Here is a 46,459-nt window from a genome sequence, read left to right as displayed (position 1 = left end):
CCGGGCAGGACGACTCGGCGTGGCTCGCGGTGAACGCCGCCGCCTTCGCCCACCACCCCGAGCAGGGCTCGCTGACCCAGCGCGACCTCGACGACAGTGCGGGCCGTCGCCGTCGAGCTGCTCGACGTCACTTGTCGGTGTCGTCCTTCTTCGCGTCGTCGTCGGAGCCCTCTTCGCCCTCGATCACGGGGACGAGGGAGAGCTTGCCGCGGGAGTCGATCTCGGCGATCTCGACCTGGACCTTCTGGCCCACGCCGAGGACGTCCTCGACGTTCTCCACGCGCTTGCCGCCGGCCAGCTTGCGGATCTGCGAGATGTGCAGCAGACCGTCCTTGCCGGGCAGGAGGGAGACGAAGGCGCCGAACGTCGTCGTCTTCACGACCGTGCCCAGGTAGCGCTCGCCGACCTCGGGCATCGTCGGGTTGGCGATGCCGTTGATGGTCGTACGGGCGGCCTCGGCGGACGGGCCGTCGGCGGCACCGATGTAGATGGTGCCGTCGTCCTCGATGGTGATCTCGGCGCCGGTGTCCTCCTGGATCTGGTTGATCATCTTGCCCTTGGGGCCGATGACCTCACCGATCTTGTCCACGGGGATCTTGACGGTGATGATCCGCGGGGCGTTGGGGGACATCTCGTCCGGCGTGTCGATCGCTTCCATCATCACGTCGAGGATGTGGAGGCGGGCGTCACGGGCCTGCTTCAGGGCGGCGGCCAGGACGGAGGCGGGGATGCCGTCCAGCTTGGTGTCGAGCTGGAGCGCGGTCACGAACTCCTTGGTGCCGGCGACCTTGAAGTCCATGTCGCCGAAGGCGTCCTCCGCACCGAGGATGTCGGTGAGGGTGACGTAGTGCGTCTCGCCCTCGATCTCCTGGGAGATCAGGCCCATGGCGATACCGGCGACGGGGGCCTTCAGCGGCACACCGGCGTTCAGCAGCGACATGGTGGAGGCGCAGACCGAGCCCATGGACGTCGAGCCGTTGGAGCCGAGGGCCTCGGACACCTGACGGATCGCGTAGGGGAACTCCTCGCGGGTCGGCAGCACCGGCACGAGCGCGCGCTCGGCGAGGGCGCCGTGGCCGATCTCGCGGCGCTTCGGGGAGCCGACGCGGCCGGTCTCGCCGGTGGAGTACGGCGGGAAGTTGTAGTTGTGCATGTAGCGCTTGCGGGTCACCGGGGAGAGGGTGTCCAGCTGCTGCTCCATGCGGAGCATGTTCAGCGTGGTGACGCCCAGGATCTGGGTCTCGCCACGCTCGAACAGCGCCGAGCCGTGCACGCGCGGGATGGCCTCGACCTCGGCGGCCAGGGTGCGGATGTCGGTGACACCGCGGCCGTCGATGCGCTTCTTCTCCTTGATCACGCGCTCACGGACCAGGGTCTTGGTCAGCGAGCGGTACGCGGCGGAGATCTCCTTCTCGCGGCCCTCGAACTCCGGGAGCAGCTTCTCCGCGGCCAGACCCTTGACACGGTCCAGCTCGGCCTCGCGCTCCTGCTTGCCCGGGATGGTCAGCGCGGAGGCGAGCTCCGGCTTGACGGCGGCGGTCAGCGCCTCCAGGACGTCGTCCTGGTAGTCGAGGAAGATCGGGAACTCGGCGGTCGGCTTGGCGGCCTTCGCGGCGAGGTCGGCCTGGGCCTTGCAGAGCACCTTGATGAAGGGCTTCGCGGCGTCCAGACCGGCGGCGACGACCTCCTCGGTCGGCGCCTCGGCGCCGCCCTTGACCAGCTGGATGGTCTTGTCGGTGGCCTCGGCCTCGACCATCATGATCGCGACGTCGCCGTCCTCCAGGGCGCGACCGGCGACGACCATGTCGAAGACGGCGTCCTCGAGTTCGGTGTGCGTCGGGAAGGCGACCCACTGGCCGTTGATCAGCGCGACGCGGACGCCGCCGATCGGGCCGGAGAAGGGCAGACCGGCCAGCTGCGTGGACGCGGAGGCGGCGTTGATCGCCACGACGTCGTACAGGTGGTCGGGGTTGAGGGCCATGATCGTGGCGACGACCTGGATCTCGTTGCGCAGGCCCTTCTTGAAGGACGGGCGCAGCGGGCGGTCGATGAGGCGGCAGGTGAGGATCGCGTCCTCGCTGGGCCGGCCCTCACGACGGAAGAAGCTGCCGGGGATCTTGCCGGCGGCGTACATCCGCTCCTCGACGTCCACCGTCAGGGGGAAGAAGTCGAGCTGGTCCTTGGGGTTCTTGGAGGCGGTGGTGGCCGACAGCACCATGGTGTCGTCGTCCAGGTACGCCACGGCGGAGCCGGCGGCCTGCTTGGCCAGGCGGCCCGTCTCGAAGCGGATGGTGCGGGTGCCGAAGGAGCCGTTGTCGATGACGGCCTCGGCGTAGTGGGTCTCGTTCTCCACTAGCGTTTTCTCCGTTACTTGTCGTCTTTTGTCCCACCTCGCCCGTGTGGCGGGGGGACAGTCGCGGAGAAGCGCTCCGTGCGGTGCGGGCCGGTCTTCGATCGAAGCACCCGGGATTCACTTCCCGGGGGCCACTACCGAGGACCGGCGGCGGCTTGGGCGCGCTTCTCCTCGTTCTGTGTCGTACGGCGTTACGTGTCGTGCGTATGTCGTTGTGCTACCACACTACAAAGCGTGAGGGACACTCCGCACGTTTCCGCACGCACGTCAGTACTTTCCATACGTACGCAAAGGGAGCGGCCCCCGATGCTTCGGGAACCGCTCCCCTCACGGCGTCTTACTTGGCGCCCGCCGCACCGCGGCGGATGCCGAGGCGGTCGACCAGCGCACGGAAGCGCTGGATGTCCTTCTTCGCCAGGTACTGCAGGAGGCGACGGCGCTGACCGACCAGGATCAGCAGACCACGGCGGGAGTGGTGGTCGTGCTTGTGGGTCTTGAGGTGCTCCGTCAGGTCGGAGATCCGGCGCGACAGCATGGCGACCTGGACCTCGGGGGAGCCGGTGTCGCCCTCCTTGGTACCGAACTCGGTGATGATCTGCTTCTTCGTAGCGGCGTCGAGCGACACGCGTACTCCTCAATGGTCTGAGAGTGCCTCGGAGCGCCCCCGGTCTTCGTCTCGGGGAAGCTTCTGTTACTCGCAAGGCGGAAGGCCGTACACACACGGCCATCCATCAGGGTACCAGCAGCTCGGGGGCCGCCTCGCCACCTGTGGAAGAGGCTGTGGAAACCCGCAGGGCGGACCGACGCGGCCACTAGGGTGACCGTACAGATCGTTCTCGTACGTCGGGAAGGGACCCATGACGGAGACGGAAGAGCAGATCAAGGCGCGCAAGGAGCGGGAGCGCGACGAGCTGTACGCGCTCGACATCTCCGACGCGGAGTGGCACGGCGCGCCCGGCACCGAGGAGCACGAGGAACGGGTCGAGATCGCCTACCTTCCCGGCGGCGCCGTGGCCATGCGCTCCTCGCTCGACCCTGACACCGTGCTGCGCTACACGGAGGCGGAGTGGCGGGCCTTCGTGCTCGGTGCCCGGGACGGCGAGTTCGACCTGGAGCCGTCGCCGGAGGCGTAGTCACCGGACCACGCAACCGACGGACGGCGTGGCTGGCGGACGGCATGGCTGGCGGACGGCCATGCTCTCGATGCCGAGGGCGAGGTAGACCCACTTCGGCTGTCCCTTGGCGGGGCCGTCGACCTTCTTGACGCCGAAGAAGATGCGGCCGTCCTGGACGACGATGTCGTTGTACTCGGTCATCGTCATCAGGTCGGCCTCCTCGGGCAGGTCGAAGTAGAGATACGGAAGGGACCGTGCGACCGGTTCGACGCGTCAGCCCCCTTTCCCCCACCGCCCCACACGAGCCACCCGCCCGTCCCCACCGCCGCCACGAGGACGACCGCGAACAGCCCCAACAGCCCTGTCCGGCGGCGCTTCTTCTGTTGCGTCTCCGTCGCGGTCAGGGCGGACTGGGTGTACATCGAAAGGGGTGGGCCGAAGCTCACGCGGGATCCATTTCCTCTGAGGCGGGTACGGAAGTCCATGGCATGGCCACGGAAACGTCCCCACTATGCCGGGTTGCTTGATCACGCGCGCGAACGGGCGGCGCCGGCAGCGGTATCGACCGATTTCTTCCTCAATGCGCAGGCTGTGTACGGCAATTCATGGCTGGTTGTGACGCAGTGGGCAGGCGCTCAGGGGTGGACGGGCCTGCCGGGGTGGGGCTACTGGTGATTAGGGTGGTACAGGGCGCGCCGCCAGAACCCGTGGACCAGGTGGCGGTGCCTCGGGGGGAGAGCCGGTGGATCGGTCTGCCTCGCAACGCATCAGGACGACAAGCACATGGTCGCCCCGGCACGGCATTGAGGGTGCTCGACCACACCAGGAGGAACTGTGAGCAGCGATCGGGACGGGAACCGCGGGGGCTGGGCCACACCCGGCGACGACCAGCCCGACGCCGAGTCCGCCATCGAGACGACGGGCGAGTTCACCATCGACTACGCACCGCCGGCGTGGTACACGCAGAACGCGTCGGGTGGTTCCTCCGGCGGAGGCGGTGCGGGGGGTGGCGGCGCGGGGGGTTCTGGCACGGCGGGCGCCGGTACGGCGGGGTCCGGTGCGGGGGGTGCCGGGGCTGCTGGGTCCGGTACCGGTGCTGCCGGGGGTGCGGAGCCTGAGACCGGTGCGGGTGGTGCCGGAGGTACGGCGCCTGGGACCGGTGCGGGTGCGAGTGGGGCGCCTGGGGCGCCCTCCGCTTCGGGGGCTCCGTCCGACTTCTCGCTCTCCTCTCTGCCGGGGCTGACTCCGCCGGCTCACTCGCGGCCCCAGTCGGGCACGGGTGCCGGTACGGCTCCGGCGGCGCCGTTCACTCCACCTGCTCCGACGCCCGGAGCTCCCTTCACGCCTCCCGCTCCGGCTCCAGCTCCAGGTGCGCCGTTCACCCCGCCGCCGGCTGCCGCCGCGCCTGGGGCGCCGTTCGCGCCGCCGGTCGGTGGGCCCGGGGCGGTGCCGAAGCTTCCGGTGGGGAGCGGGTTCGAGCCGCAGGGGCAGGGGCAGGCGGAGACGCCGGGAGCGGGTGCCGCTTCGGCGGTTCCAACGGCTCCGGTGGCGCCCGAGGCGTCCGGTTCCCCGGCTTCCGACGAGGACTCCGGGAATGGTGATCTGGACAGTGGCCGCACCATGCGGTTCTCTCCGGTGGCCCTGAAACAGGAGATCTCCGAGCGCGCCGGCGCGGCCGAGGCAGAGCCGGGCTCGCAGGACGACGCCGAGGCGGTGAGCGAGGAGGGCGCTGCGGACTCCGTGGACGGGGACGACGTCGAGGGCCCCGGCGAGGTCGACGGTTCCGCCGAGACGGCGGAGGCGGAGACCGACGGCGATGATGTGGCTGACGACGGCGAAGACTCCGGTTCGGCCGAGGTGATCGAGCTCGGGAGCCACTCCGACGACGACTCCTCCGAGGAGACGGAAGCTTCGGCGGCCGCTGCGGAGGGGGCGGACGCTGACGGAACGGCGGATGCGCAGGCGGGTGACACCGACACTGAGGTTGCCGCCGATGTAGAGGCTGATGGAGAGACGGAAGGCTCGGCGTCTCAGGACTCGGAGCGCGAGCACGCCACTTCCGAGGAGCAGGTGCTTCCGGAAGCGGCGGCCGTTGACGCCGAGTCGGCGGACGCGGTGGAGGAGGAAGCGGTACGAGAGGACGCCGAGCCCTCCGACGCCGTATCCGCGGATGCCGAGCCGTCCGACGCCGAAGCCCAAGCCGGCGGGGCGCAGGGAAGCGAGCCGCAGGATGCCGTTCCGAGCGAGTCCGCGGCCCCGCAGGACACCCCGCCCGCCTGGGCTCCGCCGCCGGCGCCGCAGGGCGAACTGCCGCCGTTGCCCCCGTCGTACCAGCCCGCGGCGCCCGCGGCGGCGGCCGAGTGGCCCGTACAACCGCAGCAGCAGGATCCCGCGGCACCCGCGCAGCCGCCGGCCCCGGAGGGTCAGCCGCCGGTACCGCCGCAGCCGTTCCAGCCGCAGGCCCCTCAGTCGGCCCCGGCAGCCTGGAACGCCGCGGCAGCACCCCAGCAGACCCCGGGCACCCAGCAGCCGAGCGCCCCGATCCCCAACACCCCAGCGGCCTACGGCTTCCCGCACCCCGGCGCGCCAGGCCAGCCCCCGGCCGCACAGCAACCACCCACCGGCTCCCCGGCCCCCAACACCCCGGGCGCATACGGCTTCCCGCACCCAGGCCAGCCTCCGGCGACCCCGCAGCAAGCCGGCGCTCCTGACCCGAACACGCAGGGCGCGTACGGCCTCCCTCACCCGGGCTCCCCGGCAGTGCAGCCGCCGACCGGCGTACCCGCCCCTCACACCCCGGGCGCCCCTGGGTTCCCGCACCCGGGCACCCCGGGCCAGCCCCCGGCGTCCGCCCCCGCGGCACCGCCGACCCCGGCTGGCGCGCCCCCGCAGAGCGGCCACGGCTTCCCGCAGCCCCCTGCACCGCAGGGCGGCTACGGCTATCCCAACCCCGCCGCACCCCAGGCCGCCCCGCCTGCCCCATCCGCGGCCAACCCGCCGGCCCAGCCCGGCGGTTACGGTTTCCCCCAGCCGCCCACGGCCCAGCCCCAGCCCAACGACGCCCAGGCCTCCGCGCCTGCGGCTCCCGGCGGCTACGGCTTCCCCAACCCCGCGGCGCCTCAAGCGGCTCCCCACGCCCCGGCCGACCCGAACTCCCCCGCCCACCCGAGCGGTTACGGCTTCCCTCAGCCCCCCGCCCCGCAAGGGCGGCCCCAGCCCGGCGTGCCTCAGCAGGGCCAAGCCGAGCCCGGCGGACCCGCACCCGCACCGGCTCAGTACGGTCCCAACCCCCCGGCTCAGCCCGACGGTTACGGCTTCCCACCGCCGCCCGCCCCTCACGCCCAGGCACAGCCCGGCATCCCCCCGCAGGGACAGCCTCAGCCCGGTGTCCCCCCGCAGTACCAGCCGCACCCCGGCTTGCCGCCGTACGGTCAGGCTCCGGCGGATGCGCAGGCGGGGTCGGGGTTCCCGCAGCAGGGGAGTGCCGATCAGGCGCCGTCGGCAGCGCCGCAGCCCGTCGATCCGCGGGCCGGGGCCGGGTGGCCGCAGCCTGTTCAGCATGATCAGCGACAACCCACCAACCCCGGCGCCGCGCCGCTCGGTTACACCGCCGCCGTGGAGCTGTCCTCCGACCGGCTGCTCAACAACAAGCGGCAGAAGGCGAAGAGCGGCCGGCCCGCCGCCGCGCCGAGCCGGTTCAAGATCGGCGGAAAGAAGGAAGAGGCCGAGCGGCAGCGGAAGTTGGAGCTGATCCGCACCCCCGTGCTGTCCTGCTACCGCATCGCCGTCATCAGCCTCAAGGGCGGCGTGGGCAAGACGACCACGACCACCGCTCTCGGCTCGACCCTGGCCACCGAACGGCAGGACAAGATCCTCGCCATCGACGCCAACCCGGACGCCGGCACCCTCGGCCGCCGCGTGCGCCGCGAGACCGGGGCCACCATCCGCGACCTCGTGCAGGCGATCCCGTACCTCAACTCGTACATGGACATCCGCCGGTTCACCTCACAGGCGCCGTCCGGCCTCGAGATCATCGCCAACGACGTCGACCCGGCCGTTTCGACGACCTTCAACGACGAGGACTACCGCCGCGCCATCGACGTCCTCGGCAAGCAGTACCCGATCATCCTCACCGACTCCGGCACCGGTCTGCTCTACAGCGCGATGCGCGGTGTGCTCGACCTCGCCGACCAGCTGATCATCATCTCGACGCCGTCCGTCGACGGCGCGAGCAGCGCCAGTACGACGCTGGACTGGCTGTCGGCGCACGGGTACGCGGACCTCGTGTCGCGGTCCATCACTGTGATCTCCGGTGTCCGGGAGACCGGAAAGATGATCAAGGTCGAGGACATCGTGGCGCACTTCGAGACACGCTGCCGCGGGGTCGTGGTCGTGCCCTTCGACGAGCACCTCTCGGCCGGCGCCGAGGTCGACCTCGACATGATGCGGCCCAAGGTGCGCGAGGCGTACTTCAACCTCGCGGCGATGGTCGCCGAGGACTTCGTACGCCATCAGCAGGCGCACGGGCTGTGGACCAACGACGGCAATCCGCCCCCGGTCGCGGCCCCGCCGATGCCGGGCCAGGCGGTCCCAGGCCAGCCCATGCCGGGCCAGCCCTACGCCCAGCCCGGACAGCCGATGCCTGGGGCGCCGTACTACGGGCAGCCGGGGCAGCCGGTTCCAGGACAGCCGGGGCCCTACCCCCAGGCACCACAGTCCCAGCCGCCCCAGCAGCCTCCCGCGCATCAGCCGGGTCAGCCGTACGTCCCGGGGCAGCCGTACCCCGGTCAGCCGTACGCACCGCAGCCGTACCCGCCCGCCGGTCAGCCCGGCGAACCCGGCTACGGCTACCCCCAGCCGCCCGCGGACGGGCAGACTCCGCCTCCTCCCCCGCCGCCGCAGCAGTAAGCAGTAAGCAGTGCATGGCGAAGGGGCCGGTGCCCGATGGCACCGGCCCCTTCGTCATGACGACACGTCGTGACGCTGCGCTCTACTCCGCCGACGCCGACGCCACCAGCTCACGGCACCGCTTCACGTCCTGGGCCATCTGCTCCAGCAGGGCCTCCAGGGACGCGAACTTCGCCTGGCCCCGGACGAAGGCGAGGAAGTCCACGGCCACGTGCAGGCCATACAGGTCGAGGCCCACGCGGTCGATGGCGTACGCCTCCACCGTGCGCTCCGTGCCGTCGAACTGCGGATTCGTGCCGACGGAGATCGCGGCCGGCATCGCCTCGCCGTTCACGTGCAGCCAGCCGGCGTAGACGCCGTCGGCGGGGATCGCGGTGTGGGGCAGCGTCTCGACGTTGGCGGTGGGGAAGCCGAGCTCGCGGCCGCGCTGGGCACCGCGGACGACCACGCCCTCCACTCGGTGCGGCCGGCCCAGGATCTCGGCGGCGCCCTCGAGGTCGCCCTCGGCGACCAGGCGGCGGGTGAGGGTGGAGGAGAACGGCTCTCCGCCGCCCGCCTCACCGGTGACGTACAGGTCGACGACCTCGACCTCGAAGTCGTACGTCTTGCCCTGTTCGGCGAGGAACTCCACGTTGCCCGCGGCCTTGTGGCCGAAGCGGAAGTTCGGGCCCTCGACGACCGCCCTGGCGTGCAGCTTGTCGACCAGCACCTTGACGACGAAGTCGGCCGGCGACAGCTTCGAGAACTCCGTGGTGAAGGGGAGGATGAGGACCGCGTCCACGCCCAGGTCCGCCATCAGCTCGGCGCGGCGGTGGTGCGGGGCGAGCAGCGGGGGGTGGCTGCCGGGGCGCACGACCTCGCTCGGGTGCGGGTCGAAGGTGACGACGACGGAGGGAACGCCCAGCTCACGGGCGCGGTCCACGGCGTGCCGGATGATCAGCTGGTGACCGCGGTGGACTCCGTCGTACGAGCCGATGGTGACGACGCTGCGCCCCCAGTCCTCGGGGATGTCCTCCAAGCCACGCCAGCGCTGCACTGTGACCGCTCCTCGAACCCGTGTCCGTGTCTACCGACCTCTTACGCAGGTCTAAGGGTGCCATGCCGGGCCCGTACCGCCCGCATCGGCATGGGGGCTGTGACCCGTCGCACGTGACGGCGGGGGGGCTCAGGCGGGCACACGTACGCCCGACAGGTTCTCGATCATCCGGCGGGCGCTGGGGCCGACCACCGCCGCCCAGGCCTGCGGGGTGTCCGTCAGCCAGTCGGCCATCCGGGCCGCGAAGCCGGGCACGCGCCGGCCCAGGTCGACCAGGCCGCGGTCGAAGCGGGCCGCGCCGTCCGGGGTGCGGACCATGAGGAGGCCGGTGCGGTGGACGAGGTCGCGGATCTCGTCGCCCGGGTGCGGCGCGACGGCGTGCAGCAGGGCGTCGAGGACGGCCGGGTCGTGCTCGACGGAGAGGAGGAACTCGAGGAGTTCCTGGCGGAGGGGGTGGGAAACCGGGGTGCCGGGGACGGCCAGTACCGCGGCCAGCGCGGCCCGTACCGCCTCCGGGCCGCCGTCGAGGAGGCCGGTGACGAGCGGGAGCAGCACCGCTCGGGCCGCGGGCCCCTGGTCCAGACGGCGTTCGACATATGCGGCGACGTCGGCGGCGGTCTCGGGGCGGTGCCGTACGGCGTCCCGCACCAGGGTGGCGACCCGGCGGGCCAGCGCGGGTGTGGTGACGTCGGCGAGGGTGCGCAGCGCCCGGCCCGGCTCCGGCCTGCGCAGCCGGTCCCGGAACGCGTCCAGGACCGGTTCCTGGTGGGTGGCCAGGGCGGGGACCAGCGCACTCGGCGGGACGTACGGGTCACCGGTCGCGAACCGGAGCAGTGCCTGCGGGAGATGGCGGGCACGGGTGCGTGGATCGCGGACGAGCAGGGCGAGCGCGCCGCCGTGCAGGGTGTCGTCGGCGGGCCGGGCGAGCAGGGCCCCGGCGGCATAGCGCAGGAGGTCGCGGTCGGCCTCGGTGCGGACATGGGGGGCGGTGCGCAGTCCGTGGACCACGGCCGCCGCTCGCCGGGAAGCGCGTTCGTCGTGCGCCCAGCGGTCCACGGCCCGGCACACCGCCGACGGCTCGTCCTCGGCCAGCGCCGCCAGCAACTCGTCCGCCCTGGGATGCGCGGACTCCACCAGCACCTCGGTCAACTCGTCCAGGGCGAGGTGCCGGTGGGTGTGGAGCAGGGCCTGGGCGGCTTCGGCCACGGTCGCGTGCGGAGTCGCGGGCAGGGGGCGGTCGTCGTCGAACCAGGAGGTGAGGAGGGGCTGTACGGCGGTCGGTGCGGCGGCGAGGAGACGGGAGACGGCGTCGAGGTAGCGGGGCGTGGTGGGCGCGTCCTGGGGTGGGTGGTCGGCGAGGAGGAGGTGGCGGAGGAGGTCGAGGCGGTCGCTGTCCGGGAGGGGGAGGGCGGTCCAGAAGGCGGGGGTGAAGACGGATGCGGTGGTGGGGTGCTGAGCGGTGACGACGTGGTCGGCGAGGTGACGGAGTACGTCGAGGTACGGGCCGGCGTCCGGGACTCGGAGGAGGGTTTCGCAGAGGAGACGGGCGGGCCACCAGGAGTCCGGGTCCGTCGTCAGCGCCTGGACCAACTCGTGCAGGCGGGTGGCGAGTTGGGTGGTGCCCTGTTCTCGGGCGAGGAACAGCAAGGCCTGTACGACCGGGCCGATGCGATGGTGCGGCACGGGGAGCGGCCGGGCGTGCGGGGAGGGGGTACGGCGGTGGACCAGGGCCTGCAGCGCCTCGTCGAGGTCGAGGTGGGTGCCCTGGATCCAGTCGGCGAACTCCTCGTGGGCGAAGCGGTAGCCGGTGCCGGCCGGGACGAGGAGCCCTTCGGTGAGGACGGCGGAGGCCCAGCAGCCACCGCCGAGGTGGGGCAGTGCCTGGCCCCAGGGGAACACCGCCTCGAACGACGCCCGGTCCAGTGCGCCCTGGCCCGGGCCGAGGCTGCGGCGGGCGGCCTCGTGGACCTGGCCGGAGACCTTTGCCGCGAGGCGGCGTACGGCGGTGCCACGGAGGCCGTTCACGTCGGCCAGGCGGACGGCGATGCGGAGGCACATCAGGTCCAGGTAGGCCGAGAAGACGGTGTCGCGGTCGAGGGGGGCGTGAGGAGTGCCGAGCGTGTCGGGTAGGGCTGTGCGGATCTCGGCGAGGAGGCGGAGGGTGAGGGGGTGCCGGGCGTCGGCGGCGGTGAGGGCGCCTTCGGGGATGCCGTGGCGTTCGCGGGCCGTGCGGGCCTCGGGTTCCGTGAGGTCGGTGAGGTGCAGGGAGGGTGGCGCTGAAGGAGTCTCGTCCGCGACGACCGGAGGTGACGGGAAGCGCGGCGCCGCTGTTTCCCAGTACTCCTGCCTGCAGGCCACCACCAGGCGGGCGCCTGTTTCGGCCAGCCAGGTCGCCGTGCCCTCGGTCCAGACGGGGAGGCGTTGGGAGAGGAGCGGGGGCATCTCCTCGGGGCGGTCGAGGAGGAGCAGCAGGGGGCGTTGGGCGGTGCGGGCGATTGCGGCGAGGCGGGTCGGGCCGGTGTCGCCCAGGTCGTTCGCGCGGGTGGCTTCCGACGCGGCGACGATACGGGCGGCGCGGGCCAGTGCGCGGCTCGCGGCGTCGGCGACGGACGTGTCGTCGTCGCACAGGTCGGCGCCGCGCAGCCACAGCGTGGGGGCGGGTTCGGCGCAGTGGTGTCGGCGTGCGGCGAGGGCCGCGAGTTCCGTCGTACGGCCGCTGCCCGGGGCGCCGACGAGGCCGAGGACCGGGGCGGCCCCCTGTCCGTCCGCGAAGGCCGTCAACTGCCTTGTCGTCTCGGCCCGTTCCACCGGCTCCACCCGAGCGAGGCGGCCCGCCGGTGCCTCCGACGGGCCGTCCTGGCCCACCGATGTGGCCGTCAGTTCCAGTACGCCCGCCAGGTTGAGGTCGGCTCCGTAGGCGGGCACCGTGGCCGCGTTGCGGGCGAGGAGGTCGGCCAGGGGACCGTCGGTCCCGGGGCGCAGGGGGACGGCGTACCCGCTGTCGCGGTGGCCGGACCGGAGTGCCGTGCCGAGGACGGCGACGACGGCGCCCGTGTCGGCGTCCAGGACCGGGCCTCCGGCGGCGGCCCCGCCGAGCCGCAGCGCGTCCTGGCCGGCGGTGCCGATGGCCAGTTCCAGGGCGTCGTCGATGAGGCGGTAGCGGTCCGTCGCCGCGTAGGTGACGCAGGTCGCGGCCAGGACCCGGGCCTCGCGCCAGCGGCCGGCGGCGAGACGGACGTAGGTACCGGTCCCGACCCGGTCCCGGACGGTGATGGGGAGCGGGTCGACGGCCAGGCCCTCGGTGCGGACAAGAGCGAGGTCCAGTTCGGGGAGGGCGGTCACCGCCTCCGCCGGCACCAGACAGGTGCGGTCGCCGCCCGCGTGCACCACCAGTCGGGGCAGCCCGTCGACCGCTTCGTGGCTGGTGACGACGGTGCCCTGGTGGTCGGCGACGAAGCCGGTGCCGCGGGGGCGCCCGGCGAGGTCGTGGATGCGGACTACGGCGGCCTCGAGGCTCTGCCGCTCCCCCGTGTCCCGTGGCTCCGGCGCACCGTCCCTCGTATGCCGGGACCGCTCTCGTCCCGTCATGGCCGTCCTCCCCGCCGTACACCCGTTCCCTGGGTTCGACGGTAGGCGCCGGATGATCAGCGGAACAGATCGCGTCGTGAACGCGCCCCCTTCCACTCCCTTGGTTCACTCCGAGCGCCTGCCCGGACGGGTGAACAGGCGGGGGTCGCTGGATACACCCTAGGGGTGGGGGAACCGAGGGGGGACCGTGGAGCGGCGTCGCAACCCCGTGAGCGCCGCTCCACGGACGGGCAGCCTCGGTTCTGCCGGCGAAGTCGTCAGCCGAAGACGGCCAGGCTCTTCGCCTTGCCCTTCTGCGACTCGACGAGCGCGAGGAAGTGTCCCTCGCGGTCGAAGACGGCGACCGGGCCGGCGGTCTCGTACTCGTCGGGCATCTCCAGGCGGACGCCGTTCGTCAGCAGGCGGGCGCGCGCGGCGTCCACCTCCCAGCGGGGGAAGGCGGCGGTGGCGGCGTCCGCGATGGGCATGACCGTCAGCTGCTGCTGGAGTTCGTCGAGCGTCTTCGCGGACTCCAGCTTGTAGGGGCCGACGCGGGTGCGGCGCAGGGCGGTCAGGTGGCCGCCGACTCCGAGGCCGGCGCCGAGGTCTCGGGCCAGGGCCCGGATGTAGGTGCCGGAGGAGCAGACCACCGAGACGACCAGGTCGAGGACGGGGGTGCCGTCCTCGGCGACGGCGTCCCGGATGTCGTACACCGAGAAGGACGAGACGGTGACCGGGCGGGCCGGGATCTCGAACTCCTCGCCCTCACGGGCCCGTTTGTAGGACCGCACGCCGTTGATCTTGATGGCGCTGACCTTGGACGGCACCTGCATGATGTCGCCGGTGAGCTCCGCGATCCCGGCGTCGACGGCCTCCCGGGTGACCTTCGAGGCGTCGGCCGACCCCGTGATCTCGCCCTCGGCGTCGTCGGTCAGGGTCGTCTGGCCCAGCCGGATCGTGCCCAGGTACTCCTTCTCGGTCAGCGCGAGGTGGCCGAGGAGCTTGGTCGCCTTCTCGACGCCGAGGACGAGCACACCCGTCGCCATGGGGTCGAGGGTGCCCGCATGTCCGACGCGGCGCGTCTTCGCGATGCCGCGCATCTTGGCGACCACGTCGTGCGAAGTGAAGCCCGACGGCTTGTCGACGATGACAAGTCCGTCGGGCGTCTGGTTCCTCTGGGTCATTCGGCGGCGTCGTCCTCGTCCTCGCCCGGCTTCTTGTACGGGTCCGCCTCGCCCGCGTAGGTGGCGCCGGCCGAGACCTCGCGCACCTTCGCGTCGGACTGCCGGGCCTTGTCGAGGAGGTCCTCGATGGTCCGGGCGGTGTCGGGCAGGGCGTCGGCCACGAAGGTCAGCGTCGGCGTGAACTTCACGCCGGCCGCGGCGCCGACCGCGGAGCGGAGCACGCCCTTGGCGCTCTCCAGTCCGGCCGCCGCCGCGGCTCGCTCCTCGTCGTCCCCGTACACGGTGTAGAAGACGGTCGCCTCCCTCAGGTCCCCGGTGACCCGGGTGTCCGTGATGGTGACGTGCGAGCCGAGCCGCGGGTCCTTGATCCCGCGCTGCAGCTTCTGGGCCACCACCTCTCGGATGAGGTCCGCCAGCCTCTTGGCACGCGCGTTGTCGGCCACTGGTCCGTCTCCTTAGTAACTTCTCTTGCCGCTTGCTTCAGTCTTCGTCGCTGTGGAGTCTGCGTCGAACCGAGAGCAGTTCCACCTCGGGCCGCGCGGCGACCAGTCGCTCACAGCGGTCCAGTACGTCGGTGAGGTGCCCTGTGTCCCCCGAGACCACCGCCAGCCCGATCTCGGCCCTGCGGTGGAGGTTCTGATTGCCCGTCTCCGCCGCGCTCACCGCGTACTTGCGCTGGAGTTCGGCCACGATCGGACGGACGAGAGAGCGTTTCTCCTTCAGCGAGTGGACGTCGCCGAGGAGCAGGTCGAAGGACAGAGTCCCCACATACATGTGTGTCCGGATGTCCCGCCGGTTCGGGGTACGGGCGCCACGCTTCGACGCCGATACGGGAACCGTACACGCAACGGCCGGGGCCGATCGACGGAAATTCCATGGAGGAACTTCCCCGCCGACCGGCCCCGATCGCGTGCTGGATCAGACGCGCGGCTTCTCGCGCATCTCGTACGTCGCGATGACGTCGTCCACCTTGATGTCGTTGAAGTTGCCGAGGTTGATACCGCCCTCGAACCCTTCGCGGATCTCGGTGACGTCGTCCTTGAAGCGACGCAGGCCCTCGATGTTGAGGTTCTCCGCGACCACCTTGCCGTCGCGGATGAGGCGGGCCTTGGTGTTGCGGCGCACCTCGCCGGAGCGGATGAGGACACCGGCGATGTTGCCCAGCTTGGACGACTTGAAGACCTCGCGGATCTCCGCCGTACCGAGCTCGACCTCCTCGAACTCCGGCTTCAGCATGCCCTTCAGGGCCGCCTCGATCTCCTCGATCGCCTGGTAGATGACCGAGTAGTACCGGACGTCCACGCCCTCGCGCTCGGCCATCTGCGCCGCGCGGCCTGCCGCACGGACGTTGAAGCCGATCACGATGGCGTCGGAGCCCATCGCCAGGTCGATGTCCGACTCCGTGACCGCACCGACGCCGCGGTGCAGGACGCGGATGTCGACCTCTTCGCCGACGTCCAGCTGGAGCAGGGAGGATTCCAGCGCCTCGACCGATCCGGACGCGTCGCCCTTGATGATCAGGTTCAGCTGCTGGACCTCGCCGGCCTTCAGCACCTTGTCCAGGTCCTCCAGCGACACGCGGCGCGTGCGCTTGGCGAACGCGGCGTTGCGCTCACGGGCGGCGCGCTTCTCCGCGATCTGACGGGCCGTACGGTCCTCGTCCACCACGATGAAGTTGTCGCCCGCACCCGGGACGTTGGTCAGGCCCAGGACCTGGACCGGCGTCGACGGGCCGGCCTCGGCGACGTTGTTGCCGTTGTCGTCGAGCATGGCGCGCACCCGGCCGTAGGCGTCGCCCACGACCATCGTGTCGCCGACCCGCAGCGTGCCTCGCTGGACGAGGACCGTCGCCACGGCACCGCGGCCGCGGTCGAGACGGGACTCGATCGAGATGCCCTGCGCGTCCTGGTTCGGGTTGGCCCGCAGGTCGAGCGAGGCGTCGGCCGTCAGGATCACGGCCTCCAGCAGGGAGTCGATGTGCAGACCCTGCTTGGCGGAGATGTCGACGAACATGGTGTCGCCGCCGTACTCCTCGGCCACCAGGCCGTACTCGGTCAGCTGACCGCGCACCTTGGTCGGGTCGGCGCCCTCGACGTCGATCTTGTTGACCGCGACGACGATCGGGACGTCGGCTGCCTTGGCGTGGTTGAGCGCCTCGACCGTCTGCGGCATGACGCCGTCGTTGGCCGCGACGACCAGGATCGCGATGTCGGTCGACTTCGCACCACGGGCACGCATGGCGGTGAACGCCTCGTGACCCGGGGTGTCGATGAAGGTGATCTTGCGCTCTTCGTCGTTGACCTCGGTCGCGACCTGGTAGGCACCGATGTGCTGGGTGATGCCGCCGGCCTCGCCCGCGATGACGTTCGTCTTGCGGATGGCGTCGAGGAGCCGGGTCTTACCGTGGTCGACGTGACCCATGACGGTCACGACCGGCGGACGGACGACCAGGTCCTCCTCGCCGCCCTCGTCCTCGCCGAACTCGATGTCGAAGGACTCGAGCAGCTCACGGTCCTCCTCCTCGGGGCTGACGATCTGAACCGTGTAGTTCATCTCGTCGGCGAGGAGCTGCAGCGTCTCGTCGGAGACGGACTGCGTGGCCGTGACCATCTCGCCGAGGTTCATCATGACCGCGACGAGCGACGCCGGGTTGGCGTTGATCTTCTCCGCGAAGTCGGTGAGCGACGCGCCACGGGAGAGACGGATGCTCTCGCCGTTGCCGCGCGGCAGCATCACGCCGCCGACGCTCGGCGCCTGCATGGCCTCGTACTCCTGGCGCCTCTGCCGCTTCGACTTGCGGCCACGGCGCGCGGGACCGCCGGGACGACCGAAGGCGCCCTGCGTGCCACCACGACCGCCCGGACCACCGGGACGACCGCCGAAGCCGGGACGGCCACCGCCGCCGGCACCCGCACCGGGACCGCCGGGACGGCCGGCGAAACCGCCGCCACCGCCACCGGGACCGCCGGGACGGCCGGCGAAGCCGCCACCGCCGCCGCCACCCGGACGACCGGCGAAGCCGCCGCCGCCCGGACGACCGCCGCCACCGCCACCGGGACGACCGCCGCCACCGGGACCGCGACCGCCGGGACCGCCGCCACCGGGGCGGGGGCCGGCAGCGGGACGCTGCGGCATCATGCCGGGGTTGGGACGCGGGCCGCCGGGGCCGCCGCCGGGACGGGGACCGCCCTGCGGACGGGGCATGCCGCCCGGGGTCGGACGCGGGCCGCCCGGAGCCTGCGGACGGGGACCGCCCGCCGCGCCCTGGGGACGGGGACCGCCCTGGCCCTGCGGACGCGGGGCGCCGCCGGAACGCTCACCGGGGGCACCGGGGCCGCCGGGTCGCGGGGCACCGCCCGGACGGGGCGCCTGCGGGCGCGCCATGCCGGTGGAGCCGCCGGAGGTGAAGGGGTTGTTGCCCGGACGCGGACCGGCCGGACGGGCACCGGGACGCGGGGCCTGGCCACCCGGACGCGGGGCGCCGGGACGGTCACCGCGGTCGCCGCGACCCTGGCCGCCCTGGCCGGGGCCACCGGGACGCGGGGCGCCCGGACGGGCGGTCTGGCCGCTGGGGCGCGGGGCGCCCGGACGCGGGCCGGAGCCCTGGGACGCGGGGGCCGCAGGGGCCGACGGGGGTGCCGTGAACTCGGGCGTCGTCGGAGCCGGGGACGCCGGGGCGGGCCGCGGCGCGGGCTTCGGGCCCGGGGTGGGACGGGGGCCGGGAGAGACCGGCGCGGCGGGAGCCGCGGGCTTCTCGGCGACAGCCGGCTTCGGGGCCGGCGGGCGCGGGGCGGCCGGACGGGCGCCCTGCGCGGGAGAGGGGGCCGCCGGACGTGCCGGGGCGGCCTTGCGTGCGGAGGCGGCCTTGCCGCCTCCGTTGCCCTGCTGGAGGGCGTCCGTCAGTTTGCGGACGACGGGCGCTTCGATGGTCGAAGACGCCGAACGGACGAATTCACCGAGTTCCTGGAGCTTGGCCATGACGACCTTGCTCTCAACCCCGAACTCCTTGGCGAGTTCGTATACCCGGACCTTAGCCACTTCGCTCCTTTTAGGTCCGGGTGCGTCCGGACCGTCGCTACTTCATGGGCGTACTCATCGCGTGCTCATCGAGTGCTCATCGCAATCTCGACCTACTTCCAACTCGCGGGGTACCTAGGGCCGCACGGGGTTCCGTACGGCACGTCTTACGGTGTTGCCTGCTCAGCAACTGTTGTCTGCTCGACGTACTGGCGCAACGCCTTAATGTCGAGCGCTCCCGGGGCGCGCAGCGCCCGCGTGAACGCCCGGCGGCGTACCGCCTGGTCGAGACAGACCGAGACGGGGTGTACATACGCACCCCGGCCGGGCAGCGTACCGCGAGGATCGGGGACGCAAGCGTCCTTGATCGCCACGATGCGCAGCAGATCCGTCTTGGCCGCTCGCTCCCGGCACCCCACACAGGTGCGTTCAGGGCAGGCGCGGGCGTGCGTCCGGCCAGACACTCCTCAGTCTACCTCCCCGTACCGACCTCACCCCTCTGGGTGAGGTTTCGAACAACCGCCGAGCAAGATCCGTCTCGATCCAACCCACCCCGGGCCGAGATCTATTCCCCGGCCTGCTCGGTGTCGGGCCGGATGTCGATCCGCCAGCCGGTCAGGCGGGCCGCGAGGCGGGCGTTCTGGCCCTCCTTGCCGATCGCCAGCGACAGCTGGTAGTCCGGCACCGTCACGCGCGCGGAACGGGCGGCGAGGTCGACGACCTCCACCTTGGAGACCCGGGCCGGCGAGAGGGCGTTGGCGACCATCTCGGCCGGGTCGTCGGACCAGTCCACGATGTCGATCTTCTCACCGTTCAGCTCGCCCATCACATTGCGCACCCGGCCGCCCATCGGGCCGATGCAGGCGCCCTTGGCGTTCAGGCCCGAACGGGTGGACCGGACGGCGATCTTGGTGCGGTGACCGGCCTCACGGGCGATCGCGGCGATCTCCACGGACCCGTCGGCGATCTCCGGCACCTCCAGGGCGAAGAGCTTCTTCACCAGGTTGGGGTGTGTACGGGAGAGGGTCACCGAGGGGCCGCGGACGCCCTTGGCCACGCGGACGACGTACGACCGCAGCCGCATGCCGTGGGGGTAGGTCTCGCCCGGCACCTGCTCCTGCACGGGCAGGATGGCCTCCAGCTTGCCGATGTCCACGAGCACGTTCTTCGGGTCGCGGCCCTGCTGGACCACTCCGGTGACGATGTCGCCCTCGCGGCCGGCGTACTCGCCGAGCGTCGCGTCGTCCTCGGCGTCGCGCAGCCGCTGCAGGATGACCTGCTTGGCGGTGGTGGCGGCGATACGGCCGAAGCCGGACGGGGTGTCGTCGAACTCGCGGGGCTCCTGGCCCTCCTCGAGGTCCTCGGGGTCCTCCTTCGCCCACACGGTCACATGTCCGGTCTCCCGGTTGAGCTCCACGCGCGCGTGCCGGCGGCTTCCCTCGGTGCGGTGGTAGGCGATGAGGAGGGCCGACTCGATCGCCTCGACCAGCAGGTCGAAGGAGATCTCCTTCTCCCGTACCAAGCCCCGCAGGGCACTCATGTCGATGTCCACGGCTACGCCTCCTCTTCCTTCTTGTCGTCCTTGTCGTCCTTGCGGCTGAACTCGACCTGCACGCGCGCCTTCTCGACGTCGCCGAAGGCGACTCTGCGTGCGGTGGCCTTGCGCCCCTTGACCCCGGGCACTTCGAGGTCGACGCCCTCGTCGTCGACGTCGAGGATCCTGGCGACCAGTTCGCCGCCCTCGGTCAGCTGGAACCTCACCAGCCGGCCCTTGGCGCGCAGATAGTGCCGGTGCTCCTTGAGGAGGCGTTCCGCGCCCGGGGTGCCGACCTCGAGGGTGTACTCCCCCTCGCCCATAGCGTCCGTCTCGTCGAGCTTCGCCGAGAGCGCGCGGCTCACATCGGCGATCTGGTCCAGATCCGCACCCGTGTCGGAGTCGACGACGACGCGCAGCACCCGCTTGCGTCCGACGGAGTCCACCGCGATCTCTTCGAGATCCAGGCCCTGGGAGCTGACGAGCGGTTCCAGGAGCTCTCGCAGCCTCTCGCTCTGGGTGGTGCTCATCCGGGTGACTCCTCGGCCGCGTGTGCTGTTGTGGGATGGTCGCGTGTCTGGTCAAAGGGTATCCGGTCGCAGGGAGTGTTGCCGTCCACCTGTGCACGGCCGGTGCCGATGAGCGGCACCGAACGTGAGCGCGGGTACCGTGATCACGGCGGAACACTCCCCGCCCGTGTGTTCGCCCGATGTTCGTACGAGCCCCCGAGGACGTCACCCGTGCAGTACCCCCCACACCCGCGCACCCTCTCGGGGCCGCGCAGAAGATCCCTGCTCGCCTCCGTCGCCGGGACCGCCCTGCTGGCGGGCTGTTCGCACGGCTCCGGGGAGTCCGAGGAGAGCACCGGCGGCAGCCCGTCGCTCACCGCGAGGGCACGCGCGCGTGCGGCTCGGGAGAGCGCGGGGCTGCTGCAGCGGTACGACGCCGTGCTCGCCGCGCATCCGGCGGCGGCGGAGCGGCTGCGGCCCCTGCGGGCGGAGGTCGTGCGGCACACGGAGGCGTTCGGAGGGACGGTGGCGAAGGGAAGCCCGGCGTCCGCGTCGCCCTCCGCGTCGGCGTCCGGGCAGGTGCCCGGGTCACCGTCCGCCGCCGTACCGGTCGACGAGAAGGAGGCCGTCGCGCAGCTCGCCGCCGCCGAGCGGGCGCTGGCCGAACGGCGTACGACGGCGCTCCTGGACATGCCGGGAGAGCTGGCGCGACTGCTGGCGTCGGTCGCGGCGGCCGGGGCGGCGCACGCGTATCTGCTGACGGAGGGTGCCAGGTGAGCGACGAGAGCAGACAGAAGGCGCTCAAGGCCCTGCAGGCGGCGCTGGCCGCCGAGCACGCGGCGGTCTACGGCTACGGAGTGGTCGGCGGCCGGATCGGCGAGGACCGGCGCGCCGAGGCCCGATCCGCCTACGACGCCCACCGCTCCCGCCGTGACGCCCTCACCCGCGACATCCGGGACCTCGGGGGCACGCCGGTCGCCGCGGCGGCCGCGTACGCGCTGCCGTTCCCGGTGCCGGACCCGGCGGCGGCCGTGAAGCTGGCCGCGGAACTGGAGGACCGGGTGGCCGGGGTGTACTCCGACGTGGTGCGGGCCACCGAGGGCGAGCGGCGGCGCTCGGGTGCCGAGGCGCTGCGGGAGGCGGCGGTGCGGGCGGTGCGCTGGAGCGGGGAGAGCGTAGCCTTCCCTGGGCTCGCCGAGCGGGCGGCCACGACCGGCACGACCTCCGCCTCGCCGACGCCCTCGGCGTGATGGGCACGGGAAGGGAACGACTCGGGTATGGCTTTCGAACCCCCGCGGCGTCTGGTGCGGGCGCTCGGCGAGACGGCACCGGACGGTGACGGCTGGCTGGAGAAGCTGCCCGAGGCGGCGGAACGGGCCGTCGCGCTACGCGAGTTGACCGTGGAGCGGGTGCAGGTGCCCGGGGGCCGCAGCAGCCTGGTCGTGCTGGTCCGGCGCCCCGACGGCAGCCCGGCCGTGCTCAAACTGGCGCCGCCGCGGTCGCGGCCGGGGGCCGAACGGGCGGCGCTGTCCCACTGGGGCGGCCTCGGAGCCGTAGAACTCGTCGAAAACGTGCCCCAGGGCGATGCGCAGGACGGTGTGCTGCTGCTGGAGCGACTGCACCCTGACGTCTCCGTGCGGTCGCTGCCGGAGGCGAAGGCGTTGCTGGAGGCGGCGGGGACCCTGCGGCGGCTGTGGGTGGAGCCGCCCGCCGGTCATGTCTTCGAGACGGTCGCCGAGCGGACGGGGCGGCAGGCGGAGGCCATGAGGGCCGGCGCGGGTGCCTTCGGCGAGGTGGCCGGACTGGTCGACGCGGCGCTCGGAGCGCGGGCCGAGCTGTTGGGTGCGCCGCCCGAGGGGCGGTTGCTGCACGGGACGTTCCGGCAGAGCAAGGTGCTGGCCGGGGAGCGGATGCCGTGGTTGGCCGTGGGACCGGATCCGGTGGTCGGGGAGAGTGCGTTCGATCTGGCGCGGTTGGTGCGGGATCGGGTGGAGGACTTGATCGCCTCGCCGTCGGGGGCGGCGACCACTCGGCGGCGGGTCAAGCGGTTGGCCGAGTCGTTGGACGTGGATCAGGAGCGGTTGCGGGGGTGGACGTTGTTCCGGGCCGTGGAGTCGGGGGTGCGGGCCCTTCGGGTGGGGCGGGCGAAGGACGCGGAGCTGTTGCTCGAATTCGCCGGGTGGCTCTGACCTCCGGGTGGTTCCGAGGCCTCGGGTCGCCGCCGGGCCGGTAGGACGGTTCAACGCCCGTGAGGTCGTGAGGTCCTCTCAGGCGTGACGAACCAGCGGAGCCACCCAGCAGACGCGGATCATTGCGTGTCGTTGTGCATCCCTGGGGAGACAGTTGTGTGCGTCCGCGTTTGCATGGCAGACGATCTGCCGAGAATCGCGGTCTGGGATCCTGACGAGGTCAGCATCGTTGTGGCCAGAGGCGTCCAGGCACGCGACGCGCTCCGGGAGATCAGTGACATCCTGACGATCGATCTGGGTGCCACCGCGTCGCGCGGCGGTCTGCTCGTGTGTTTCTGCGGTATGCGCGTGGAGCTTCCGCGCGAGCTCGCCCCCCGCGCCCCCTCCCCCTGTGCCGTGGGGTGACCGTCCGTCGGCCGACCGGTGCGGAGACGGACTTGAGAGCGAGCACGGGTCAGTCCGCGGCGGCCTTGCGGGCCCGCTGCACCGTCCGCTCGTCCAACACGACCTGTTCCGGGAGGAGTTCCGCGGTGCGGGTGGTGCCCTGCGGGCCCGGCGGGAGTCCAGCAGGGCCGGGTCGGTGACGACCAGGCGGACCGTGGCGCCCAGGGCACGCCACTCGACGACGGCCGTCCTGCGGGGCTCGACCGGCGCGCTCACCACGACGCCCCCGAGGTGGAGACCGGTGGAGCCGGTGCCGTTGGCGGACAAACATTCCGGTGGCGGCCGCCAGTGTGACGGCCGCCGCTGTCGCCGCGGTGCGGCGGGTCCCCCTACGGACCGCGGCGAGAAGTCTGTGAGGCAGCTTCAGGTGCCCCCAGAGGTTTCCGAGGAGTTCCTTTACGCGGTGAGGCGGGCGATCGCCTCGTCCACCGTCAGCTCCTCGCGCTCACCGGTCCTGCGGTCCTTGAGCTCCAGCACGCCCTCGGCGGAGCGGCGGCCGGCGACCAGGATCTGCGGTACGCCGATGAGCTCGGCGTCGGTGAACTTCACGCCCGGGGAGACGCCGGCGCGGTCGTCGACGAGGACGCGCAGGCCCGCGGCGCGCAGCTTCTCGGAGACCTCCAGGGCCAGTTCGGTCTGCAGGGCCTTGCCGGCGGCGACGACGTGGACGTCGGCGGGCGCGACCTCCTTCGGCCACACCAGGCCCTTGTCGTCGGCGGTCTGCTCGGCGAGCGCGGCGACGGCGCGGGAGACGCCGATGCCGTAGGAGCCCATGGTCACGCGGACCGGCTTGCCGTTCTGGCCGAGGACGTCGAGCTTGAGGGCGTCGGCGTACTTGCGGCCGAGCTGGAAGATGTGGCCGATCTCGATGGCGCGGTCCAGCTTCAGGCCGGTGCCGCACTGGGGGCAGGGGTCGCCCTCCTGGACGACCACGACGTCGACGTACGCGTCGACCTGGAAGTCACGTCCGGCGACGACGTTCTTGGCGTGCGTGTGGGCCTTGTTGGCGCCGGTGATCCAGGCCGTGCCGGGGGCCACGCGCGGGTCGGCGATGTACGTGACCTTCTCGCCGCGGCCCTGCGGGCCGACGTAGCCGCGGACCAGGTCCGGGCGGCCGGCGAAGTCGGCCTCGGTCACCATCTCGACGACCGCCGGGGCGAAGTGCGCCTCGACCTTGTCCATGTCGACCTCGCGGTCGCCGGGGACACCGACGGCGACGATCTCGCCGTCGACCTTGACGAGGAGGTTCTTCAGGGTGGCGGAGGCCTCGACGCCGAGGTGGGCGGCGAGGGTCTCGATGGTCGGGGTGTCCGGGGTGGGGATCTCCTCGAGCGCGGGCACGCCGTCGGCGTCCACCGGCTTCAGCTCGTAGGTGATCGCCTCGGTGTTGGCGGCGAAGTCGCAGTTCGGGCAGTCGGCGAAGGTGTCCTCGCCGGCTCCGGCCGGGGCGAGGAACTCCTCGGACTTGGAGCCGCCCATGGCGCCGGCGGTGGCGGCGCAGATGCGGTAGTCGAGGCCGAGGCGCTCGAAGATCCGCTGGTAGGCCTGGCGGTGCAGGGCGTAGGACTGGGCGAGGCCCTCGTCCTCGGTGTCGAAGGAGTACGAGTCCTTCATCAGGAACTCGCGGCCGCGCAGGATGCCGGCCCGCGGGCGGGCCTCGTCGCGGTACTTGTGCTGGATCTGGTAGAGGATGACCGGCAGGTCCTTGTACGAGGACGCCTGGTCCTTCACCAGCAGGGTGAAGATCTCCTCGTGGGTCGGGCCGAGGAGGTAGTCGCCGCCCTTGCGGTCCTTGAGGCGGAACAGCTCCTGGCCGTACTCGTCCCAGCGGCCGGTGGCGTCGTAGGGCTCCCGGGGCAGCAGGGCGGGGAGCAGGACCTCCTGGGCGCCGATCGCGTCCATCTCCTCACGGACGACGCGCTCGACGTTGGCCAGCACCTTCTTGCCCAGCGGCAGCCAGCTCCAGATGCCGGCCGCGGTGCGGCGGACGTAGCCGGCGCGGACGAGCAGCTTGTGGCTGAGGACCTCGGCGTCCGCCGGGTCGTCGCGCAGCGTCTTCGCCATCAACTGGGACATGCGCTGGACCGGTGCGTTGGCCATGGTTCTCGTACTCCTGCCGGGAAAACAGTGATGGCTAGGAGGTTAGCCGGGGTCGCTGTGCCGGTGGAAATCCGTTACCGGTGGCGCAGCGGGAGGGGGGCGCCCATCACGGCGTACGGCTTCGGGGCGCTGGGGAACAGGACGCGGCGGGCCAGGTCCTCGTAGCCGAGGGAGTGGTAGAGGCCGCGGGCCGGGCTGTCGGTGTCGATCGCGGACAGGATCGAGCGGGGTTCGGCGGCGGCGTCGGTGATGGTGGTGATCAGGGAGCGGCCGATGCCGCGGTTCTGGTAGTGGGGGTGGACGTGCAGCTCGGTGATCACGAAGGAGTCGTCGAGCCAGGCGTCGTGGCCCTGGGCGCGGAGATAGGGCTCGACGACGGTCGACCACCAGTGGGTGCGGTCGTTCGGCATGCCGTACACGAACCCGACGAGCCGGCCGCCGCTGGTGGCGCCGAGGGCGCGGGCTCCGGGGTAGGTCATGTGGCGCAGGACGATCTGTCGGCGGACGGCCACTTCGTCCGCGCCGAGGCCGAAGGCGACGGCCTGGACGGCGAGAGCCTCGTCTACGTGGGCGGGGAGGTCGAGGGGGCCGATGACGAGGTCCATGCGGGGGAGACTACAGGTCTCCCAGGAGGCTCAGAACAGCACTGTGAACAGCGACTAGAAGAGCACGCTCGTGAACGCGCCGACCTCCTGGAATCCCACCTTCAGGTAGGTCCGCCGCGCCGGGGTGTTGAAGTCGTTGACGTACAGGCTCACCACCGGCGCCACGTCGGCCAGGGCGTACCGCAGGACCGCCGCCATGCCGGGCACGGCGAGGCCCCTGCCCCGGTACTCGGGGGCCACCCAGACGCCCTGGATCTGGCAGGCCTGCGGGGTCGCCGCGCCGATCTCGGCCTTGAAGACGACCTTGCCGTGCTCGTCGAGGCGGGCGAAGGAGCGGCCGGAGCCGACGAGTTCGGCGACCCGGGCCTGGTAGAGCAGACCGCCGTCGCCGGCCAGCGGGGAGACGCCGACCTCCTCGGTGAACATCGCCACGCACGCCGGCATGATCGTTTCCATCTCGTCCTTGCGGATGCGGCGGACGTACGGATCGGGGGCTATGTCGGCGGGCATGCGGTCGGCGACCATGAGCGGCTGGTGGGCGCGGACCTCGCGGGCGGGGCCCCAGCTGGGTTCGAGCAGCCGCCACAGCTGGGTGGTGGCCTCGGCGGGGCCGACGATGGAGGAGCAGCGGCGGCCGGCCCGGCGGGCGCGGTCGGCGAAGGAGCGCACGGCGCGCGGGGTGGCGCAGATCGGGACCAGGTTGGCGCCGGCGTAGCACAGGGACGTGAGCATGCCGTCCTCGTAGAAGCCCCACATCTCGCCGCCGAGCCGCCACGGGTCGAGGCCGGCGACCTGGACGCGGGACGTCACGAAGGCGTTCGTGACCGGCTCGCGGTCGAGGACGGCGAGCGCGGCGTCCAGGTCGCTCGGTTCGAGCACTCGGGAGGTGGTCTGGGTCAACACGTGCGGGACCTCACGCTGAGGGTTCTGCTGATCTCCGCACTGTACCTGCCGAATGTGGGCCGCGCCGCCCCGTGCGGCGACGCGGCAGGGCCCGTACGTCAGCCGTGGCTCGTGGGATGGCCGTAGCCGACCTGTATCTCGTCGATCCGCAGCTGCTGGTAGAACGCGGGCACGGTGGGGGCGCCCCAGGTGGTGGGCACGTCGAGGCGGATGTAGCGGGTGCGCAGAGCGGCGGGGAGGTCGATGAAGCGGATGCCGCGGGCGCTCTCCAGCACCCCGGCCCTCACCTCACTCCATGTCGTTCCGTCGTCACTCACGGACACGGTGTAGTCCTTGATCCGCGCGGAGTCCTCCTTTCTGCCGAAGGTCTCCCGGTTGTATGTCGGCGACCATTCGCGCTGGTTGACGCCGAGGAAGGAGGCCTTGCGGACGCGGCCCAGGTCGAGGGTGTAACTGGCGGGCAGGACACCCTTGTTGTCGCTGTAGGTGGTGAAGTCGCCGTCGGTGAGGGCGGGATCGGAGGACTTGACCGCACCGGTCGGGTAGACGCCCTCACGCACGGGTGCGGTACGGACCTTGAAGACGGTGTCGTACGGGTCCCAGTCGGTGACGCCCTTGATGGTGAGGGTGCCGTCCTGCTGCTCGAAGTGGAACCGCTTGCCGGTGCGCAGGTCGGTGATCCTCTCGATCCGGTAGCCGTTGTCACGGATGCGGACCTGGTCGCCGGAGGTCGGCTTCGTGGTGACGTGGACGTACTGGGTCGTGCGGTCGGTGCGGCTGACGGTGATGTAGCCGTAGGAGCCGTCGTTCCAACTGCCGGGCTGCATACCGCCGTACATGAACCCGCCGCCGTACACCCCGTGCAGGGACTGCCAGATGGGCGGGAGGTAGTCCTTCATCAGGTCGAGGAACTTCTCCTGCTGGGCGGGGAAGCGGCCGTTGACCATGGCGGTGAAGTCGGCGAGGGAGAGGATGGAGTTGCCCGCGTTGGCGATGTACCGGTCGACGTTGAGACCGGTCGACACCGGGCGGTCCTGGCCGTCGTACCACCAGCTGCCGGTGTCGGGGACCTTGTAGCAGGACTCGGTCAGGCGGGGCATCGGGGTCCAGATCGCCGACGGCTGGTCGTACGGCGGGGTCATGCCGACCTTCTGCTCATGGGACACCATGTCCATGATCGGGGTGTCCTCGTTGTTGTTGCTCAGGGTCATGTCCGGGCGCAACTGGCGGATCTGCTCGTAGAGCTGGTGCTGTTCCCAGTACTCGTTGTCGTTGTCGATCCAGAAACCCGACAGCTTCGGGTACTTCTTCATGACCTCGAAGAAGTTGTCGTAGCTGAACTCGCCGAAGCCCTCGCGGGTGGTGAGGTCGACGTCGTGGCCCTTGTAGGCCGAGTAGGCGGCGGAGTCGAGGGTCTCGACGCCCTGCTCGTTGTGCCACTTGGGGTCGTCGGTCATGTAGAGGATGACCTTCAGGCCCTTCTTGGCGGCCGCGTCGACGAGTTCACCGAGGATGTCCCGCTTGGTCGAGCAGGAGCCGGGGATCGCCGACGGCCAGGGGCGGGCGTAGCCGAGGCGGGAGTGGAAGGTGGCGAGGACGATGTAGCTCGCGCGGATCTTGCGGGCCTCGTCGACCCAGTAGTCCGGGTTCCAGCCGCCGTCGGTGACGTCCTTCTCCCAGCTCGCGCAGTCGAGGTGTTTGGGCGCGGTGAACATGCCCCAGTGCAGGAACATGCCGGCGGTGGCATGGCGCAGCATGGTCTGGCGGGGCGGGTACGCGGGGTGGTGCGCGGCCGCCGCCTGCGACGCGGGCGCGGCGAACAGGCCGCAGAGCAGGGCGAGTACGGCCACCCACAGCAGGTGGACGGTGCTCCGTGCGGGTCTCATGGATACGTGACCTCTGTTCCGTTGACGAACACTTTCCTCAGGACGAGATCCGGTGCGGACTCGATGACGTTCGGCTCGGCGATGCCGGTGAAGTCGCAACGCTCGATGCGGATGTGGCGGAAGGGGTCGGAGTCCAGGCCTTCGAGGTTGATGGCGCGGCGGGCGCCGTCGTGGACCATGTCCTGGACGTGGACGTTGCGGATGACCGCCGGGCGGTCGCCGGTCTGGCCGGAGTAGCGGGTGGTCAGGTAGACGCAGTCCCGGTCGATCTGCCGTCCGGTGAAGCGGCGGACGTACACGCCGTCGATGGCGCCGCCGCGCTTCTTGTTGGTCTTCAGGAAGACGGGATGGCGAGGGTTGTATCGGCCGGGGAAATCAAGGGGGTTGATGCGGCAGTCCTCGGCGAAGACGTCGTACACCCCGCCGGACATCTCGCTGCCGACCGCGATACCGCCCCACCTCCCGGAGAACACGCAGTCGCGTACGACGATGTTCCGGCTCGGCGTGCCGATCCGCAGGCCGTCCTCGTCGCGGCCGGACTTGACCGCGATCGAGTCGTCCTCGGTGTGGAAGCGGCAGCCGGTGATGTAGACGTCCTCGCAGCACTCGGGGTCGCAGCCGTCGCTGTTGTTGATGCGGCCGATGACGTCGACGTCCTGGATCAGGATGTTGCGGGACAGCACCGGGTGGAGGGTCCACATGGCCGGTTCGAGGACCGTGACATCGCGGATGAGGATGTTCCGGCAGCGGTAGAACTGGACCATGTTGGGGCGCAGGTAGTGGCCGGCGCCGAAGACCCGCTCGGCGACGGGCACGCCCCGCTCGCCCATGCCGCGCAGCGCCTCCTGGTCGGCGGGGGCGCCGCCGCCGGGATCGCGCCAGCTCTTCCAGGGTCCCGCCATGCCCTGTCCGTCGAGGGTGCCGGGGCCGGTGATCGCGAGGTCGCGCTGGCCGTGGGCGTATATGAAGGGCGAGTAGTTGTAGCACTCGGTGCCCTCGAAGCGGGTGAGGACGACCGGGAGGTAGTCGGCGGGGTCGGTGCTGAACAGGACCGTGCCCTGGACATGCAGGTCCACCCCGCTGAGCAGGTGGATCGCACCGGTGAGGAACACGCCCTCGGGGACGACGACATGGCCGCCCCCGGCCTCGTGGCAGGCCTCGACGGCCCGGCGGAAGGCCAGCGTGTTCTTGGTGGTGCCGTCGCCGACCGCGCCGTAGCGGCGGATGTCGAAGAAGCGGTGCGGGAAGGCGGGCGGGCGGATGCGGGCGAGGATGCGGGGGACGCGGGACCAGGGGTCGGCGGGGGCGACCAAGGCCGGCGGCCTCGGCAGGACGAGGGCGGCGCCGGAGGCCTTCAGGAGCGTGCGGCGTCTCATGGCGTCGTCACCTCCGTGCCGTTGACGGTGACGTGCCGTTCGGTGAGGTCGTCGGTGTACGTCACGCTGTCCGGGCCGCGGACCCCGGTGAAGTCGCAGTGGTCCAGGTGGACGCCGTGGAGGTGGTCGGTGGCGAGGCCCTCGAGGTTCAGGACCGCCTTCGCTCCGTCCAGGCGGGTACGGCGGACGGTGATGTCCTCGACGGTGACCGGGAGGGTGCCGTTCTCACCGCCGTTGTAGTTCGCGGTGACGTAGACGGCCTCGCGGTCCACGTCCGTACCCGTGAAGTCCCGGATGTGCACACCGGAGACGAACCCGCCGCGCTTCTTGCTGGTCTTGACGTACAGCGGATACTTGACCGGATAACGGCCGGGGAATTGCGGCGAGTTGACGACACATCGCTCGGCGAAGACGTTCCGTACCCCGCCCGACATCTCGCTGCCGACCGCGAGCCCGCCCCAGCGCCCGGAGAATCGGCAGTCCTGCACGACGACGTTCTCACTGGGCACGCCGACGCGCCGGCCGTCCTCGTCGCGCCCCGACTTCACGGCGACACAGTCGTCGTTGGTGTCGAAGGAGCACTCGCTGATGTGCACGTCCCGGCATGCCTCGGGGTCGCAGCCGTCAGTGTTGTAGAGGGTGCTGTCGACGGTGACGCGACGGACGGTGACATTGCTGCACAACACCGGGTGCACGGTCCACATCGGCGGGTCGACCAGCGTGACGTCGCTGACCAGGACATTGCGGCAGCGGTGGAACTGGATCAGCTGGGGCCGCAGGTAGTGCCCGGCGCCAAAGACCCGCTCGGCGACCGGGACGCCCGAACTGCCCATCTGGCGCAGGAGCTTCTGGTCGGGCGACTGGAGCTTGCCGTCGCGGTACCAGCTCTCCCAGGGGCCGAGCCGGGCCTGCCCGTCGATGATGCCGGTGCCGGTGACGGCGACGTTCTCGCAGCCGTGGGCGTAGACGAATGGCGAGTAGTTCCAGCACTCGGTGCCCTCCCAGCGGGTGAGCACCGCGGGGAGGTAGTCGGCGGGGTCGGGGCTGAAGGCGATGACGGCGTTCTCGGTGACATGGAGGTCGACGTTGCTCCGCAGATGGATCGCCCCCGTCAGGTACCTGCCATCAGGTACGACGACCCGGCCGCCGCCCGCCTCATGAGCGGCGGCGACGGCCCGCCGGAACGCCTCGGTGCACGGGGTCACTCCCCCGGCGACGGCGCCGAAGTCCCGTATGTCGAACCGGCGGCCGGGGAATCGCGGCGGCCGGATCCGGGCGAGGATGCCGGGCACCCGGGCCCAGGGGTCGGCGGGGACCGCCTCGGCGGGCGGCGGCGTCAACAGCGGGGCGGCCGCGGCCAGGCCCCCCGCGGCGAGGGCGGTGCGTCGGGAGATGCGGGCGGTGCGTCGGGGGAAGCTTGCGCGCAAGGGGGATCACCTGTTTCTCACGGACGGTGCGGGTACGGGCCGGTCGGTCAGCCGTGGGCCTGCTCCTCCCTCACCCGGGTGACCAGCTGCGTCGGATTGACGAAGCGCAGCGCGATCACCAGCAGCACCAGCATCGACGCCGTGTACATCACGGCCATCGCGTCGATGGACTGCTGCGTACGGATGCCGGCCGAGAAGACGGCGTAGTAGAGGGCGACGACCAGCGTCTGGCTGTCCGGGCCCGCGGTCAGGAACGTCAGCTCGAACATGCCGACCGTGCGGACGAGGACCAGCACGGACGCGGCGAGGATGCCCGGCACCAGCAGCGGCGCGAGGACCCGCAGCAGCACGGACGCCGTCCGCGCCCCGCACATCCGCGCCGCCGCCTCGATGCGCGGGTCGATCTGCTCGATGAACGGGGTCATGGTCAGCACCACGAACGGCACCGACGGCACGAGGTTCGCCAGCACGACCCCGGTCAGCGTGCCCGCCAGCTGGAACTTGTACAGCACGGTGGCGAGCGGGATGCCGTACGTCAGCGGCGGCACCAGGATCGGCAGCAGGAACAGCAGCAGGACCAGCTTCTTGCCGGGGAAGTCGCGGCGGGCGAGCGCGTAGGCGGCCGGGACGCCGACGGCCACCGACACCGCGACCACCAGCAGCGAGACCAGCGCGGTCGTCCAGAAGACCTGCCCCAGCGAGAACTCCCGCCATGCCTCGCCGTACCACTTCGTCGTCCAGCCCTCGGGCAGCCAGCTGGTGAACCAGCGGGTGCCGAAGGAGTCGGCGAGCGGGACGCCCACGATCCCGGCGAGGTTGACCAGGAAGAGCCCGAAGACGAGCACGGCGGCCCAGGCACCGGGCTTGCGCCACCAAGGCCGCGGGCGCGCGGAGGCCTCCTGCGCCGGTGCGGGCGCTTCGAGTACGTCGGTCATCAGCCCTTGCCTCCCGTCGCCCCGCGGTACAGCAGCGAGCGCCAGCCCAGCACCAGGACGACCACCGCGAGCATCACGCCGGCCATGACCATCGCGATCGCCGAGCCCAGCGAGTAGTCGAACTTCTGGAAGGCCGCCTGGTAGGCCTCGATGGAGATGACGTGCGTGGCGCCGCGCGGGTCACCGACCAGTTGCGCGGAGGGGAACACCGCGAAGGCCAGCACGAAGGAGAGACAGAAGGTGATCGCGAGGCCGGGGGCGAGCAGCGGCAGCATGATGTGCCGGAAGCGGTGCCACCGTCCCGCGCCGAGCGTGGCCGCCGCCTGCTCCAGGCTGGGGTCGATGCCGGTGAGGTACGACAGCGTCAACAGGTAGGAGAAGGGGAAGCCGGTGATGACCAGCGAGGCCAGAACTCCCCAGTAGTTGTGCACGAGTTGGAGGGGCTGGTCGGTCAGGCCGAGGTCGTGGAGGATCTTGTTGAGCCAGCCGCTGGGACCGAGGTAGCCGAGCAGGCCCTCGGCGGTGAGGACCGTGCCCAGCGTGATCGGCATGACCAGGATCGTGGTCAGCAGCCGGCGCCCGCGGAAGGGGCGGCGGGTGCCGAAGGCGACGGGGACGGCCGCGAGGCAGTTGATCAGCGCGGCGGGCACGGCGAGCCTGAGGGTGATCCAGATCGTCTCGCGCAGATAGGGATCGTCGTAGAACCGCCGGTAGTTGGCCAGCGCTCCCCCGCCGTGCTGCGGCTGGAAGGAGAGCTGAAGGCCGTAGAGGAAGGGGTAGCAGAACAGCAGGACGAGGAAGACGACACCGGGGAGCGCGAGCAACAGCGTGCGGTCGACCCCCCGTTCGGCGAGGCGATGGCGCAGGGCGGGCTTTCCCGTGCCGACGGCGCTCATGAGGCCGTCACCGTCTTCGGGTTGGCCGCCGCCGTCCGCGTGTCGTCGGCCGCGAACACCAGCACCCGCTCGGCGGGCGCGGCCAGCCGCACCTCGTCGTCCGGGGCGAGCCGGGCGCGGGTACGGAAGTGGACCTGCCGGCCGTCCGACAGGGCCGCCTCGACGGCGAGTTCGCGACCGTGGTACTCGACGACCTCGACCCGGGCGGGCAGTCCGGCTCCCTCGTCGGCGACGACGTCCAGGTCCTCGGGCCGCACCGCAACCGTCACCAGGCCGCCGGCGGCCGCACCGGACCGGTCCAGGCCGGTCAACCGGGTTCCGGCGAGGTCCACTTGGGCGTGCTCACCGTCGGTCGAGACCAGGCTCGCGTCGAGCATCGTGCGGTAGCCCATGAACCCGGCGACATAACGGTTGGCCGGACGGGCGTACACCTCCTCGGGTGTGCCGATCTGCTGTGTGCGCCCGTCACGCAGCACGACCAGCCGGTCGGCCAGCGACAGCGCCTCCTCCTGGTCATGGGTGACGTACACCGTGGTGAGGCCGAGACGCCGGTGCAGACGCTTGATCTCGGCGCGCATCTCCAGACGCAGAGCCGCGTCCAGGTTGGACAGCGGCTCGTCCATCAGCACCAGACGCGGTTCGAGGACGACGGCCCGGGCGATGGCGACGCGCTGCTGCTGCCCGCCGGAGAGCTGCCCGGGCCGCTTGTGCGCGTGCTCGGTGAGATGCACCAACTCAAGGGCCCGGTCGGTGCGTTCGGCCGCCTCCGCCTTCGGCACCCGGCCCATCCGCAGCCCGAAGGCGACGTTGCCGCGGACGCTCATGTGCGGGAAGAGGGCGTAGTTCTGGAAGACCATGCCGAACCCGCGCCGCTCGGGGGCCAGTTGGTCGATGCGCTCACCGTCCAGCAGGATCGCGCCGCCGGTCAGCGGCAGCAGCCCGGCCAGACAGTTGAGCGCGGTGGACTTGCCGCAGCCGGAGGGTCCGAGCAGCGCGACGAACTCACCGCCAGAGATCTCCAACTCCAGCTCGTGCAGCGCCTGGTGGCGTCCGAACCGGCGCGAGACACGCTCCAGGCGCAGGGTGTGGAACCGGGCCATGCGATCAACCGCCCGCCACGTTCCGGCTCCACAGGTCGAACGCGGTGACCTGCTGCTGGGCCGGGAGGGACGGCTTCTTCGGGAACTGGTCGATCCAGGAGTCGAAGTCCTTGTTCCCGTACGTGGCGATCGTCTGCTGCGACTTGGCGGGAGCCATCGACAGCGGTACGTCCTTCACCGCCGGGCCCGGGTAGAAGTAGCCGTCGTCGTACGCCTTCGCCTGCTGCTTCGGCGTCAGGATCCACTTGATGAGGTTGAGGTCGGCGGACATGACGTCCGCGCTCACACCCTTCGGTACGACCGCGTACTGGGCGTCGGTCACCCACGTCATGTCGTCGAAGTGCGCGACCGCCATCTTCTTCGGGACGGTGCCCAGGGCGCGCGGGTTGATGTACCAGCCGGTGGTGCTCTGGATCATGTCGACCTGACCGGAGGCGAGGTTCTTCATCGTCTCGGTGGTCCCGGAGGCGTACGGCGCCGCGTACTTGTCGAGCTCCTTCAGATAGGCCCAGGTCTTGTCCCAGCCGTGCTCGGGATCGTTGGGGTCCTTGTCGCCGAGCAGGTACGGCAGCCCCATCAGCCAGGTGCGGCCGGGCCCGGAGTTGGCGGGGTCGGCGTACTGATAGCGCTTGGGGTGGGCCTTGGCCCAGGCGAGCAGCTCCTGCGGGGTCCTCGGCGGGCTCTTGACCTTGTCCGGGTCGTACTCGACGAGCGGTCCGGACGGGTAGTACACGATCGCCTGCCCCTTGCCCTGCGCCAACTTGGCCATGTCGGCGGCCGGCGGGAGGTAGTCCGGGCTGCCGATCGCGTCCTGGTGGGCGGCGAGGTCCGACCACAGGTTCTGCGAGAGACCGGCCGCGAGTCCGTCCGTGCCGGTGAGCACCAGGTCGATCTGGACCCGGCCGGCCTGCTGCTGCGCCTTGATCTTTCCGGCCAGGTCGGGCGCAGGGGCCTTGCCGTACGTCACCTTGTTGACGATGTCGGGGTGCTCCTTGCGGAACTCCTCGATCATCCCCTGGGTGAGCTGGAGGTTGCCCGCCACATCGAGGATGTCCAGGGCGACCGGCTTGGAGGGCTTGGCGGGAATCTTCTGATCCGCCCCCTTGTCATCGGATGACTTGTCGTCGGGAGCCCCGCAGGCAGCAACGGCACCGATGAGCAGCAGAGCCGCCACAGCGAGCCGTGGTGCGGGGTGTCGACGAGCTTGACGAGCTCTGGAGCTGTACTGCTTTCGGAACACGGCGGCTCCTGCAGGCGTCGGCCGGGTGGAGGCCCGGCAATGAGACAGCGCTTCCTCGGTCCGTGTGCTCGAACAAGGTCCTGCGAGACATCGGATCTGTCAAGGCGCTGAGCTCAGATTGGTCCGGACGAACCACGAACCCGCAGCTCAACGGGGAGCGTTACCGATTCGATGCCTTCGTCACCCGCCATCAACCGGGCGAGCGCATCGCCGGCCACGCGGCCGAGACCGCCGCGGGGTACCGCTACCGTGGTCAGCGGCGGCGAGGAGTAGCGGGCCAGGTCGATCTCGTCGAACCCGGTCAGGGACAGCTCCCCGGGCACCCGTACGCCCATCTCGGTCAGGCGGGACAACAGCCCCAGGGCGACGAAGTCGTTGTAGGCGACGACCGCGGTGGCGGCGCTGTCGACCACGGCAGGCCCGGCGCCGTACCCCTCGTCCGTGGTGGATCCGCAGGCCAGGACGGTCACCTCCAGCCCGAAGGCCCGGGCACCGGAGAGCGCCCGCAGCCGCTCCTTGTTGGCCCAGGAGCCCTGGGGGCCGGCAAGGTAGGCGACCTTGCGGTGGCCGAGCTGGGAGAGGTGCCCGCACAGCGCGAGCAGTCCCTGGTAGAAGTCCACGCACACGGAGGTCAGGGCGAGGCCGGGCTCCTGCCGGTTGGCGACGAGCAGCGGGACCCCAAACGCGACGAGGGCGGCGAGTTCCTGCCGCGTCATCCGGGGCGAGGCGAGCAGCAGCCCGTCCGCGTACCGCATCAGCTCCTCGGCCAGCTCCCGCTCCACGCCCGGATCCTCGTCGGAGTCCATGACGACGACCCGCGCGCCACGCTCCCGCGCGCTCGCGGAGAAGGTCTTGATCAGGTCGCTGAAGTGCGGGTTGGCGAGATCCGGCACGAGCACGCCGATACTTCCCGAACGCCCCCGGGCCAGCCCCTGGGCCGCCGCGCTCGGCCGGTACCCCAGCTCCTCGATGGCGAGCCGCACCCGGTCCGCGAGGACCGGGTCCACGGTCCCGATGCCGTTGAGCACCCGGGAGACGGTGGACACGGAGGCGTCCGCGGCGCGGGCGACGTCGGCGATGGTGACGCGCTTGGCCCGCCCGCCACTCCGAGCCGACCCGGGTTCCCGCACCCGCCGGGGTTCCGCCATGGCCATCGGGCTCTCCCTCCGGTCGGTCCCGAGAAGGCCCGAGGGAGCGCTTTCTCGACGACGACGGCTTCTGGGGAGAAGCTAGCGGTGGGGAGCCGGGTGGGGAAGATCCCATGCGGGTGGTGGCGGAGCGGGGACGCACGGTTCGGCCATGGCTGGGCGGGAGCGGGCGGGCTGATGACGCCGGGCAGGGCAGACGCGCCCCGTAGGGGCGCGGGGAACTGCGCGACCAGCCACGACGATGCACGCAGCCGACCGGAAACACCCGGCCGACCAGTGGCCGCTCCGCATCAACCCTTGACCGACACCTCGGGCTCGCCCGACGCGACCCCGGCCTCCTCCATCTGCTCGGCCAGCTTCATGGCCTCCTCGATGAGGGTCTCCACGATCTTCGACTCGGGGACGGTCTTGATGACCTCGCCCTTGACGAAGATCTGCCCCTTGCCGTTGCCGGACGCGACGCCGAGGTCGGCCTCACGCGCCTCACCCGGACCGTTGACGACACACCCCATGACGGCCACCCGAAGCGGAACCTCCATCCCCGTGAGCCCCGCCGTGACCTCCTCCGCGAGCTTGTACACGTCCACCTGCGCGCGCCCGCAGGACGGACACGACACGATCTCCAGGCCCCGCTGCTTGAGGTTCAGGGACTCCAGGATCTGGTTGCCGACCTTGACCTCCTCGACGGGAGGAGCGCTCAGCGAGACCCGGATCGTGTCGCCGATGCCCTGCGAGAGCAGCGCCCCGAAGGCGACCGCCGACTTGATCGTGCCCTGGAACGCCGGCCCCGCCTCGGTCACCCCGAGATGCAGCGGGTAGTCGCACTGCGCGGCGAGCTGCTTGTACGCCTCGATCATCACGACCGGGTCGTTGTGCTTGACGGAGATCTTGATGTCCCGGAAGTCGTGCTCCTCGAAGAGCGACGCCTCCCACAGCGCGGACTCCACCAGCGCCTCGGGCGTCGCCTTGCCGTACTTCTGCAGCAGCCGCCGGTCGAGCGAGCCGGCGTTGACGCCGATCCGGATCGGCGTGCCGTTGTCCTTGGCGGCCCGTGCGATCTCCTTGACCTTGTCGTCGAACTGCTTGATGTTCCCGGGGTTCACCCGCACCGCGGCGCAGCCGGCCTCGATCGCCGCGAAGACGTACTTCGGCTGGAAGTGGATGTCGGCGATGACCGGGATCTGCGACTTGCGGGCGATCGTGGCGAGCGCGTCCGCGTCGTCCTGCGTGGGGCACGCCACCCGCACGATCTGGCAGCCGGACGCCGTCAGCTCGGCGATCTGCTGCAGGGTCGCGCCGACGTCGGAGGTACGGGTCGTGGTCATGGACTGCACGGACACGGGCGCGTCACCGCCCACCGCCACGGACCCGACCTGGATCTGCCGGCTCTTCCGACGCTCGGCAACCCTGGTCGGAACGGACGGCATGCCGAGAGAAATCGCAGTCATCTGCTGTGCAACCCCAAGTCGTGGATCAAGATCCGGTCCCGGAACAACGGGCTCCAGGCTTCGAGATTACGGCACCCGCCCAGGCCCGAGCACATCCCGCTCCTCAACGCACTCAAACGAAGGCGGCCCGGAACCGATGGCTCCGGGCCGCCGCGAACTCCTCATGGCTAGGTGATTTTCACCGGGTTAACGACGTCCGCCACCAGGACGAGAAGGGTAAAGCAAACAAAGATCCCCGCCACCACATAAGCCACCGGCATCAGCTTCGCCACGTCGAAGGGGCCCGGGTCCGGGCGCTTCAGGAGGCGGGCCAGGTTGCGGCGGAGGGACTCCCACAGGGCGCCCGCGATGTGGCCGCCGTCCAGGGGGAGCAGCGGGAGCATGTTGAAGAGGAACAGGGAGAGGTTGAAGCCGGCGACCAGCATGACGAACATCGCCAGTTGCTGGGTGGCCGGGACGTCCAGCGTGAAGATCTCGCCGCCGACGCGGGCCGCGCCGACCACGCCCATCGGGGAGTCGGGGGCGCGTTTGCCGCCGTCGAACGCGGCGTCCCAGAGGCCGGGGATCTTGCCGGGCAGGGCGGCGATGGAGTCGACGGCGTCGCCGACGCGGTCGCCCATCCAGGTCACCGACTGGCCGAAGTCCTGTTTGACGATGCCGGTGGCGGCGCTGAAGCCGAGGAAGCCGGCGCTGACGTACTTGCCCTGGACGATCTGGCCGCTGGAGTCCTTCTTGGCGACCTGGTTGGTGGCGATGGTGGCGTGGAGGGTGACCTCCTTGCCCTTGCGGTCGACGACGATCGCGACGGGCTTGCCGGGGTCGGAGCGGATCAGGTCGGACAGCTTGTTCCAGTCGTCGGTCCGTACGCCGTCGAAGGAGACGATCTTGTCGCCGGGCTTGAGGCCCGCGGCGGCCGCCGGGGAGGCGGGGTCGCCCTTCTTGCAGGTGTCGCGGTTCTCGCTCTGGGCGATCACGCACTGGGAGACGGAGCTGACCGTGGTGGTCTGCTGGGAGATGCCGAAGCCCATCAGGACGGTGAGGAAGAGGGCGACGGCGAGGATCAGGTTCATGAAGGGGCCCGCGAACATCACGATGACGCGCTTCCAGGGGGCGCGGGTGTAGAAGAGGCGGGTCTCGTCGCCGGGGCGCAGTTCCTCGAAGGCGGCGGAGCGGGCGTCCTCGATCATGCCGCGCCAGGGTGAGGTGGATCGTGCGGTGATCTTGCCGTCGTCGCCGGGCGGGAACATGCCGATCATGCGGATGTAGCCGCCGAAGGGGACGGCCTTGACGCCGTACTCGGTCTCGCCCTTCTTGCGTGACCAGATGGTCGGGCCGAAGCCGACCATGTACTGGGGCACGCGGATGCCGAAGAGTTTGGCCGTGGACAGGTGCCCCAGCTCGTGCCACGCGATCGAGATCAGCAGGCCGAACGCGAAGACGACTATGCCGAGGATCATCATCAGGGTCGTCATGCACGCGCCTCCGCGGTCGCCGTGGTCTGCGTCAGTTCCCTCGCCCGGGCCCGTGCCCAGGTCTCCGCTTCGAGGACGTCCGACACGGTGAGTGAGGTTCCCGTACGCGGTGTGCCGTGTTCCTCGACCACCCGCGTGACGGTTTCCATGATCCCGTTGAAGGGGAGCGCGCCGGTGCGGAAGGCCTCGACGCTCTCCTCGTTGGCCGCATTGAACACCGCGGGGGCGGTGCCCGCGAGTTCTCCGACGTGCCGGGCGAGGTTCACCGAGGGGAAGGCGTCGTTGTCGAGGGGGAAGAACTCCCATGTCGACGCCTTGCTCCAGTCGAAGGCGGGTGCCGCGTCCGGGACGCGTTCGGGCCAGCCGAGGCCGATGGCGATGGGCCCGCGCATGTCGGGGGGTGTCGCCTGGGCGATCGTCGATCCGTCCGTGAACTCAATCATCGAGTGGACATACGACTGGGGGTGCACGACCACCTCAATGCGGCTGAAGGGAATGTCGTAGAGGAGGTGGGCCTCGATCACCTCCAGTCCCTTGTTGACGAGGGTCGCGGAGTTGATCGTGATGACGGGGCCCATGGCCCAGGTGGGGTGGGCGAGGGCGTCCTCGACGGTCACCCGGGCGAGGTCGGCCTTGGTACGGCCGCGGAACGGGCCGCCGGACGCGGTGACGACCAGTTTGCGTACGTCGGCCCGGGTGCCGGAGGCCAGCGCCTGGAAGAGGGCGGCGTGTTCGGAGTCGACGGGGATGATCTGGCCGGGCTTGGCGAGGGCCTTGACGAGGGGGCCGCCGACGATGAGCGATTCCTTGTTGGCGAGCGCGAGGGTGCGGCCGGCTTCCAGGGCGGCGAGGGTGGGGGCGAGTCCGATGGAGCCGGTGATGCCGTTGAGCACGGTGTGGCAGTCGGCGGCGGCGAGGTGGGTGGCCGCGTCGGGTCCGGCGAGGATCTCGGGGAGCGGTTCGCCGGGGCCGTACAGGCTGGTGAGTGCCTCGCGCAGCTGGGGTACGACGTCCTCGCGGGCGACCGCGACGGTTCGGACCCGGAGCTGGTGCGCCTGCTCGGCGAGGAGGGCGACGCGGCCGCCGTTGGCGGAGAGGCCGGTGACCCGGAAGCGCTCGGGGTTGCGCCGTACGAGGTCGATGGCCTGGGTGCCGATCGACCCGGTGGAGCCGAGGATCACCACGTCCTTCGGGCCGCTGCCCGCCACGGGGTCGTAGACGAGGTGCGGGTCAGCGAGTGGGGATGGACTGTCGCTCATTCCTCCATTGTGGCCGTAAGGACGGTGTGTGAGGACAGCGCGTCCCCCACGTCCCCCGCACGGGGGGTGAGGGGGACGCGCCTTCGTCCCTTCGGCCACGCTCACCCCCCGAGCGTCTTCGTCCCTTCGGCCGCGTCAGCCGATGGGGCGGTGGACGTTGTCCTTCTCGGAGGGGCCGGGGGCGGCCTCGGCGATCCAGGGGCCTTCGCCGGAGGGGTCGACGATGCCCTGTTCGAGCCATTCGTAGGTGCCGGACATGACGCCCTTGACGAGTTTGCGGTCGACGTCGTCGGTGTTGGTCCACAGCCGGTTGAAGAGTTCCTCGACGCGGATGCGGGCCTGGCGGCAGAAGACGTCGGCGAGCTGGTAGGCCTCGCGGCCGTGGTCGCCCTGGCTGCGCAGGAGTTCGGCGCGGACGCAGGCGGCGCTCATCGCGAACAGTTCGGCGCCGATGTCGACGATCCGGCCGAGGAAGCCCTGTTTGGTCTCCATCTTCCCCTGCCAGCGGGACATGGCGTAGAAGGTGGCGCGGGCGAGCTTGCGGGCGTGCCGTTCGACGTAGCGCAGGTGTACGGAGAGGTCGACCTCCTGCTTGAACTCGCTGTAGGAGGCGGGGAGTTGGCCCGGGCCGGCGACGAGTTTCGGCAGCCACTTGGCGTAGAAGACGCCCGCGCCCATGCCTGCTTTCGCCTTGTCCTGGAGGGACTTGTCGGGGTCGATGAGGTCGCCGGCGACGGACAGGTGGGCGTCGACGGCCTCGCGGGCGATGAGGAGATGCATGATCTCGGTGGAGCCCTCGAAGATGCGGTTGATGCGCAGGTCGCGCAGGACCTGTTCGGCGGGGACGGCGCGTTCGCCGCGGGCCCGGAGGGAGTCCGCCGTCTCGAAGCCGCGGCCGCCGCGGATCTGGACGAGTTCGTCGGCGATGAGCCAGCCCATCTCGGAGGCGTAGAGCTTGGCGAGGGCGCCTTCGATGCGGATGTCGTTGCGGTCCTCGTCGGCCATCTGGGAGGACAGGTCGAGTACGGCCTCCAGGGCGAAGGTGGTGGCCGCGATGAAGGAGATCTTGGCGCCGACGGCTTCGTGCTGGGCGATCGGCTTGCCCCACTGCTCGCGGGCGGCGGACCATTCGCGGGCGATCTTCAGGCACCACTTGCCGGCGGCGACGCAGGAGGCGGGGAGGGAGAGCCGGCCGGTGTTGAGGGTGGTGAGCGCGATCTTCAGGCCGGCGCCCTCGGGGCCGATGCGGTTGGCGGCGGGGACGCGGACCTGGTGGAAGCGGGTGACGCCGTTCTCGATGCCGCGCAGGCCCATGAAGGCGTTGCGGTTCTCGACGGTGATGCCGGGCGAGTTGGTCTCGACGACGAAGGCGGTGATGCCGCCCTTGTGGCCCTCGCTCCTGGGGACGCGGGCCATGACGACGAGGAGGTCGGCGACGACGCCGTTGGTGGTCCAGAGTTTGACGCCGTCGAGGACGTAGTCGTCACCGTCGCGTACCGCGGTGGTGGCGAGGCGGGCGGGGTCGGAGCCGACGTCCGGTTCGGTGAGGAGGAAGGCGCTGATGTCGGTGCGGGCGCACCGGGGCAGGAACTGCTCCTTCTGCTCCTGGGTGCCGAACAACTTGAGCGGCTGCGGTACGCCGATCGACTGATGTGCCGAGAGCAGTACGCCGATGGCCGGGGATGCGGAGCCCGCCAGGGTGAGGGCCTTGTTGTAGTACACCTGGGTGAGGCCGAGGCCGCCGTACTTGGTGTCGATCTTCATGCCGAGGGCGCCGATCTCCTTGAGGCCGTTGATGACCTCGTCGGGGATGCGGCCCTCGCGTTCGATGAGGGCGCCGTCGACCTTGGTCTCGCAGAAGTCGCGGAGCTTGGCGAGGAACTCCTCGCCGCGCTGGGCGGCCTCGGTGGAGGGGGTGGGGTGGGGGTGGACCAGGTCGAGGCGGAAGCGGCCGAGGAACAGTTCCTTGGCGAAGCTGGGCTTGCGCCATTCCTGTTCCCGGGCCGCCTCGGCCACCTGGCGGGCCTCACGTTCGGAAACGGTGGGCTTGGCGGGACTGGCGGACATGCGGCTCACCTCGTCGCGAAGGGGGATCTTGGGCGTATTGGTTACCGACGGGTGCTACCCGATCGTATGTACCCGATACCGGGCGACCCCACCACCCTTCGCGCAGCCGTTGGGCCGAAGGGGTGTCTAAGCTGACATCCCACGTTTGTCGTCTTTGGGCGAGGAAGTCCGTCGAAGCGCTTCGACAGACTATGGACACCCAGGGGCGGCAGAGCTAGTGTCGGACCACCCTCACACCCACCCCTGTCGGTCACGCGCACTGTCGAAGCGCTTCACACGCTTGGAGAGCTGGATGGTCACCCTCGCCGAGGTCGCCCAGCACGCCGGAGTCTCGGCGAGCACGGTGAGCTATGTCCTCAGCGGCAAGCGGTCCATCTCCGCGACCACCCGGCAGCGGGTCGAGCAGAGCATCCGCGAGCTCGGCTACCACCCGAACGCGGGCGCCCGGGCGCTCGCCAGCAGCAGGTCGAACATCATCGCGCTGATGGTCCCGCTGCGCACCGACATGTATGTGCCGGTGATGATGGAGATCGCCATCGCGGTGGCCACGACGGCCCGCACCCATGGGTACGACGTGCTGCTGCTGACCGGCGAGGAGGGCCCGGACGCCGTCCGCCGGGTCACCGGCAGCGGGCTGGCGGACGCGATGATCCTGATGGACGTCGAACTCGACGACGAGCGGCTGCCGTTGCTGCGCGGCACCGACCAGCCGTCGGTGCTGATCGGGCTGCCCGCCGAGACGACCGGTCTGACCTGCGTCGACCTGGACTTCCGGGCGACCGGCGCGCTGTGTGTGGAGCATCTGGCGATGCTCGGTCACCGTGACATCGCTGTCATAGGCGAGGCCCCGGCGGTCTACGAGCGGCACACCGGTTTCGCGGAGCGCACGCTGGACGGACTCCGCTCGCGCGCCCGGGAGTTGGGGGTACGACTGCTGCACCGGCCGTGCGAGGGCGGGTACGACGCGATGGCCGTGACGCTCGCCCGCATCCTGGACGAGCGCCCGGGCACCACCGGGTTCGTCGTGCAGAACGAGTCGGCGGTGGAGCCCCTGCTCGCCCTGCTGCGTCAGCAGGGCCGCGCCGTCCCCGAGGACGTGTCCGTGGTGGCGGTCTGTCCGGAACAGGTCGCCGTCCAGGCCTCGGTGCGGCTGACGTCCGTGGCCATCCCCGCGCAGGAGATGGGCCGGTACGCCGTGGAGCACCTGGTCGCCAAGCTCGACGGCCGGGGCACGGACGAAGTGGTGCTGATCGCACCCGAGTTGACGGTCCGGGCGAGTACGGGCCCGGCACCTTCCGGCCGTACTCCCTGACCCCGCTTCCGGGTGCCCGCCGGGCATCCGCACGAACTTCCGGGAGCACCCTTCGTGAACCAGCCCGCCGATCAGCGGCATCAGGTCAGCCTCGCGCAGTCGTCGCCCACCGTCGGCACCTTCCGTGAGCGGGACGGCGCGCTGGAGTGGAGCGGCCGTCAGGAGACCCTGCGCGTCGAGCCGTGGGGTCCGGACGCGGTGCGGGTGCGTGCCCGGCTCGGCGGGCCGGTCCTCGAGGGGCTGCCGGGCGCGCTTCTCGACGCGGCGCCGGTCACCGAGAGCAGTGTCAGGATCGGTGACGGGGAAGGGCGGTTGACCGTCGGCGCGCTGACCGTCGAGGTGAGCGCCGAGGGGCTGCTCCGTTTCCTGCGCACCGAGGACGGCAGTGAGGTGCTGGCCGAGGAGCGCGCCCATTTCTGGTGGCCGGGGTCGCGGCTGTACACGGCCGTGGGCAACGGCCACCACCGTCTCGAGCAGCGCTTCGCCGCCTACGACGACGAGCGGCTGTACGGGCTCGGCCAGCACCAGCACGGCCGCTTCGACCAGAAGGGGCTGGTCCTGGACCTGGTGCAGCGCAACGCCGAGGTCGGCATCCCGGTGCTGTCCTCCAGCCGCGGCTACACCTTCCTGTGGAACAACCCGGCGATCGGCCGGGTGGAGCTGGCCGGGAACGGCACCCGGTGGGTGGCCGACTCGGCCCGGCAGATCGACTACTGGATCACCGCGGGGAGTCCGGCCGACGGTCAGCGCCGCTACAGCGCGGTGACGGGCCGGACGCCGATGCTGCCGGAGTGGGCGGCGGGCTTCTGGCAGTGCAAGCTGCGCTACCGGACGCAGGACGAACTCCTATGGGTGGCGCGGGAGTACAGGCGTCGGGGGCTGCCGATCTCCGCGATCGTGTGCGACTTCTTCCACTGGACCCACCTCGGCGACTGGCGGTTCGACCCGGCCGAGTGGCCGGACCCGGCGGCGATGGTCCGTGAACTGGAGGAGCTGGGCATCAAGTTGGTGGTCAGCGTGTGGCCGTCGGTGTCGCCGCTCAGCGAGAACCATCCGGTGATGGAGCAGCGCGGCTACTTCATCGGCACGCAGTACGGGCCGATGGCGCACGCCGACTGGCCGGACAAGGGCGTCGCGTCGACGGTCCAGGTGGCCTTCTACGACGCGACGAATCCTCAGGCGCGGGAGTTGGTGTGGTCGAGGGTGCGGGACAACTACCTGCGCCCGTACGGCATCACGGCGTTCTGGCTGGACGCCTGTGAGCCCGAGCTGAAGCCGGGTTTCCAGGAGAACCTTCGGTACTGGGCGGGTCCGGGGCTGGAGGTCGGCAACATCTATCCGGCCGAGAACTCCCGGACGTTCCATGAGGGTCTGCGGGCCGAGGGCGAGGAGGTCCTCACCCTCAACCGCTCGGCGTGGGCGGGCAGTCAGCGCTACGGCGCGGCCCTGTGGTCCGGGGACATCGGCACGGACTTCCCCACGCTGCGGCGGCAGATCGCGGCGGGGCTGAACACCGCGCTGTCCGGCATCCCCTGGTGGAACACGGACATCGGCGGCTTCCACGGCGGCGACCCCGACGACCCGGCGTACCGCGAGGTCATGGTGCGCTGGTTCCAGTTCGGAGCGTTGTCCCCGCTGATGCGGCTGCACGGCTTCCGTGACCCGGCGATGCCGCTCGGCCCGGAGATGACCGGCGGTCCGAACGAGGTCTGGTCGTACGGGGAGGAGGCGGGCGCGATCCTGGAGCGGTATCTGCGTCTGCGTGAGCGTCTGAGGCCGTACGTGCTGGAGGTCATGCGGGAGGCGCACGAGGAGGGGCTGCCGGTGATGCGGCCGCTGTTCCTGGAGTTCCCGGAGGATCCGGCGGCCTGGTCGGTCGACGACGCCTATCTTTTCGGACGGGACCTGCTGGTGGCCCCTGTGCTGGAGGCGGGCGCGACCGCCCGCGGCGCGTATCTGCCGGCGGGGTCGACGTGGACGGACGCGTGGACGGGTGAGGCGTACGAGGGCGGTTCGTCGGTGACGGTCGACGCGCCGCTGGACCGTATCCCGCTGTTCCTGCGGGACGGGGCGCGGCTTCCGATCGCTGCGGAGGCGTCGCCGCGCCCCTGAGACCGGCGTGGCCGGATCCCCGCGGGTCAGTTACGGCAGACGGAGGCCAGGGACCGTACCAGTGCCCCCGTGTGCAGGAGGTCCGCGTGCTTTTCGTAGGAGACCTCGGTGACCGCCACCGCGATTTCGGGACGGCAGAGTGCCCTGCCGCGCTGCGGGGTGGAGTCGGCGACTGCCTGGACCAGGTCGGTGTTGATGCGGTTGATGGTCTGGCGGACGACGTTCAGGTCCGGTTTCGTGGTCGGCGCCTGGTCGGGGTGGGCCGTCCAACGGGCGTAGAGGGCCCGCTGGACGATCTTGTTGGCCTCGATCTGGTC

36 protein-coding genes and 1 pseudogene (1 of these 37 cut by a window edge) are annotated in these 46,459 nt (G+C 71.1%); 9 read left to right on the top strand and 28 right to left on the bottom strand.

All coding sequences use genetic code 11. The features are described from left to right. Positions 1 to 95 (top strand): annotated as a pseudogene (locus tag ABZ453_RS11880) (mycothiol synthase); the annotation flags it as partial. 32 nt (positions 96 to 127) lie between these two features. On the opposite strand, the gene ABZ453_RS11875 reads toward ABZ453_RS11880, so the two are convergent. Both ABZ453_RS11875 and rpsO read right to left on the bottom strand, forming a co-directional pair. Continuing rightward, the gene (locus ABZ453_RS11875; protein ID WP_359014067.1) at positions 128 to 2,353 is read right to left on the bottom strand and encodes a polyribonucleotide nucleotidyltransferase; all 2,226 of its coding nucleotides are present in this window, start codon (positions 2,351 to 2,353) and stop codon (positions 128 to 130) included. Positions 2,354 to 2,690: 337 nt separating this feature from the next. Next, positions 2,691 to 2,978, bottom strand: coding sequence for a 30S ribosomal protein S15 (gene rpsO, locus ABZ453_RS11870; RefSeq protein ID WP_005479656.1), 288 nt, complete (start codon positions 2,976 to 2,978; stop codon positions 2,691 to 2,693). Between the two features lie 232 nt (positions 2,979 to 3,210). Here rpsO and ABZ453_RS11865 point away from each other — a divergent pair, with 232 nt between their 5' ends. Next, positions 3,211 to 3,486: a DUF397 domain-containing protein gene (locus ABZ453_RS11865; RefSeq protein ID WP_133047445.1), complete on the top strand. Its 276-nt coding sequence runs from the start codon at positions 3,211 to 3,213 to the stop codon at positions 3,484 to 3,486. On the opposite strand, the gene ABZ453_RS11860 is transcribed toward ABZ453_RS11865, so the two are convergent. Continuing rightward, positions 3,487 to 3,675, bottom strand: a complete 189-nt coding sequence (locus ABZ453_RS11860) for a hypothetical protein (protein WP_359014064.1) — start codon at positions 3,673 to 3,675, stop codon at positions 3,487 to 3,489. Between the two features lie 627 nt (positions 3,676 to 4,302). Between ABZ453_RS11860 and ABZ453_RS11855 the strand changes: the two genes are divergently transcribed. Then, complete coding sequence (locus ABZ453_RS11855; RefSeq protein WP_359014062.1) at positions 4,303 to 8,376, top strand: SCO5717 family growth-regulating ATPase; 4,074 nt, start codon at positions 4,303 to 4,305, stop codon at positions 8,374 to 8,376. 82 nt (positions 8,377 to 8,458) lie between these two features. Here the strand turns inward: ABZ453_RS11855 and ABZ453_RS11850 are convergent, their stop codons facing one another. The 9 genes from ABZ453_RS11850 to rimP form a co-directional block, all read right to left on the bottom strand. After that, positions 8,459 to 9,412, bottom strand: a complete 954-nt coding sequence (locus tag ABZ453_RS11850) for a bifunctional riboflavin kinase/FAD synthetase (RefSeq protein ID WP_359014060.1) — start codon at positions 9,410 to 9,412, stop codon at positions 8,459 to 8,461. Between the two features lie 129 nt (positions 9,413 to 9,541). After that, positions 9,542 to 13,000 (bottom strand): serine protease, encoded by a 3,459-nt coding sequence (locus ABZ453_RS11845; protein WP_359014058.1) that lies wholly within the window; start codon positions 12,998 to 13,000, stop codon positions 9,542 to 9,544. 257 nt (positions 13,001 to 13,257) lie between these two features. Continuing rightward, a complete protein-coding gene (gene truB, locus ABZ453_RS11840; protein ID WP_359014056.1) occupies positions 13,258 to 14,163 on the bottom strand; it encodes a tRNA pseudouridine(55) synthase TruB in 906 nt (301 codons plus the stop codon). Further along, entirely contained in the window at positions 14,160 to 14,606 is a 447-nt protein-coding gene (gene rbfA / locus ABZ453_RS11835; protein ID WP_208785549.1) for a 30S ribosome-binding factor RbfA, read from the bottom strand. The genes truB and rbfA overlap by 4 nt, the downstream gene beginning before the upstream one ends. A 37-nt stretch (positions 14,607 to 14,643) precedes the next feature. After that, the gene (locus ABZ453_RS11830) at positions 14,644 to 14,937 is read right to left on the bottom strand and encodes a DUF503 domain-containing protein (RefSeq protein ID WP_031052658.1); all 294 of its coding nucleotides are present in this window, start codon (positions 14,935 to 14,937) and stop codon (positions 14,644 to 14,646) included. 144 nt (positions 14,938 to 15,081) lie between these two features. Further along, a complete protein-coding gene (gene infB / locus ABZ453_RS11825; RefSeq protein WP_359014053.1) occupies positions 15,082 to 18,201 on the bottom strand; it encodes a translation initiation factor IF-2 in 3,120 nt (1,039 codons plus the stop codon). A gap of 146 nt (positions 18,202 to 18,347) precedes the next feature. After that, positions 18,348 to 18,644: a YlxR family protein gene (locus ABZ453_RS11820; protein WP_356769789.1), complete on the bottom strand. Its 297-nt coding sequence runs from the start codon at positions 18,642 to 18,644 to the stop codon at positions 18,348 to 18,350. A gap of 101 nt (positions 18,645 to 18,745) precedes the next feature. After that, positions 18,746 to 19,732 (bottom strand): transcription termination factor NusA, encoded by a 987-nt coding sequence (gene nusA / locus ABZ453_RS11815; protein WP_133047437.1) that lies wholly within the window; start codon positions 19,730 to 19,732, stop codon positions 18,746 to 18,748. A gap of 2 nt (positions 19,733 to 19,734) precedes the next feature. Next, complete coding sequence (gene rimP / locus ABZ453_RS11810) at positions 19,735 to 20,244, bottom strand: ribosome maturation factor RimP (RefSeq protein ID WP_359014050.1); 510 nt, start codon at positions 20,242 to 20,244, stop codon at positions 19,735 to 19,737. Positions 20,245 to 20,454: 210 nt separating this feature from the next. On the opposite strand from rimP, the gene ABZ453_RS11805 reads away from it, so the two are divergent. The 4 genes from ABZ453_RS11805 to ABZ453_RS11790 all read left to right on the top strand — a co-directional run bounded on the left by ABZ453_RS11805 (position 20,455) and on the right by ABZ453_RS11790 (position 22,817). Next, positions 20,455 to 21,000: a hypothetical protein gene (locus ABZ453_RS11805; protein WP_359014048.1), complete on the top strand. Its 546-nt coding sequence runs from the start codon at positions 20,455 to 20,457 to the stop codon at positions 20,998 to 21,000. Then, positions 20,997 to 21,473: a ferritin-like domain-containing protein gene (locus ABZ453_RS11800; protein WP_359014046.1), complete on the top strand. Its 477-nt coding sequence runs from the start codon at positions 20,997 to 20,999 to the stop codon at positions 21,471 to 21,473. The genes ABZ453_RS11805 and ABZ453_RS11800 overlap by 4 nt, the downstream gene beginning before the upstream one ends. Before the next feature lie 27 nt (positions 21,474 to 21,500). Continuing rightward, complete coding sequence (locus ABZ453_RS11795; protein WP_359014044.1) at positions 21,501 to 22,412, top strand: aminoglycoside phosphotransferase family protein; 912 nt, start codon at positions 21,501 to 21,503, stop codon at positions 22,410 to 22,412. Positions 22,413 to 22,586: 174 nt separating this feature from the next. Further along, entirely contained in the window at positions 22,587 to 22,817 is a 231-nt protein-coding gene (locus ABZ453_RS11790; protein ID WP_359014042.1) for a hypothetical protein, read from the top strand. Between the two features lie 435 nt (positions 22,818 to 23,252). Here ABZ453_RS11790 and ABZ453_RS11785 read toward each other — a convergent pair whose 3' ends face one another. The 15 genes from ABZ453_RS11785 to ABZ453_RS11715 form a co-directional block, all read right to left on the bottom strand. Continuing rightward, on the bottom strand, positions 23,253 to 24,956 hold the full coding sequence (locus tag ABZ453_RS11785; RefSeq protein ID WP_359014040.1) for a proline--tRNA ligase: 1,704 nt from the start codon (positions 24,954 to 24,956) through the stop codon (positions 23,253 to 23,255). Positions 24,957 to 25,030: 74 nt separating this feature from the next. After that, positions 25,031 to 25,561: a GNAT family N-acetyltransferase gene (locus ABZ453_RS11780; protein WP_359014038.1), complete on the bottom strand. Its 531-nt coding sequence runs from the start codon at positions 25,559 to 25,561 to the stop codon at positions 25,031 to 25,033. 54 nt (positions 25,562 to 25,615) lie between these two features. Beyond that, positions 25,616 to 26,464, bottom strand: a complete 849-nt coding sequence (locus ABZ453_RS11775; RefSeq protein ID WP_359014036.1) for a GNAT family N-acetyltransferase — start codon at positions 26,462 to 26,464, stop codon at positions 25,616 to 25,618. Between the two features lie 98 nt (positions 26,465 to 26,562). After that, the gene (locus tag ABZ453_RS11770; protein ID WP_359014034.1) at positions 26,563 to 28,350 is read right to left on the bottom strand and encodes an alpha-L-fucosidase; all 1,788 of its coding nucleotides are present in this window, start codon (positions 28,348 to 28,350) and stop codon (positions 26,563 to 26,565) included. Next, positions 28,347 to 29,726 (bottom strand): glycoside hydrolase family 28 protein, encoded by a 1,380-nt coding sequence (locus ABZ453_RS11765; RefSeq protein ID WP_359014032.1) that lies wholly within the window; start codon positions 29,724 to 29,726, stop codon positions 28,347 to 28,349. Before ABZ453_RS11765 ends, ABZ453_RS11770 begins: the two co-directional genes overlap by 4 nt. Next, positions 29,723 to 31,153 carry a glycoside hydrolase family 28 protein gene (locus ABZ453_RS11760; RefSeq protein ID WP_359014030.1) on the bottom strand — a complete coding sequence of 477 codons (1,431 nt, stop codon included), beginning with the start codon at positions 31,151 to 31,153 and terminating at the stop codon, positions 29,723 to 29,725. The genes ABZ453_RS11765 and ABZ453_RS11760 overlap by 4 nt, the downstream gene beginning before the upstream one ends. 47 nt (positions 31,154 to 31,200) lie before the next feature. Then, on the bottom strand, positions 31,201 to 32,088 hold the full coding sequence (locus ABZ453_RS11755) for an ABC transporter permease subunit (RefSeq protein ID WP_359014028.1): 888 nt from the start codon (positions 32,086 to 32,088) through the stop codon (positions 31,201 to 31,203). Beyond that, positions 32,088 to 32,984 (bottom strand): sugar ABC transporter permease, encoded by an 897-nt coding sequence (locus ABZ453_RS11750; protein WP_359014025.1) that lies wholly within the window; start codon positions 32,982 to 32,984, stop codon positions 32,088 to 32,090. The genes ABZ453_RS11755 and ABZ453_RS11750 overlap by 1 nt, the downstream gene beginning before the upstream one ends. Beyond that, positions 32,981 to 34,084, bottom strand: a complete 1,104-nt coding sequence (locus ABZ453_RS11745; protein ID WP_359014023.1) for an ABC transporter ATP-binding protein — start codon at positions 34,082 to 34,084, stop codon at positions 32,981 to 32,983. Before ABZ453_RS11745 ends, ABZ453_RS11750 begins: the two co-directional genes overlap by 4 nt. Before the next feature lie 4 nt (positions 34,085 to 34,088). Then, positions 34,089 to 35,258, bottom strand: coding sequence for an extracellular solute-binding protein (locus ABZ453_RS11740; RefSeq protein ID WP_359014021.1), 1,170 nt, complete (start codon positions 35,256 to 35,258; stop codon positions 34,089 to 34,091). A gap of 179 nt (positions 35,259 to 35,437) precedes the next feature. Then, the gene (locus tag ABZ453_RS11735) at positions 35,438 to 36,478 is read right to left on the bottom strand and encodes a LacI family DNA-binding transcriptional regulator (RefSeq protein ID WP_359014019.1); all 1,041 of its coding nucleotides are present in this window, start codon (positions 36,476 to 36,478) and stop codon (positions 35,438 to 35,440) included. Between the two features lie 284 nt (positions 36,479 to 36,762). Next, positions 36,763 to 37,920 carry a flavodoxin-dependent (E)-4-hydroxy-3-methylbut-2-enyl-diphosphate synthase gene (gene ispG, locus ABZ453_RS11730; RefSeq protein ID WP_359014016.1) on the bottom strand — a complete coding sequence of 386 codons (1,158 nt, stop codon included), beginning with the start codon at positions 37,918 to 37,920 and terminating at the stop codon, positions 36,763 to 36,765. 167 nt (positions 37,921 to 38,087) lie between these two features. After that, positions 38,088 to 39,380, bottom strand: a complete 1,293-nt coding sequence (locus tag ABZ453_RS11725; RefSeq protein WP_359014078.1) for a site-2 protease family protein — start codon at positions 39,378 to 39,380, stop codon at positions 38,088 to 38,090. An 8-nt stretch (positions 39,381 to 39,388) separates the two neighbouring features. Continuing rightward, positions 39,389 to 40,651 (bottom strand): 1-deoxy-D-xylulose-5-phosphate reductoisomerase, encoded by a 1,263-nt coding sequence (gene dxr / locus ABZ453_RS11720; RefSeq protein ID WP_359014014.1) that lies wholly within the window; start codon positions 40,649 to 40,651, stop codon positions 39,389 to 39,391. Positions 40,652 to 40,786: 135 nt separating this feature from the next. After that, a complete protein-coding gene (locus ABZ453_RS11715; RefSeq protein WP_359014012.1) occupies positions 40,787 to 42,718 on the bottom strand; it encodes an acyl-CoA dehydrogenase family protein in 1,932 nt (643 codons plus the stop codon). Positions 42,719 to 43,010: 292 nt separating this feature from the next. Here ABZ453_RS11715 and ABZ453_RS11710 point away from each other — a divergent pair, with 292 nt between their 5' ends. Beyond that, the gene (locus ABZ453_RS11710) at positions 43,011 to 44,030 is read left to right on the top strand and encodes a LacI family DNA-binding transcriptional regulator (protein ID WP_359014010.1); all 1,020 of its coding nucleotides are present in this window, start codon (positions 43,011 to 43,013) and stop codon (positions 44,028 to 44,030) included. A gap of 54 nt (positions 44,031 to 44,084) precedes the next feature. Next, positions 44,085 to 46,142 (top strand): TIM-barrel domain-containing protein, encoded by a 2,058-nt coding sequence (locus tag ABZ453_RS11705; RefSeq protein ID WP_359014008.1) that lies wholly within the window; start codon positions 44,085 to 44,087, stop codon positions 46,140 to 46,142. A 26-nt stretch (positions 46,143 to 46,168) separates the two neighbouring features. On the opposite strand, the gene ABZ453_RS11700 is transcribed toward ABZ453_RS11705, so the two are convergent. Next, on the bottom strand, positions 46,169 to 46,459 hold the 3' portion of the coding sequence (locus ABZ453_RS11700) for a chorismate mutase (protein ID WP_359014005.1). Its footprint extends 279 nt past the window's final position; the window shows 291 of its 570 coding nt (coding positions 280-570); the start codon falls outside the window, past its right edge — the gene reads right to left on this strand; its stop codon occupies positions 46,169 to 46,171.

The organism is Streptomyces sp. NPDC005799 (genome assembly GCF_040630525.1).
GTDB lineage: Bacteria > Actinomycetota > Actinomycetes > Streptomycetales > Streptomycetaceae > Streptomyces > Streptomyces griseorubiginosus_B.
The sequence above is the reverse complement of the archived record's forward strand: the minus strand, read 5'-3'. Positions and strand labels throughout refer to the sequence as shown.

Excerpts from the sequence above, each read along its gene's own strand:
- rimP (WP_359014050.1), bottom strand. The coding sequence starts at position 20,244 with ATGAGCACCACCCAGAGCGAGAGGCTGCGAGAGCTCCTGGAACCGCTC.
- ABZ453_RS11765 (WP_359014032.1), bottom strand. The coding sequence starts at position 29,726 with ATGAGACGCCGCACGCTCCTGAAGGCCTCCGGCGCCGCCCTCGTCCTG.
- ABZ453_RS11865 (WP_133047445.1), top strand. The coding sequence starts at position 3,211 with ATGACGGAGACGGAAGAGCAGATCAAGGCGCGCAAGGAGCGGGAGCGC.
- dxr (WP_359014014.1), bottom strand. The coding sequence starts at position 40,651 with ATGAGCGACAGTCCATCCCCACTCGCTGACCCGCACCTCGTCTACGAC.
- ABZ453_RS11785 (WP_359014040.1), bottom strand. The coding sequence starts at position 24,956 with ATGGCCAACGCACCGGTCCAGCGCATGTCCCAGTTGATGGCGAAGACG.
- ABZ453_RS11780 (WP_359014038.1), bottom strand. The coding sequence starts at position 25,561 with ATGGACCTCGTCATCGGCCCCCTCGACCTCCCCGCCCACGTAGACGAG.
- ABZ453_RS11755 (WP_359014028.1), bottom strand. The coding sequence starts at position 32,088 with ATGACCGACGTACTCGAAGCGCCCGCACCGGCGCAGGAGGCCTCCGCG.
- ABZ453_RS11715 (WP_359014012.1), bottom strand. The coding sequence starts at position 42,718 with ATGTCCGCCAGTCCCGCCAAGCCCACCGTTTCCGAACGTGAGGCCCGC.
- ABZ453_RS11735 (WP_359014019.1), bottom strand. The coding sequence starts at position 36,478 with ATGGCCATGGCGGAACCCCGGCGGGTGCGGGAACCCGGGTCGGCTCGG.
- ABZ453_RS11750 (WP_359014025.1), bottom strand. The coding sequence starts at position 32,984 with ATGAGCGCCGTCGGCACGGGAAAGCCCGCCCTGCGCCATCGCCTCGCC.
- ABZ453_RS11830 (WP_031052658.1), bottom strand. The coding sequence starts at position 14,937 with ATGTATGTGGGGACTCTGTCCTTCGACCTGCTCCTCGGCGACGTCCAC.
- ABZ453_RS11725 (WP_359014078.1), bottom strand. The coding sequence starts at position 39,380 with ATGATGATCCTCGGCATAGTCGTCTTCGCGTTCGGCCTGCTGATCTCG.
- truB (WP_359014056.1), bottom strand. The coding sequence starts at position 14,163 with ATGACCCAGAGGAACCAGACGCCCGACGGACTTGTCATCGTCGACAAG.
- ABZ453_RS11710 (WP_359014010.1), top strand. The coding sequence starts at position 43,011 with ATGGTCACCCTCGCCGAGGTCGCCCAGCACGCCGGAGTCTCGGCGAGC.
- ABZ453_RS11745 (WP_359014023.1), bottom strand. The coding sequence starts at position 34,084 with ATGGCCCGGTTCCACACCCTGCGCCTGGAGCGTGTCTCGCGCCGGTTC.
- ispG (WP_359014016.1), bottom strand. The coding sequence starts at position 37,920 with ATGACTGCGATTTCTCTCGGCATGCCGTCCGTTCCGACCAGGGTTGCC.
- ABZ453_RS11845 (WP_359014058.1), bottom strand. The coding sequence starts at position 13,000 with ATGACGGGACGAGAGCGGTCCCGGCATACGAGGGACGGTGCGCCGGAG.
- ABZ453_RS11795 (WP_359014044.1), top strand. The coding sequence starts at position 21,501 with ATGGCTTTCGAACCCCCGCGGCGTCTGGTGCGGGCGCTCGGCGAGACG.
- ABZ453_RS11770 (WP_359014034.1), bottom strand. The coding sequence starts at position 28,350 with ATGAGACCCGCACGGAGCACCGTCCACCTGCTGTGGGTGGCCGTACTC.
- ABZ453_RS11860 (WP_359014064.1), bottom strand. The coding sequence starts at position 3,675 with ATGACGATGACCGAGTACAACGACATCGTCGTCCAGGACGGCCGCATC.
- ABZ453_RS11790 (WP_359014042.1), top strand. The coding sequence starts at position 22,587 with ATGGCAGACGATCTGCCGAGAATCGCGGTCTGGGATCCTGACGAGGTC.